Source organism: Nitrospirota bacterium (assembly GCA_035873375.1).
Taxonomy (GTDB): Bacteria; Nitrospirota; Thermodesulfovibrionia; order Thermodesulfovibrionales; family JdFR-85; genus BMS3Bbin07.
In genome coordinates, this window is the sequence record JAYWMQ010000026.1 from 1 (window position 1) to 45305 (window position 45305).

Below are 45305 nucleotides of genomic sequence, written 5' to 3' on the forward strand. Positions count from 1 at the left end.
TGCCTATTTGCGCTTCCTCTTTGAAGAACTGCCCGGTGCCAATACAGAGGAAGATTACAGGGCTCTTCTGCCCCAGTACGTTAATCGTGGCTCCATCGTCCTTCTTGGTTAATCACGTGGGGTTTATTTGACGCTTACGTTGTAATCGCATTTTTTCTTATCGCTGCTTTTTAATGACCCTTTAGTAGACAGAGAGACAGGGGTCATAGACAGCAGGTCTACACATTTCACAGATTCAATCTCTTGCTGATAGAATTTATCTTTTTTCTAAGCTTCCTATCATTGTCTAATGTCAGTTTAAACCTGTGGCTTGCCTGAGATACAGCAGACTCACCAATGCCGAAATAACTCCCGATTTCCTTCAGTGTCCTTCTGCTATACCTGTGGCAGAGATATAGACTTGCTTTCCTGGAAAGTACCGGATCCTCTTCCATTACCACTTTTACCTCATTGGATATTTCTTCAATCGTTGGCCCGGTGGTTAGCTCTGCTAATGCTGGTAGATTGCGGTCAACCTTTTTGCCGTCGAGATACCTATCCTTTATTTCATCAACAAAATTAATCCTTCCAAGAATAGTTGAAGCCACTGTCTCTTCTAATGGACTTACGTACTTCCTGTTAACAAAGGCATTTGCAAATTTACGGTATCTCTTCTGCGCTGTGGATACCTTTTTGCCAAAATAGTCCAAAATAAAATCCGTCTTAAGCCACTGAGGTTTCTTTCCGTGACCAATATAGTATTGGTAACTTGACCATTGGTATTCTTCCGGCACTTCTACCATGCCGGCCCTGACTGGATTTAAATGAATATAACGGGAGAGCTCTCCTGCATATTCATCAGCATCTACTACAATTGCCTTATACCTCCCCTGAAATAGATGCCCATCCCTTTGTCGCCTGGTGTTAAAGTATGTTGTATATGCACCGTTTATATGCCGCATTATCTGTGACAGGTTACCTAAGGGTGTTTCTAATAAGAGATGATAATGGTTGGTCATCAAACAATAGACATGTATTACTGCTCCATATCGCTCGGTAGAGGATGCCAAATAGGATAGAAACTTCTCCCTGTCCCTTGCACTTTTGAATATGTTCTTTCGGTCGTTACCCCTCGATGTAATATGGTAAAACGCACCAAGATATTCTATCCGCAAGGGCCTTGCCATTTAGTATTTTTACACAGCCCCTTACATTTTGTCAAGTGTGTAGACCTGACCCCTCTTGACCCCCTTTTGAACACGCCTATATCGGCGGCGGATATGATTCAAGTTCTGGGTTTCAGTTGCCTCTTAACAGCGGCTCTTTTGAACGGGTAGTCCAGGGCGCCCAGGCCATGGGTCACAAAGTTTCAGTTGCCTCTTAACAGCGGCTCTTTTGAACGATGGAGGGCAAACAAACAAAAATGCGAGGGCGTTTCAGTTGCCTCTTAACAGCGGCTCTTTTGAACTCTTGACAGAACCGACGGTAAGAGATTCTCAAATGCTGGTTTCAGTTGCCTCTTAACAGCGGCTCTTTTGAACGAAGACAAGTACTCGGTCAATAAGAGGAAGGCGTATGTTTCAGTTGCCTCTTAACAGCGGCTCTTTTGAACACCCGGTATGTATGTTTACGGCGCGCCATCCAGCGGCGGTTTCAGTTGCCTCTTAACAGCGGCTCTTTTGAACAAGAAACCAGTCTCCGTATTCGGAGTTGGTTTGTGTTTCAGTTGCCTCTTAACAGCGGCTCTTTTGAACATGAATACAGGATTTGAGGATATATTGATGTTGCGGTTTCAGTTGCCTCTTAACAGCGGCTCTTTTGAACCTAAGGGATTTAGTAGATGCCGGCGTTAAGGTAAGTATTAGTTTCAGTTGCCTCTTAACAGCGGCTCTTTTGAACTAGAAGTTATGGTAGAGGATCAGGGCTATGACCTCAAATGTTTCAGTTGCCTCTTAACAGCGGCTCTTTTGAACCCTCCCTCTGTAAACCCTTGATACATAAGCCTCTACAGAGCAATTCCCGCCTGTCTAAAATTTCTCCCTCCATTTCCCTCAAAATTGTACCACAAAACAGCCTTAAAGTTGTCAAAGAACCAGTGTTTGCAACGCCCGCCTGAGAGAATTTATAAAAAACACCCTTTTTCTCTTTAATTTCCCCCTGTTACTCACCTGTTGTTAAACTCTTACCTTATATTCGTATTTCTCAGGCGGTAATTAAGCGGTATCTTCCGAATCCGCTTGTTGTATGCTGCCTCTCCATTATACATTATACTGGGATAACTGAGGACAGTAAATGCACTTGTTGCCTTGAATATGACCCCGGCAATTTAAATGTGCAGGCATTGCGTTTTAATAAGGACTGTGGTCAAAGATTACCATATCTCCCGTTACAGTTTTCATAGTACACAACACGTCCCGGAAGTTCGTCCCTCACAGCCATATCCCCTTCTCTGGTCAGATCATAAAGTAATCGTTATTCCTGTATATAAGCTGCACTCCATCTACTGTTGTTTTCCCGGAGTCTTTTTTGCATAGATAATAAAATCTGATATGGTCAACGGTTACATCGATCATGGTCTCAAGGGATGCCTTGAGTGCATCAATCTGATCCGGATCAAGGTAGCATTCGAATATACTCTTCTGAACCCTCATGCCATAGTTTTCCAGTTCAGAAGATACCTGCTCTCTCCTTTTGTCATCTGTGATATCGTATGTTACAACCATAAACATAACTATATTATAAAAAACCGGTCATCATCACTTATACTGCCGGTTCCCCTGTATTCGATCTTTCCGAAACATGCGTTGCAGAGGGGATAAAACCTTACACTATCCGCATCCTTATCGATTTTAGAGAGAATTTTATCCCTGAGCATTCTATATTGCACATCCGATATATCACAATCAAACACACTGAACTGTACCCTCTTTCCAAATCCTTCCAGGGTTTTCTGAACCTCTCTTCTGCGGCCATCATCACTTATGTCATAACATACCATGTAAAACATTGTCATTTAATCATCATCGGTTCATACTTTTCCAGATTCCCTTCAATTACCTGTCGCAGTCCCTGTACCTGAAGGTCGATACACCGCCTGTAATCAACATGATGTCCTGTGGGAGTATGAGAAATGGAACTATTCATTTTATTTTCAAAGGCCCTTATAAATACCTTTCTTGCATCCCCCTTCAGAAGACAAGGGGAACCACTGCCATGTGGCAAAAGAAAATCTTTTTTCTTAATACTGCCCCTCAGGATCAGGCTGATCACGACAGCATCCACAACCGGAGCCCTGAACTCCTCCAGTATATCGGATACAAGAGCCGGATGTCCATTTCTCAACTTGTGCAAAAACCCAATATATGGATGCAGGCCGTGCATTCGGACCATGGCAAAAATGTTATAAAAAAGCAGGGTATATCCATAACTCAGCAGACTGTTTACAGGGTCAGGGGGAGGCTGTTTCTGTCTTTTCCTGAAATTCCAGTCGTCTCCCAGCAAGGTCCTCAGCGCTGAAAAATACATTGCAGATGCAGCGCCTTCAACTCCCATAAGTTCATCACGCATGACCACGCTGGATATCTTGTTAAGCATAAGATTCATTTTCTGCACATCGGGCTCAAAACGCATGTGCCTTCTCTTTCTGCCATACCTCTGGATTATAACCTTTGAATTGTTAATCTTTGCCTTTATAATTGCCTTTCCTGTCTCAAGTGACAGGGCCTCGTTATCGGCCATCTCAAACTGTCTTTTATGCAAGGCGACATTCGTTATTTTAAAGGAGCTGATCTCGCCGAAATATCTGCCCCTGCTTGAAAGGAGAATAACCGGGATGTCTTTTTCAAGGCAAAACTTCATCGCCTGGGTCGTCAACTGGACATTCCCGAAAACAAGCACCTGGTCGACCTTTATGGCGGGAATTACCTTTATCTCCACCCTGTCCTTCAATATCCTGAACCGTTCATCTTCCTTGGCAAGCACGGAGCCCTGCTCCAAAAGATAAAGGGTCCTCAAAAAGGGGTTTTTAGAGGCAGACGGCTCTATCTCCGGTCTCTCCTGGAAAAAAGAATCAAGATTGTCTTCTTCAGACTCATTAATCGCGTCTTTAAACGCCTTTGCCATTACAGTATCCGGCAAATCCGGTATCCAGGGGGGTATTACTGTTTTTTTCCTTTCAGATATTTCAGATATTATTGGGGGCCTGACAGGTTCTTTTTCAATTTCCAGTTTAGCTTCATAGATCGGCCTGAAAATCATTGATCGCAGGAATTCCACTCCAAGATATTTAAAGCCATCATTGAAATGAACAAGCCGTGTTTTATCATGATGAAGACTCAGCTTCAATTTTTTTAAGGCATCCTCTGTAAGCTCAAGTGCATCTTCAGCATCCGGCCTCTCCTTGCACAGGATAATAAAGTCATCAGCAAACCTGACATGTTTATACCTGGCGTTCATTAATGTTTCATCAAAAACATCAAGATACAGGTTGGACAACAGTGGAGATACCGGAGAACCCTGCGGAACACCCTTTGTCAGCCTTGTCCTGTGCCCCCTGTATACAACTTCCGCCTTCAACCACATACTTATCAGGTGCAGGACCCTTTCGTCACTGATATATCTACTGATTTCTCTTAACAGGATCTCATGGTCAATCTCGTCAAAATACGCGGTTATATCAGCATCCACGACCCACAAATATCCCCGGTTCCTGTAGTCAATAATCTTTTGTACGGCCTTCTTTACAGACATTCCCTTCCTGTATGCAAAGCTGCATTCTTCAAACTCCCTGTCCAGGATCGGCGTGAGCACCATCGCAGCGGATGTTTGCACCACGCGATCCCTTACCGCCGGGATTGAGAGCCACCTTGTCCCACCGTCATCCTTCGGTATGCCGACCTTCAGCAACGCCTCAGGTTTATACTCGCCATCCAGGAGGTTTTTTCTTAGGAACATGAGCGTCTCATTCAGGGATAGAGAGAACTCTTCGATAGTGACATTGTCCACTCCCGGTCCCCCGGCATTTTCCTCCACCCTGTCAAAGGCCCTGAGGAGATTGGAATAAGAACATATTTCCTCAAAAAGGCTCATGTCACCCTCCACTAAAAAGGATTTCCCCAAAAAGTTGCCTCCTGTCTCTGTTGCCAGCTTGCCAGCCTGATAGCTTGTTAGCTTAGATTTGTTGCCTTTTATCAACGGCTCTTTTGAACGAAAGGGAGGCGTGATGGGAAAGCTTGAGGTGTTGGAGTTTCAGTTGCCTTTTATCAACGGCTCTTTTGAACACAATTCAACCCTCGTCTATACTGTCCCAAATAAATCGGAGTTTCAGTTGCCTTTTATCAACGGCTCTTTTGAACATTAATAAAGTTTTATTCCGCAAGGATGAAGTTAGGTAAGTGTTTCAGTTGCCTTTTATCAACGGCTCTTTTGAACTAAAAGTGATCGGGACGCGGTAAGGAAAGCGATGGTGGGTTTCAGTTGCCTTTTATCAACGGCTCTTTTGAACTTCAGGCCGGGATTGCAGCACATGCAGTGTTGCAGTTTCAGTTGCCTTTTATCAACGGCTCTTTTGAACTTGTCATGAGTGACGAGAGGCAGGTAGCCGTAGCGTTTCAGTTGCCTCTTAACAACGGCTCTTTTGAACTCTGTGTGGAAAGAGAAGGCTTTCCATACAGAAAGTTTCAGTTGCCTCTTAACAACGGCTCTTTTGAACAAGATGACAAGAGACGAAAAGGATAAACTAATGTTTCAGTTTCAGTTGCCTCTTAACAACGGCTCTTTTGAACACCGCGTCAAGCCGAACGTAAGAAGGTATGTCGGAATAAAGTTTCAGTTGCCTCTTAACAACGGCTCTTTTGAACACAAAGGGTTGAGTTATTAGTCGGCAAACATGAGCATACGGGTTTCAGTTGCCTCTTAACAACGGCTCTTTTGAACAATTGATGTTGTCGTGACAATAGCAACATCTTATTAGTTTCAGTTGCCTCTTAACAACGGCTCTTTTGAACGTTTTTGCAGTTTTGTTTATCTTGGCTTTTATTATCTGTTTCAGTTGCCTCTTAACAACGGCTCTTTTGAACGGCGAAGGACCGTGAGGTCCGGGTACAGAACCGAAGTTTCAGTTGCCTCTTAACAACGGCTCTTTTGAACTCGGGATCGGCATGGCAAAAAGCCAGCCGTTTATAGTTTCAGTTGCCTCTTAACAACGGCTCTTTTGAACGCTCTCGCGGTCTTAGGGTTCGTGGCTTTATGTTTGTTTCAGTTGCCTCTTAACAACGGCTCTTTTGAACCAAAATTGTGGGTCCGACCGAGCTCGGGGCCATCCTGTTTCAGTTGCCTCTTAACAACGGCTCTTTTGAACGATGAGATAATGGGTCTGATCAGCATATTCAGGCCAAGTTTCAGTTGCCTCTTAACAACGGCTCTTTTGAACAACCGGCGTTGGTCTCGACCATGGAGACCGTGGGGAAGGTTTCAGTTGCCTCTTAACAACGGCTCTTTTGAACCCTCCCTCTGTAAACCCTTGATACATAAGGCTCTACAGGGCAATTCCCGCCTGTCTAAAATTTCTCTCTCCATTTCCCTTAAAATTGTACCAAAAACAGCCTTAAAGTTGTCAAAGAACCAGTGTTTGCAACGCCCGCCTGAGAGAATTTATAAAAAACAGGCATTTTCTCTTTAAATTTCCCCAGTTACTCGCCTATTATTAAACTTTTACCTTATATTCGTATTTCTCAGGCGGCATTAAGCGGTATCTTCCGAATCCGCTTGTTGTATGCTGCCCTACTCCGAGCACCTCTCCCAGCTTCAAAAAAGGATAAAACCGGCCTATCTCTCCATTATACCTTATTATCCCTAATTGTCCACCGATTTTCAGGGATTTATGCTGTCTTGAGGAAAATCTGTTAAAATCCCGCCATTCCGTATATGCTTTTGTTTCAATCTTACCGGCCAAGGTAAAGAGGTCCTGTTTTTCGGGCTCGATCCTCTCCTTGTCAAAGCCCTTGCCATTACAGTAAAGGTTGTTAAGGTTTATAATCCTCTTTATTAAAAGTCTGAAAAAGGTCTCAAAAGAGAGATTACAATAATTAAGCCCACTTATCCCCTCTCTTATTTTTAGCGGGGTAAGTAACTCAATACTGCATTGGTCAACAGTCATGGCCTCTTCCTCAAAAAACGCAGAAGCATCAATCGAGTCCTCTGCCACCACGGATTTCACACGAAACCTCCCCCTCCTGCTGCCTATACCCGCTCTGCCCATCTCTTCAACAGTCATTATAAACTTATCCACATGCCCTGCTGCCTCACCTATAAGCACCATATCGAGTTGCAGCCTCTCACCTGTTTCATATCCCTTTTTGCCGTCAAGCCTGGGAAGCATCACGTATGGAAGCGGCCTGTCCGTAAAGAAATACCTGTAATAAAGACAGCCTGCACACATATCGCATTCATCACAAGCAGTCTTGTCCCACCTGCAAAGACATGCCAGATTCCTCAATGCCTCCCCAAAACCACCCCGCCACCGATCACCCTTGACCTCATCAGGGCCAAGATGGATCTTTTCAAGTGGAAACAGGGTAAATTCAACCTTTAAAGCCCTGAACCCTGAAAGGGTCTGCTTAAGATAACTTGTTCCCGGCTGTGTTGTTGATTGTTGGTTCATTGGTTGTGATGTTTCCGTATTCATTTCAATTCAAACACTCTCATCTACGAGACGGCTCCGTAAATGTCTCCTGTTGTTGGAAGACACTACAGTTCTTTTAAATCAATACGGACTATGATCAAATATCAGTATATCTCCGGTTACAGGACTTCTGTATATCAGTTTTTTCACCTTCCCATGCAAGGCATGTGCAACCCTCAGGTAGAGCCATACAGGAGCCCTTCCAGTAAGGATGACTTCATTTCCATTACCTGCCATCTCTTCAGCCTTTCGGATATACGAGTCAAGATCAGCGAGTTTGGCAGTCTCAGTAAAAAAGGTGCTAAGGTCAATAACTATCATCGTTCCCTCGGGCTATTTGATCAAGTGACACCAGAACTCATAATTACCCTTTTGATTTTTATGATAGAGCTTGACAGGCCTCCAGTTATCAAACATAGCACCAATTAATGTTCCTGCCTGGATTGGCCCAGCAATAAAAAGATGTATCTCTGTTGCGTCCTGTGCTTCAAGCTGCCTTCTTTTCACTCTTAACGTATTGATAAAATCTTCTATAGTTTCAGGACTAAGTCCATTCATATTGAGTTCTTCAACAGGCATTTTCTCCCATTCACCGCCTTTGCTTCTTAAAAACCTCTCAACGTCTCCCTTTATGGAGTCAGTTGTGGGCAGTAAAGAAACGGCAAGAGCGTATGGATTTATCGTCTTTATGTCTTTGTGATAGTCAACGAGTTCCTTGAAATTCTCTATTTTGGGGGATGTACCGGCAATCTCCTGCAACCGTTTATTTTGCCGCCGGAGTTTTATCCATATGAGGACAGAAAACAATGCAGCAATCAGTCCGGTTACAACGCTGATTTTGTCCAGCGCATCAAATATAGGTTCAATAATCTCCATCAGTTAGTTCCTGAGAGGAGATTTTATTTTCATCAATATCATAGAGGCTCTGTGATGGTCTCCTTCTCCCAGAAAACCTGGATGAAGATGCCTATGAAAAGAGCGGCTGAACTGAAGAAAAAAGTATTCTTAAGAACAGGCACGATGTTGTTTAAGCTAAACTCTCCTACCAAGAGACTATAATACTGGGCAGCAAAGGTCGGATCAACCGATATACGTCCCACTACAGCACAGGATGTTAATGAAAGCAAAAAACTCATAACATATCCCTTAACCCCAACGTTTAATGCCCTCTTTGAGGCTTTTTTCTTGTCAGAAATTATGTTGTAACATTCATATGTTAAATATAAAACAGTAATTGCAAACAACCCTATGTTTAAAGAAAAAACAGAGAGAAGACTCCATAAACCTAAAGTGTCAGGGAAAAGTTTATGTGGAAAGTTCCACCCCTCTTGTCCTGTCATCAAAGCTAAGAGACCTATGATTATCGCTACCAGCAGACGCGGGTAAAATAATTTGAGTTTATCCCAGCAATCAAAAGGTTTTAATATTTGTCGTGCCATTTTACCATTGTATCTTCTTAAATACCAGTCTGCTATTACCTTGAGATATATCTTTTGTGGTTGGTCTAAAAAAAAAGAGTCTATGTTGCAACTTTGCAGGACTGAAGTCATCTTATTTTTAGATCCTCTCTTAACAATACAGTTTTTAACTTCTTCTTCTCTGTCAATCCCCCTGAGAACAAGATAGTGTTCAACATCAGGATCTCTTCTTGTATTCAGACATAAACTGAGCCACACAAATCTTGTGACCTCGTTTACTTCTTTAGAAAAGTTTCTATTTAAAATCCACTTGATATGGGATAATTCATATTTGAGTATGTGAACCTGATCAGTGAAAAGCTTTATTTCACGTTCAATAATTTCTAATTTTTCTTTGTTCTGCTTATTATTATCAATTTCTTTAAAAACATTTTCAAGTCTTCCTGCTCTACTTAATTCAAGAGCCTTCCTGATATTATCTGTTTCTTTATCACTCATAATGCACCACCAATAAATGCTTCACTTGCATTGCCATTTTCCTCAATAATTATTTTTCTCAATTTCTGATAATCAATAAGGAACAATCCATCACTCTCTTCATGCATATAAAAAATATACATATTTTTCTGAATGGAAAGAACAGTCGTCAGTGGAATTACTCCTTTCAGTCCACCAGTAACGTTGAAATAAGCCATCCGATGAGGAAAATTACCTCTTACGTCCTTTATAGTTTCTTCAAGATTTGACAAGGCATTAATAAATTGTGTTTCATTGCCTCCTGGACTCAATCCATCAATCCTAACAATTCCTACCCCGCCGCCATTATTCATAATGAAATAGTTTTTCATACCTGCAATCTGCTGATCATCAGTTGTTGTCAAAGGAAAAGAAGCAGTATCGTCAAAATATCTCCTAACAATTGCCTGTGCGTTAATATGAGCACAGACCTCACTTTTTTTATCTTCTGAATGAAGTAGTACAATCCAGTCACAGTTATCCAATGGATGTCTCTCGTTGAAGGCAATAAGACTTGCCATTTCAGCAGTAAGGTTAAATCTGTCACTTAAAGAAGCAGCTATCATGGCATTAGATATGTCATTCTCAATATCCGGACTACTTGTTTCTACTTCAACAGCGTTCTTTAGCCTATTTGTATCAGCATTATTAAAACTTTTACTTGCATCAAAAACCGATGTGCCAACTGTCATCAGGATAAGCTTTTCCATAATGCCTCCTGTTTAAAGGTTGCAGATATACATCTTTGAATTATCGCTAAACTCACCAACGATTACTTCCAGTGATTGTCCCCTTTTTAGCTCTATGCCTTTTGATTCATATTTATCTTTGCTTAAATATCCCTTCTTGTTATCCGGTAAATTAAGGACAGTCCCGAATTCTTTTACTTCAACAACTGTGGCCTTTGCTTTTCCCTGTAACTTCTCAGTTTTCTTAGTTGGTGGTGTTCGGGGTCTGTCAAGTATGCCATCAGATGGGAGAGGCACATTTTTGTTGGCTGAGAACCACTTCTGGCCTGGATATTTAATTTGTAACGGACCTGGACTACCATTATTATTCCGACTTTTATCTAACCTCAACAGGTCTTTTAATTTTAAATTTCGTGACAGGGCTAATGCCTTGCCGTTCTCATATGATTTTGTTAAACCTTGAATATGCTTTTCTAACGCCTCTCCTTCAAACACCTTAGCACTGCCCAGACTTGAATAACGATCCTTCGAATTCAGTTCTTTTAACCTTATAATTCTCATTTCACAGCTTCCGAGACCGAGCGGCTTTCCCATACCGAGTTTGTGTCCAAGATCATTTTCAAGTTCAATGCTTTGAAGCAGGAGTCCGAGCTCTTTATCGGTCAGGGAGTTATACTGAATCTCAAACTCGAACTCCGAGGCTTCAGGCACAACCTCAATCCTTATTTCACCAGTCGTAGGTAGATTCGCTTTTTTATGATGATAATAGAATTTTCTGCCTTTGATCTTGTTATTGTCAAAATAAAATATCCTGTGTCTAAGTGGATTGGGACTGCTAAGAGAGTGTTCATTTTTAAGATAAACCTCTCTTGTCATTTTTTTTGTATCATTTGTATCAATAGAAACAGCATCCATTACCTTTATCTTACCGGCAAAGCTAAATGTCTCTTCTTCATCGTTAATCTTATAACTTTTTACAGTTGTACCAAATATCCTGCAGGCAACACATAATCCATGATCTTTATCACATTTTTCAATAAGAATATTGTCCAATGAACCGCTTAAATCACCTGATATCATAGATATACACGAATTGGATATGGCCTCTGCTGTTGCCCTGAGGAGTCCTTTCAGGCTGGAACCGTATATGCCCGTCCTGCCACCAACCTTCATAAATTTTCTATTGCCATCTCCTACAAGTGCGTCGGTCAGGAATGTGAGCTTTACGGTAAGCACCCCGCTCTTGCCACCATATCTGACAGCTTCCTCTCTTGCCACATTTTCTTCATCAATTCCTGCAAAATTATAGGGGTTTATAAACATCTTCATTCCTCCTTTAACCCTACATAACGGTGGACAGTACCTTTATCAGAGGATAGGGAATACTCCTTTACAATCAGTTTCAGCCTGCCTCTTATTTTAGTGGCATTGACGGGGTAGTTTAAGATTCTTGGAATTCGTTGTTCGTACCAGTCATCCGTTGTATTACCACTCTTTTCGATGTTTTCTCCCCAGAGATATATCTCTCTTTCACGAACAGGGTTTATTTCTTCAGGGTTAAGTTTTTCAGCAACTCCACCATTCTCGGAAATTATAACTACATGGAACCCATTTCTCCGTTTTAGCCATCTGAGTTCAACATTTTCTCCGAATAGCCGTCCCCTGTCCCAGTCAAACAGATTGCCAATACTGTTAATTTCTGACTTTTTGATAAATCGTATATCATCAGGTTTTTCCAGTATGGCAAACTTATAGTCAATATCTGATGCAAGTTTTGAGACTTCCGACTCGTTACAACCTTTTTTATTTCCTATCAGTGGCATCTTAACTCTCCAGGGTTAAAGCTGATTCAAGTGCTTTATTCCACTCAGGTGCAACATCCTTTATAAACTGAGGTACGTCCGTTATCTCATAATCCTTACGTATGGAAAGGTTTTCATCTGCAAGGGGATTCAGGTATTCCTTTTTACCAAGATTGCCGGGAATAAAACAGTATTTATCGATATCAATCGGTGAAGACAAAGCGCCTACATCCTTTATCTCACCTGCTGGATTGATATTACCCAAATAGGTTAATTTAATGGATATTCTCTCTCCGAGTGTTTTTCCATACCCCTTTGTAGTACCAAACCCAACTGATATATACCCATCCATAAGGTCCTGAAATACATATGCCAGAAGACCAAGCTGCCAGAGTTCAAAGTTTCTGATTCTGACTTTTACTTCTGCTTTGCAGTTTTCAAGTAACTGGAATCTGAAATTAGCGCCACTTTTCACAGCACCAGTAACCCGGTCTATACCAATGCCGTCCCTTATGATTACTTTCTTTTCAGTTATCTCCGCATCTCCTATCTCAATTCTGCTTCCTGATGCAGTTGAGCCGAAGAGTTTGCAGACAAGGCATGAATCTTTATAAGGTGTAAGTGGTTTTGACTTTTCAAGTCTATTTGAACAACTGAGTTTTTTATCAAAGGGATCGCAGCAAATAGTATAATTGTCTTTACCATCAAGAAAGGTTTTTGCGATTTTCTCGGTATGACTCCTGAAAACACCTCGCAGGGAGGTTCCAGGCATATAATGATTTAAAGAGTTATAATTTTTAGTTTTGATTGCGTTACCAAACACATCGTCATTATCTGTACATATAAAAACAGCATCAGGATATTCTTTCTTCCTGCTTTCCAGATTCATTTCCTTGACAAAAGCATTCTTCTCATATCTTCCATCCTTGATTAACCATGGACTGTCTGACTTGAGACTGATGGTCATGTTACATTCATTTATCATCTTCTTGAGCATCTCATACCTCCAGGAATTTATTGAGATGACTTGTTATGAGAGAAATCTTTCCGTTAGTTGAATATCCTGATTCCAAGTATGAGTTAATGTCAGTAAAATAGCGTGATACTGTGGGTGAATTCAGCATGCATCTTCCAAGACCTGCAGCAGCATTCCCCCCGACCCATAACTCTCCTCTTATTAATTCATTCAATCCGATAGACAAAACAGCCATGTCAGCCTCGTCAACATTCTCCACAATCATCTCGAAATGAAATTGTGCATCTTTTTCAGCTACTTCGTAATCAAATTTTGCACCGTCAACCGCTGTTTCGGTATCACGGTCAATACCGACTCCATCCCTCTTCACAACTGAAGGAGTGGTTCCTGAAACAGGATAAAGGTCGGTAAATCTAACCTTTGATATATTAAAAGTGCTTCCAAAGACCTTGCAGACACCACAAAGTTTGCTGTCAAGTTCAGCAATGATTCCATCCTCATCTATTTGGTTAGCTTCTATTTTCTTTAAAAGATTGTCCTTCTCCTTCTTGTTCCCGGCAAGACAGATTTTCGAAGTGGAATCTTCAAATAAAATACAGGATGTTAATTTTGTGTTGCCCAGTGAGGCAAGTATTCTTTCGACAGTGCTTCTAAATGCCCCTCGCAAAGATGAACCGGGGATATAGACAGTACCATTCATGGTTCGTATAAATGGACTGTCTGTTTCAGGATTAGCCTTTCCAGAAGAAATACTCATTGGAGTAAGCAACTCAAGTTCACCAGTTATGATATATCTGTTATCCAGCCTGTCCATCCTTATTGACTTTTCCGACATATCAATTCACCTCCTTCAAGGTAGAAACTCAGTTTTTTCGCTTTGCCGTTAATATCCAATTTTGCATTCTCTATCCTGTAAATTAGAAGTATTGCAGAAAAAAGAGCCTTGAGGTACTTAAGTTTTGCCAGTTCAAAGGTTTCATTATCCGTGTCTTCTTTCTCTTTGTCTTTCAGACCTTCTCTCAAAAAAGACGTATTTGAGTTGATTGCAAATGTATAATCTCCAAAAAATTTCTCTCTATCAACAGATTCAATCTTCTCTATGATTATATCTGCAAGCATTTTCCCTTCACACTCAAGCGCCCACCCAGTCTTCTTATCCTGATTTTTATCTCTCTGTTTTGTTAAGAATTTTTTCACCTCAGATAATAGGGCATTTAAATCTCCAGCATCCTGTATCAATGATCCGAGGGTATTCATCTGCGTTTGAGAAGGAATATCGCTCTTCTTCCTCAAATATGTTTGGTAGAAATCAAAGGCATTCTTTGATATCTTCTCCTGATATACCTGAATGTTTTTCTCTACAATCATGGAAAGTGCGCCAATCATTCTTTCATCTCCTCATAAAATTCAAGATGGAACTTATTACATATACTTACCTGTCCAAATCCCTCAGTGACTCTCTCTCCGATAAACTCCGGAATTTTTTGCAACTCTGATGCAATCTGTGTTTTAACCTCATCAGATAAGGAGTTGCTGCTCTTGAAAACAAATACAGAGCCTTTCTCTATCGTAACAACATCCTCCTTGGGAAGTGAAACATTAGGTGCGCTGTTCCAGCCTGATATCTTTCTCGTGCCTGAAATCCAGAAATCAAGTTTAAAGTTATTTAAAATGTTGCTGTCAACTGAAAGATATTCAAGTAATGTATCCAATGTTAATTTACTGCAATACCTGAGATATTTATCAAAAATAATCATGTCTGAAAGCAGGGTAATCGAAAAATAGGTGTGTTTGTCTCCAATGAGACAGTTAAATCTATCAAACCTCTCGTTAAGGTTGTCTGTTGAGGACTTGTTCTCTACAAAGACCTTGCAATGGCCCTGTCCCCTGCTTCGTGCCGTTCCAATCCTCATTTCCCTGCTATTAAGAAATTCCAGGACTTTGTCCTTTAAGCCATTTTCAACATGTAGCCTTCCTGCGAAAAAACTTCCCTCATTGATTGCCTCCATGGAGAACAGTTCACCATGTGCGGCAGTTTCTCTCGTGGGGTTGATGGCTGTCCTGGCTATAAGCCTTTTAGGTACTTCTATCTTTTTAAAATAGCCTTTCTCCTTTTTATAAAATCCCCTAAAATTATCCATAGGTGCCTTACATTGAGAACAGTACTCAAGACCTTCCATATCATTTTTCAGCCATGGTATTACCATATCCTTTACTCCATGTGCATCCGGTACAAACCCTGAACTATATTTACAGGAAAGGGCAGAGAGCGGCAACAGTTCGCTCTCATTATAGTAGAGATTTCCAAATATACACTTCCCTGAAAGGAATATCTCCTTAAACAGGTTGTCCTGCATTGGATCTGAAATACCCTTTTCCTTAATATAAGCCGATGCAAGGACGCCTCTTACAACCGTTGCCGGTATATAGTCAACTGTATATATCTCATTAATGGATGTATAACTGCATGAAATTGTAACAGGTGACAGGACCTCAAGTCTTAATTTCATTAATCACCTCCACCTCTATACCATCATCTGTGAGCCTTCCAACACCTCTTCCTTTATTTCCGCCCAGGTGGGTTATCAATCTAATCGCATTAATGAGTTCCTTCATATCGTTATCCGATATATCCCCTATGATCCTTGATTGAAATTCAAGCCCTTCAAGTGGCAGTTCGGTAATATGTAGTCCCCCCTTAAGAGCAGTCAGCCTTTTTCTGGTTATCGGTGTGCTGGCAAATCCTGTTGTGTCAAGATTAAACGGAAAACCTTCCTCTTTTCTTATAAGTGCACGGAAGAACTTCTTCTGCTTATCTGTATGCTTAGAGTCGGTAAAAACAAGAGGACTTGCTACAAATGGAGAGCCAAAAAGCCTGCACATGATACATAGGTGTGACCTGTCCTTACATATTTCGTCACTGCAGAAACTTTTTCCTGTAGAACGTAATAATTTTTGCATATGCGCCCTTATCCGCCCCTTTATGCTTGACCCGGGAATATATAAAAAACCACTTCCGTCCCGAAGCATTGTATCATCAAAGATTCCAGCATATCCGAACCCGCTTTTTATGATATAGGGTGTTTTGAACCTGAAGTTGAGCCTTATTTCTTTCATATCTTTACCTCAGGGGATATAAAATCATAGAGTTCCACAATGTCCAGAAAGGGTGTGTAAAACTCCGAACCCTCTTTCTTCCATGGCATGAAATCAAGATTGAAATCTTTGTCAATTGAGAATATTACATCCAAGACATCCCCGTTGCCCTTCAATCTTGAAAGCAGTTGACAGAATTCAAGTACAGATTGTGCTTTATCCTTCAAAAGTATCTCTCTGATAACCTTTAACTTCGATCCCGGCATACCTGCACGCTTCAAGCTCTGAATGAAAGACAGAAGTCTTTTGATCTCATCTGTTCTGTAAGGTTTCAGAGTAAGATTCATCTTAGTCCCTTCATATGACTTATATATGTAATCTTCCTTCCATGCATTGGGTCTCAGCATACTTCCCTTAACAATCATAAAGTTTATCATGGAGTCTGACTGAGTCCCTGTCTTTTCCTTCCAGCCTTTCTCTTTTGCTGCCTTAAGGAGCGATTCGGAGAGCCTGAGTAACGACTTGACAGGATATGTTGAGTGTGATATAACCAGACCTACAGATGTGGTTATATCATTTGGATCTTTATCATTTCTGCTTTTATCCTGGAATTTATCACAGAATTTAACAGCAACTGGAAGTGCCATATTACCAGGAACGACCATAATAAGGTCATCTCCCCCTGCAAGGATAAACTCCATAGGATATTTGTTGGATGAGCCAAAACACTCCATTGCGGTCTCTACTGCGGATTCCTTAGTCGTCCTGTCAAGCATATCACTGAAGCGCCGATATTCATTTTCACTTTTTATCTGCTTGAGTTTCTCCCCTACCTGGTTACCATCGGCGTATATAAAGCCGATATAATTTGAAGGTGTGGATGCAGCTCCAATCTCCGATAGATCCTTAGGAAAGGCTGCATTGCCGTCTTTTTCAAAAAAATATGAATAGATGCTTCTTCTCCCTTTCGTGACTGACCTTATATTGTATTTTGTCTTCTTTTCTTTTTCCCCTTCGAGTATCTTTTTTAAACATGAAGGACAAATAAATGTATTCGATTCATAGTCTTTCTCAGCCTTCCGGATGCCACAGTGAGTACAGAACTTCAGGAATGGGCTTGAAATCAAGTCATGAATTTTATCATTTGAAAGTTTTTTATCTTTGAGTTTTCTATATAACTCGTCTCTAACCTCTGTGAATTCTCTTGCATTATAAGACGCCCAGACACATGTTATAGTACCAGTCTCTGTCAGCTCATAAAACTTATTCTTGATCTGATTAATAAACCTTTCCACCTCATCATCGGAAGTATTTGCTGCCCTTATCAGTGATGTTCCACCATTACTGAATATCACCTGAAACTTAAAACTCTCTGTGCAAGAAGGAATCTCATGGAGAACAAGTTCATCTATAAGGGCACTTGCCCCTGTTATCTCTTTCAGTTTATTGGTAGCAAACACATAGTCGTGAATCTTGTCAGTATCCAATAAAATCAAATATTTTTCGTTAGAATCCGGCATAGTAACCTCTCGTACTTTTTGTGTTTCCTGAGTCTGTTATATTTGTATCTTCCCTATCCCGGCATCATAACCGCCCAGAAAAAGACATCTTTCGTGATCTGCTTTTCATCTATATTCTTAACTGTTCGTCTATTTCCCTCATGTTCATTTCCTGAACCTTCACTTTCCTTCTCTCAAATACCACCCTAAGGGTCTCTTATACCCTTTAAGACAACCGCTGCCTTTCCGTCTACTGCCAAGCTAAAAATAGTCGTACCATTACTAAAAACTCTTCCTTCAGGTATCTGTTTTACATTCATTAGGTTTTAGGTTTATTGATACTTGATCCTGAGTTAAAATACAGATTCAAGCATACACCAAAATACCACCACTGTCAAGGAAAAATAACTGTCTGTCGTTGGTAAACCCTTTATCTGCGCCCCTTCAGGGTTTCAGTTGCCTTTTATCAACGGCTCTTTTGAACTGGCTTTTGCCTTTGTGCTATCCACCTCCACGGGCAGGGGGATGTTTCAGTTGCCTTTTATCAACGGCTCTTTTGAACCCACCCCCTGTAAACCCTTGATACACAAGCCTCTACAGGGCAATTCCCGCCTGTCTAAATTTTCTCTCTTCATTTTCCTCAAAATTGCAGCATAAACAGCCTTAAAGTTGTCAAAGAACCAGTGTTTTCAACGCCCGCCTGAGAGGTTGACTGCAAAATCAGTATGAGACTTTTAATAAAGCCGCCTCTTAAGAAACTTTACGAGGATGCCGGCTGAATGCCCAACGATTCCTGATTGGGGAGCTTCATTTAAGGCCACTCCCTGGCATGATGAAGAACTCTCAATATTTGAATGGAAGGGGTTTTAACACGATAAACCAGAATGAAAGGAGTGCCTGATACAATGAGTTCTCTTGTTCCTGCTACACGCCCCGGTCTACCCATATTAGGATGATCTAACAGATATTCTACCGCTTCCTGTACCCGTTCCGACATTCGCAATGCTGCCTCTGGATTGTCTGAAGCAATAAAATTTCCGGCTTCTTTCAGGTCTTTAATTCAGCAATGGCCTCTTCATGGCCGGCAAAATCCCCCCTGTCTGCTGCCTCTATGCCCTCCTTTTTATCAGCTTCTCAAGCTCAACTGCAAAGAATACCATTGATGACAGAGACAGGGTAATCAGGAGCTCAGCCGGGGTCAATGGTTTTGTCCTGAATATGGAGTTGAGGGGCGGTAAATAGACGGTTGCCATCTGCAGGAAGAAGCCGAGCAGTACGGCGCCTAACAGGGGTATGTTACTGAAAAGGCCGACTTTAAAGAGTGACTCCTTTTCCGACCTCATGGCCATGACTCCGGCAAGCTGGCTCAGACAGAGGACTGTGAAGACCATGGTCTGCCAGTGTGCCCCGGTTTTAATGCTCCATGCCTGTAGTGACAGGGTGATTGCAGCCATGAGAGTACCTGTCCACAGGACGCTTATGCCGAGTCCATGAGCAAATATACTCTCCTTTGGATGGCGGGGGGGCCTCTGCATTACATCTCCTTCCTCGGGTTCGACCGAAAGGGCAAGGGCAGGGAGGCCGTCGGTTATCAGGTTAATCCAGAGGATGTGTATGGGCAGGAGGGGCAGGGGGAGGCCGAGAAATGGTGCAAGAAAAACCGTCCAGACCTCTGCGGAGTTTGTTGCCAGCAGGTATTTTATGAATTTTCTTATGTTGTCGTATATCTTTCTGCCTTCCTTGATCGCCTTTACGATTGTTGCAAAATTGTCGTCAAGCAGTATCATGTGCGCTGCCTCTTTTGAGACATCCGTACCTGTAATGCCCATGGCAATGCCGATATCCGCCCTCTTCAGGGCAGGTGCGTCGTTGACTCCGTCTCCTGTCATGGCAACGAACTGGCCCCTGTCCTGAAGTGCCTTGACTATCTTTAACTTCTGCTCCGGGGCAACCCTTGCATAGACCCTTATGCCTTCAACCCGTGCTTCAAACTCCTCCAATGACAGGGCGTCAAGTTCCCTGCCCGTGATTATCGCCGTTGAGTCGTCTTCAAGGATGGCGAGCCTCTTTGCTATGGTCTTTGCCGTGAGCGGGTGGTCTCCTGTTATCATTACAGGGATTATCCCGGCGGCCTTGCAGAGCCTGACCGCCTCCTTTGCCTCTTCCCTTGGCGGATCGAGCATGCCTGTAAGGCCCAGAACAGTGAGACCTGTCTCTGCATTCCCCGGTGATATCTCTTCAGGGAGTTTTTCCCATTCTCTCATGGCAATCCCCAGCACCCTCAATCCCTCTGCGGCCATCCGTTCACTTACTCCGAGGATTTCCGCTGCATCTATATCCTTTACCCCCCTGGATGTCAGTATGTTGCTGGATTTTTCGATCAGTACATCAACCGCCCCCTTTGTAAAGGATATGAATTTGCCGTCACTCCATCTGTGAAAGGTGGTCATACACTTTCTTTCTGAATCAAAAGGGATCTCGGCAACCCTCGGAAAATCCTTCTGCAGGTCTTCTTTGTCAAACCCGTATTTTTTTGCAATGGAGTAAAGGGCCGCCTCTGTGGGGTCGCCGATAATATTGTTGTCAGCATCAGACCCGGCGTCGTTACTCAGTGCCAGGGCAATAAAGAACATATGCAGGGGAGTGCCTTCCGGCTGCACGTGCGGCTCTGTCCCTGCATTGGCATGTGGTGCAAGTTTCCCGTCAACATATATCTCCTCTACAGTCATCCTGTTCAGGGTGAGGGTGCCTGTCTTGTCAGAGCAGATGTATGTAACCGAGCCGAGGGTCTCTACTGCGGGGAGTTTTCTTATCAGGGCATTTTGTCTGACCATTTTTTTTGCCCCGAATGCAAGGGAGATGGTTACCACGGCAGGGAGTGCCTCCGGGATTGCTGCAACTGCAAGGGAGATTGCCGTGAGCAGCATCAGTACCGGAGACGCCCCTCGCAAAATGCCGGCTACAAAGACTATGGCGCATATTGCAAGGATGGCAACGGCAAGCCTTTGCCCAAACCTTGCAAGCCTCTTCTGAAGCGGTGTCTTTACCTCTTCCTCTTCCTGAAGCATGGCGGCGATCCTGCCGAGTTCCGTATTCATGCCTGTTGCTACAACCATTGCCAGCCCGCGGCCATAGGTAACGGACGTGCCCCGGTAAACCATGTTCTTCCTCTCCGCAAGCGGCGGCATCTCCTCATTCAGGGCTTTTGAGTGCTTTTCTACGGGAAGGGATTCCCCTGTCAGGGCTGATTCTTCCGTCTTTAGCCGGACTGCCTCCAGGAGCCTCATATCCGCCGGAACGATCTTTCCTGCCTCAAGTATTACAACATCCCCAGGGACAAGTTCAGAAGCCGGAATGTTTGCAGGCACTCCCTTCCTTATTACAGTTGCAGAGGGTGATGCCATCTTCTTCAGGGCTGCCATTGCCTTTTCAGCCCTGTACTCCTGGACGAAACCTATAACGGCATTAAGGATAACGATTACTGCTATGGCTATGGTGTCGGAAGCCTCACCGATAAACCCCGAGACAACAGCAGCGGCAATCAGTACGAGGATCATGAAATCCCTGAACTGGTCAATGAAGAGCATGAGGGGGGTCTTTTTCTTCTTTTCCCTCAGTTCGTTGGGGCCGTATTCAAGAAGCCGTTTACGGGCCTCTTCGTGGGAGAGCCCCTGGAGGGATGAGTTGAGCTGCTCGATGACCTCGCCTGTTTCTTTCCTGTGCCAGTCCATTTTATATGCTTGCATACAGCAGCATCAGGTTGATTATGTACACTATCAGTATTCCCAGGGAGTCCCATGCAAGAAAAAGGGGTTTTTTTGTTGAACGGTAGGTTAACCCTATGATGGCAATGGTTATCATGGTGATGGCTGAGAGGGCGGAGATTATATGGTTGGTATTGGTATAGGAAAGGATGGGTCCTTTGGTAAAGAAGATGTCGTCAATGGCAAGTATGAATATATTAAAGATATTGCTTCCAAAGAGGTTGCCGATCGCCAGGTCTACGGCATCTATCCTGAGGGCGGCCATGGAGACTACCACCTCGGGCAGGGATGTGGAGATGGCAATGAATATATTGCCTGTAAAGGTCTGTCCCAGCCCGGTTGTCTCCGCAATCCCCTTGCCGATCTCCGGCAGGAAGACCGCGGCAATAACAACTATCATTGCATTAATGCTGTAATGGATGATTGCGGTCCTGGTTGATATGCCTTCATATCTCAGTTCTACGGTCTCTTTCACAAAGGCAGCAATTTTTCTCTTTTCGTAATAAAAGAGCGTCCTCATCGCTACAAAATAGATGACTATTATCAGCAGGGTGTAAGGTCCGATCCACCCGATTGGATCGATAGCCTTCCCTGCAAAGAGACTCATTGTGACCAGTGCGATGAGAAGCAGTCCGAAGCCGGCAGAAAGAATGTGTCCCTGATGGGCCTTTGTCGAGATAGGCATTGGACGGTATACTGCATCGAGAATTGCAAGGATCAGCATGTTGAATACGCAGCTTCCGAAGATATCACCAACTGCAATATCCGGGGTGCCGGCATATGTAACGGAACTTATCCCTGTGACAAGCTCGGGAAGGGATGTGACTGAAGCGATAAGAACCAGGCCTACCCATGTCCTGCTGAGGCCTGTCTTCTCAGCAATTATATCTCCGTATTTTGAGAGTTTTGAACCTGAATAAACGATCAACAGTGTGCAAAGCAGAAAACCGGACCATAAGAGCATCTGTGTCTCCTAATTTTGTTTGCCGGGTATCAGGTGTTTTTACTGACCGTCTCTCCACCCTCTTCTTGGTATGACCCTTATTCCGGAGGGGTCGACATGGAGTCCGAACCTCTCGTCCTCGGCTGCAAACCCGACCCGTGACCCTTCCTTTATGTTGTTCAGTTTATCGACGATGACTCCCTTCAGATGACACCCCCTTCTAAGGACGGAGTTGTCCATCAGGATGGAATCCTCAACAATCACACCATCTTCAATCACCACGCCGGTCCGAATAACGGAGTTTTTTATTACCGCATCTTTTATGGTCACACCTTCTGAGATCATGCTGTTGATAATCTCTGCCTTCATTATCTTTGAGGCCGGGGCCTTCTGACCTGATGGGTAGATTGGCCACTGAAGATTGTTGAGCTCAAACTTCGGTTCCTCTCCAAGCATATCCATATGGGCGTCAAAGAGGGCTTTTATTGTACCAACATCCCTCCAGTATCCTGTCTCTTCATATGTTTTTGTGCCGGGGATTGTGTTGGTGGCAAAATCATAGGCAAACAGTTTACCCGACTTAACGAGGTACGGCAGGATATGAGCACCGAAGTCATGCTGTTTTTTCTGTTGTGCATCCACAAGGGCATTGATAAGCACGTCCTTGCTGAATATATAGTTCCCCATAGAGACATAAGCCCTTGTCGGGTCGGAGGGCATGGGGGTGGGGTTTTCCGGTTTTTCCTGAAATCCCACAATCCTCTTGTCTGCGTCTGTCTGGATAACTCCGAAGGATGATGCCTCTTCAATGGGTACCGGTCTTGCCGCCACTGTCACGTCAGCGTCATTGTCAAGGTGGAAATCCATCATCTGTCTGATGTCCATCCGGTAGATATGGTCGGCCCCGAATACCACAACCAGCCTGGGATTCTGTTGAGTGATGAGGTTAATATTCTGGAGGATGGCATCAGCGGTTCCCTGAAACCACTCAGGTCCCATCCTCATCTGTGGGGGTACTACAGCTATAAAATGGTCTCTCACAATGGGTGACATAACCCAATGCTGTCTTATATGTTCGATGAGAGACTGTGACTTATACTGGACAAGGAGATAGATGGAGAATATCTGTGAGTTTACAAGGTTGCTCAGGACAAAATCGACGATCCTGTAACGCCCTCCGAAAGGTACGGCTGGTTTTGAACGAAATGCTGTCAGGGGAAAGAGCCTCTCACCCTTACCACCTGCAAGAACAAAGGCAAGAACCTTTTGATGTGGCATGCCCCCTCCTTTATTTATGATTTTTATTTATATTATTACATTGTGACAGTTGCAGCTGACAGATTCTATTTTAACAGGAATTGAACGCTATCAGCAATTCATTGTGATAAAGAACCCTAAGGATATTTTTGGATTGACAAGGAGGAGTCCTAATCTTTAGAATAGAAAGGTAACACTGAAAGAGATGGGGAGTCGTCTAATGGCAGGACAGCAGACTCTGGCTCTGCTTGTAGGGGTTCGAATCCTCTCTCCCCAGCCACTTGATTTACGATTTACGATTTTAAAAATCGTAAATATTCAATCTGAAATTGACAATCTATCCATAAAATGTGGTCCCATCGTCTAGTGGTCCAGGACGCCGGCCTCTCACGTCGGTAACACGGGTTCGACTCCCGTTGGGACTACCAATCATTTCATTAAAGAGAGTTAGAGAGTTCAGGAGTGGTGGAGTCGAGGAGTATAAAGCTTCACTATATAAGAAACAGAAAGAAACTTTTTAATTCTTTTAAATCGTGAGGCAAAAGAAAAGATTTTGTAGTTTCACGATAAATTCGGTTTGATTTGTGTCAATTCGTGGCCAGAGATCTATAGCAGTCTCTTCAATTCCTTAATCAGCAAGGCGTTATCCCTGTGGGTCTTGACTGCAATACGGAAGAATCCTTTCTCAAGCCCCCTGAAGTTACTGCAGTCCCTTACGAGTATTCCCTTTCTGCGAAGGGCCAGGACAATTTCTTCAGACCTGTGATGTTTCAGGAGATAGAAGTTTACAGGGGAGGGATAAAAGTGGATTCCGGCCCCTTTCAGACCTTTCTCCATAAAGAGCTTTTCTTTGCTGATATATTCGAAAGTGGCCTTTTTATAAACCCTGTCTTTCAGTGCTATGATGCCGGCCCTCTGTGCGAGGCTGTTGACGGTCCATGGCTCCTTCAGGACCAAGAGCCTTTCGGCTGTCTCAGCCGGCAGGATGCCGAATCCAAGGCGTAAGCCGCTCAGGGCATAGAACTTTGTCATTGACCTCAGAACAATGAGGTAGGGATTTCCAGGAACCTCTGAGACAACGCTCTCCTCTGGTATGAAATCAATGAATGCCTCATCAACAACAAGAAAACACTTCAAGTCCCTTGCTGCAGAGGCAATCCTTGTAATATCCGCTCTGGGGAGCAGTTGTGCGGTAGGGTTGTTCGGGTTACAGAGAAAGGCCATCTGACACCCCTGCATGGACTCTATAAAACTCTCTGTATCAATCCCGAAATTTGCCTCTTCCCTGAGAGGCAAAAACCTGATTGTGATATCAGCGGAATTGCCCGAGGTTATAACCGCCCTTTCATACTCTGAGAATGCGGGGGCGGTAATTAACACCTTCTCTGGTCTGAGTCCCCGCACAACGAGATAGATCAGCTCAGTGCTTCCGTTGCCGCAGATTATATTGTTGTCAGGAATGCCGAGGTGTCTTGAGAGATGCCGTCTGAGGCGGTGACAGTCCGGGTCCGGATAGTTGGTGAGGTATTTCAGGTCTTTTCTCAGGCCTGCCTTTATCTTTTTTGACACCCCTAACGGATTAATAGAGGCGCTGAAGTCGATTACCTTTCTCTCCGGTATCCTTAAGGTCTCGGAAAGACTATATATATTTCCACCATGAGTTGTCATAAGGCCTGTAATGATACCATTTATTGAGCCCCTGCTTCACCTGTTTGCCGGGGGGCTGAAGAAAAAACCGTAATGCCCGGTTCCAGACATTACGGTTTTTTTTAATGTTATCTTGTTTCAGTTTTTTACGATATCATCACTTTTGGTCGGTTAATTTCATATCCTTCAGCTTATCCTCATTAAGTTCCACTTTATATGAGTTCTTCAGTTTTTCAATGTAACCGTCAAATGCTGCCCGCCGTTTTTCCGTGAGCAGTTTTTTTGATAAACTCTCTTTAACCTTGTCAAACTCAGCCTTCTCTCCCTTTTTCAGGTCAGTCAGTTTGATAATATGATAACCGAATTGGGTCTTTACCGGCTCACTTATCTCGCCTTTTTTCATTGAGAAGACGGCCTTTTCGAATTCAGGAACCATCTGTCCCCTTCCGAAAAATCCAAGGTCTCCACCCTTGGCTGCCGAGCCCTTGTCTATAGAGTTTTTCTCGGCGAGGGCGGCAAAGTCCTCGCCTGCCTTCAGCCTCTTCAACAGGCTGTCGGCCTCCTCTTTAGTGCTTACCAGGATATGACTTGCCCTTGCCTGGTCTGATGAGAATTCATCGGGGTGAGTATCGTAATATTTCTTTACGTCTTCTTCCGTTACCTTTGCTTTCTCTTCAATCTCTTTTGTGAGGAGCATGCTTATCAGGCTTAACTTCTGAAACTCCTTGAGCTTTTCCAGGTACTCCGGTGACTTGTCAAGTCCCTGCTTCTTGGCCTCAAGGTAGATGAGTTCCTTCTTTACGAGTTCATCTGCAAGTTTCTTCTTCCCCTCTGCATTGTTATAGATTGTCTTCATAAAGTCTGGCAGGGCGTTAAACTGTTTTTTAAGGTCTTTCTCCATGATGTAAGCGCCGTCAACCTTTGCAATATAGTCTGATGGGGCCTTGCTCTCAACAGGTGTTTTTGAACATCCTGCAATAACTAACAGGATTAAGAAAAATTTGGCTAATGTTTTCATCTTGCCTCCGATCTATTTTCTGGTTAAAGTTACTTTATAGCATAACATAACGTTTATGCCAAAAAATATAAAGCATTGAAATCCTGGATGCCGGCCATGCCATTAAATTGACAAAAGAGATATACTTGAATTATATTTAAATTCTTTTGGTGACCTCATGTATTTTCAGGAAATAATAATGAATTTAAATAAATACTGGGCTGACAGGGGCTGTCTCCTGCTTCAGCCCTATGATGTTGAGGTGGGGGCAGGGACCTTCCATCCCGCAACGTTTCTGCGTGTCCTGGGTCCGGAACCGTGGAGGGTTGCTTATGTTGAACCCTCACGCAGGCCTACGGATGGGCGTTATGGCGAAAACCCCAACAGGCTGCAACACTACTACCAGTATCAGGTCATATTAAAGCCATCACCGCTTGACAGCCAGGATATCTATCTTGAGAGTCTCAGGGCACTGGGGCTTGATCCCGTGAAACATGACATCCGGTTTGTTGAAGACGATTGGGAGTCTCCCACACTCGGAGCCTGGGGACTTGGTTGGGAGGTATGGCTTGACGGAATGGAGATTACTCAGTTTACGTACTTTCAGCAGGTTGGAGGTATTGACCTCAGGCCGGTTTCTGTAGAGATTACATATGGGCTTGAGAGAATCGCCATGTATATTCAGGGGGTTGACAGTGTTTTCGATATTCAATGGGCTGAGGGGATAAGGTACGGTGAGCTTCATCATCAGGAAGAGGTGGAGTTTTCGAAGTTTAATTTCGATTATGCGGATATAGACCTTTTGAGAAGGCTCTTTGATGATTACGAGAAGGAGTCAAAGAGGTTGATCGATTACGGCCTTGTCCTTCCGTCGTACGAATTCTGTCTGAAGTGTTCCCATGTCTTCAATCTCCTTGATGCAAGGGGGGCCTTTTCAGTGACTGAGAGGACCGGGTACATGGCAAGGGTCAGGGGACTGGCGAAGGTTGTTGCAGAGTCGTATTTCAGGCAGCGTGAGGAGATGGGGTTTCCCCTCCGGCAATTGAAGATTGAGGACGGGGAATCGAAGATTGAAGAAAAAGAAGAATTGTCAATTATCAATAGTCAATCGTCAATCGCCGATCATCAGTCCCTTGTTTTTGAGATAGGGGCTGAGGAGATTCCGGCGAGGTTTTTGCCCGGCATGATCTCTCAATTAAAAAACCTCTGCGAGGAGGCCTTAACCGGGCTCTCCATTGAATTCAGCGAGATTCAGGTTTATGGCACACCAAGGAGGTTGAGCCTTATACTGAGGGGATTACCTCAGAGGCAGGCCAGCGTCAGGAAGGTTGTCTTTGGTCCACCAAAAAATGTTGCCTTTGATGAAAAAGGGGCACCGACCAGGGCTGCCACAGGTTTTGCAGTCTCCCAGGGGGTTGATGTGGAGAGCCTGAAGATTGAGAAAAAGGGAAAAGGTGAATATGTTGTTGCAATAATTGAGAAGGAGGGGAGACCCGTAAGGGACCTCCTTCCTGATATACTTAAAAAAATCACCCATTCCCTGCACTTTCCGAAATCGATGAGGTGGGGTGATGGCAGTTTCAGGTTTGTGAGGCCGGTACACTGGATACTTGCCGTTATGGACGGAGATGTTGTTGACCTTGAGATAGACGGACTTCGGAGCGGCAACAGGACATGGGGGCACAGGTTCCTCAGTCCGGGTTCCATAGAGATTCACAATGCAGATGAATATATAAGTCTCCTTGAAGAGAGTTTTGTGGTTGTTGACCAGGCGCGGAGGAGAGAAGAGATAAGGGAGTCAGTAAACAGGCTTTCGGAGGCAACCGGCGGCAGGGCGGTTGAGGATGAGGTGCTGATCGAGACCGTAACCTTCCTCGTGGAATACCCGAATGCCGTTCCATGTCTCTTCTCCGAAGAGTATCTGACGCTTCCAAAAGAGCTTTTAATTACGGTTATGAGGGACCATCAGAAATATTTTGCCGTAGAGCGTGGTGACGGAACCCTGTTGAACCGGTTTGTGGTTGTCAGTAACACAGGGCGGGAAAATGAAGGGGCTGTCCGGAGCGGAGCGGAGCGGGTTATAAGGGCAAGGTTTGATGATGCAAGGTTTTATTATGAGGATGACCTGAAGAGGCCGCTCAGCGACAGGCTGGAAGAATTAAAGCGGGTTACCTTTCAGGAAAAACTTGGCAGCCTCTACGACAAGGTGCAGAGGGTTTGCAGGGTGGCAAGCGGGCTCTCAGTGCTTGTGCCGCATGCATCAGAGAAGGTAAAGAGGGCCGCACTGCTTTCAAAGTCTGATTTGATAACCGGAGTGGTAAGGGAGTTTCCGGAACTTCAGGGACTGATGGGAAAATACTATGCACTGCATTGGGGAGAAGATGCAGAGGTTGCAGAGGCAATTTATGAGCAGTACCTTCCGACTCATGCAGGGGGAGACCTTCCGTCTACTGACACAGGTGCAATCCTCAGTATTGCTGACCGTATTGATAACGTGGTGACATTCTTCTCTATCGGTCTGAAGCCGAGTGGTTCCGAGGACCCGTTTGCCCTGCGGAGGCAGGCGCTTGGCATTATATCTCTCTTGATAAAGAGGGGGTTTGCCATAAACCTTGCAGGGCTGCTGCAGATAGTGTTTGAGGAACCCGGGAAGACGGACTTTGCCAACGCTGATACATTAAAAGAGGAGGTGCTCGACTTTTTCCTCCAGAGGCTTGAACACCTCTTTATTTCAGAAGGCTACGCCCACGATACAGTGCAGGCAGTAGTGGAGAAAGCAAAAACCCTTCCCCTTGTCAGGGTGAAGGAGATAATGGATGCCGTGGAGTCGTTTAAAAAGGAGCCGGTTTATAATGAGACGCTGATTGCCCTTAAAAGGGTATTTAATATATTGAAGGGTATCAGGGAGCCCCTTGCAGGTGAGGTTGATGAAGGTCTTTTTATGCACGAAGAGGAAAAGGTGCTCTATCAGAGGGCCAGGGAGATAGCCGATGAGGTAAAGGGGAGTGTTGAAGGATTTGACTATCGTAATGCCTTGTTGTTAATCGGCGGTCTTAGAGGGCCGATAAATGATTTCTTTGATAATGTCCTTGTGATGGACAAGGATGAACGTGTAAGGCTGAACCGTCTATGCCTCCTTGCAATGATAAACCGTATAGCTTCAGGGTTTATGGATATTTATAGATTGCAGGAATTGTGATTCCGCTTCCTGCGATAATATGGGGAGCGGGGCTTTGTCCGAACCCTGAATATTAATTGTTCGCAGTCTGCACTGGTTGACAAAGAGCAAAAACCTGTGCTAAGAAAAACAATCGCTTAGCCTGTCTTACAGGTAAAGAATAAACTTGAAGGAGGCAGCAAATGAACTTTCCGGATGATCTCAAATACCACAGGGAGCATACGTGGGTCAAAGTTTCCGGCAAAAAGGCGACTGTCGGGATAACGGATTATGCACAGGATGCCCTTGGGGATATTGTTTATATCGACCTTCCCGAAATTGATGCAGAGATAGCAAAGGACTCGGAGTTTTCAGAGATCGAGTCTACCAAGGCAACTTCTTCGGTAATAGCCCCTGTGTCGGGAACAATAATTGAAGTGAACGAGGACCTCGAGGAGTCCCCCGAGATAATTAACGAGGACCCTTACGGTAAAGGCTGGATAGCGGTGCTTGAGCTGACAGATCCCTCTGAGCTTGATGACCTGCTTGACGCTGCTGATTATGAGAAGTACGTTGAAGAGGAGGCAAAATGAGGCTTTTGGTCCTTGGAGCAGGTCCCGGAGGCTATGTTGCAGCTTTAAAGGCAGCTCAGCTTGGTGCAGAGGTTATAGTTGTGGAGGACACAGAGGTTGGCGGCACTTGCCTGAACAGGGGGTGCATCCCTACCAAGGCGCTGGTGGCCTCGGCCGAAGCAATACACAAGGCGAAGAATCTTAAAGCCTTCGGGGTGGACGTCTCTGGAGAGATTGTTCCCAATCTTTCCAGGATTATGGAGAGGAAAGACAAGATCGTCTCAACCCAGGTGAAGGGTATCCGTTCACTCTTCAGGAGTTGGGGAGTAACCCTGATAGAGGGGAAGGGGATGCTCCTTACACCCGAGAAGGTGGAGATAGAGAAGAAGGACGGCTCTGTGGAGATTGTTGAGGCAGACAGGATTATCATAGCAACCGGTTCAAAGCCTGCCCAGATACCCATATTTCCTTTTGACGGAGAACATATCCTTTCAAGTGATGATGCTCTGAACATAAAATCCATACCAAAGAGCCTGATCATTGTGGGAGCCGGGGTTATCGGGTGTGAGTTTGCCTGCATATTCAGGGAGCTTGGCACAGAGGTCACGATGGTGGAGATGATGCCCGGCGCAATTTCCACTGAGGACCCTGAAATAGCCAGGCTGCTGGAGAAAGAACTGAAGAAGAGAAAGATAAAACTCCTGACCGAAGTGAAGGTGGAGAGGGTTGAGGGGCACCATGACGGTATTCATGTCGGTCTTGCAGGCGGCAGGGAACTCGTGGCCGAAAAACTGCTTGTGTCAATCGGGAGGTCTCTCAATACGGAAGGCATTGGACTTGAAGCGATAGGCATCAAAAAGGGAAGCAGGGGTGAGATAGAAGTCAATGAGCATATGGAGACAAATATTGAAGGTATATATGCCATAGGAGATGTCACAGGGGGAATCCTTCTTGCCCATGTGGCATCAAAGGAAGGAACCGTTGCGGCATATAATGCCTGCGGGATAGAGAAGACGATTGATTACTCCGTAGTTCCTGCTGCTATATTTACATCACCCGAGATTGCCTCCGTCGGGCTCAGGGAGGACCAGGCATCGGAGAAGGGGATAGATTACATCACAGGTCACTTTCAGTTCAGGGCGCTTGGAAAGGCCCATGCCATGGGAGAGATATCCGGATTTGTAAAGGTTATTGCAGATAAGGATACAGACAGACTACTGGGAGTTCATATCATCGGACCCCATGCCTCTGATCTTATCCATGAAGCGGCAGTTGCCATAAAGGCGGGACTGAAGGTCAGGGATATTGCAGATACAATACACGCCCATCCTACCCTGTCGGAAGGGCTTATGGAGGCTGCTGAAGATGTCCATGGAGAAGCCATACATGTTCCCAGGCCTAAATAGGGTAGTGGATGATGATAGAAGAGGGTAAATCATCTGACTGGTTTGCTGAGGTCAGGGAAAAGGAGAAAGCGCTTTTTTCCGAGATTAACCTTCTTTTGCGTGCCCTTGACAGGGCATTTAATCCGGAGAACCTGCCGGTTAGTGAACAGCGCTACGGTGCACGAAACTTTTTTCCCGAACTGTCTTCCGTGAGAGACGTTATTTTGAGGGTGCTGGGGATCCTTGAGGTTATCATACCCGAAAGTAAGAAGAATGCCTTCTGGTTTCAGAAGTTTGCCGAACAGAAGTTCCTCTCCGACCGTAAAAGGGATCTTTTAAGGGAAAGCCTCAATAAGCAGGACAAGCCCGAAAAATCCCTTTTCCTCCTTTATGACTCTTTTATTAATCTGAAGGTAATTATAAATGACCTCCTGAAGAGCAACACGGTTTCCTATTCAGGATATAAGAATTTTGGTGACATCCTCGGCAGGGAGATCAGGGAAAACCGTGTGTTCGACCCTTTCAGTAAGGGAGTTGATCATGAATTTGACAGTATTGATAACGCCAGGATAAAGGATATCGTTAAATCTCTTAAGGACAGAGGTTATAAGAGAGAGATATCCGGGGTCTTTATCTATCTTTTCAGGTTCCTCCGTTATCTGGGACATATTGAGCTATCCCCCAATCGTTCAACTTCCCTTAGCTGTGCGTTCCTGATACTCGTCCTCCTGAGGTCGGAGATCAGGAGTTTTGTGAGCTATCTCGACGACATGATGCAGGATGTGGATGACAAGGGCCTGAGGGATGTCCTTCAATCAATAGCATTTCAGTTTTCCATGGAGTCAAAGAGGGTCTATGCACAGGAACTCAAGGATGTGTTGCTGAGAAATGCCTCAAATCAGGTGATGGGAAGGATGGAGAACTGTCATGGAATATTCCGCAACCTGACCGAGCAATGTATAGTTCAACTTGCCCAGCATTTTTCTCCTGATATCAGGGGAGAAGAGATATTCCCGAGTTTTGAGACAAGGGTTGAACAGTCCTTGAGGTTGAGGGATGATGTTTATATACTATGCAGGTTTTTTGAGATTTTTGAAGGCAGCATTGAAGATAGCGTAAAGAGAAAAAAGATACTTGAATCACTAAAGGATTATATGCTCTATTTTGAGAGTCTCAGCTTCAGACTTTTGAGATATGATGACTACGAGGAATTTCATAGATTCTTTAATGACTTTATGTCAATAACCCCGGATGTGTTTGATAATTACGGGGTTCATAAGGTGTTTGAAAAGGCTCACAAGTTCAGGGTCTATCTTGAGACGACCCTGAGGCTTATATCCCAGAGGTCTGAATTGCGGGATAAACCCGTTAACGAGGAGAGGGTGCAGGAGGTAATGCAGCAGTATCTGCCCGATTGAGGTTTTTTAACCTGGAGTATTTGAGTCAAATTACGGTTGGGAAATTAAATAACGGAGGTTGAAATGGGAGAAATCATTGATGTTCATGCAAGAGAGATCCTGGATTCAAGGGGAAATCCAACCATTGAGGTCGAGGTGGTGCTTGCCTCTGGCGCCCTTGGCGTGGCAGCAGTCCCTTCCGGTGCTTCAACAGGCGAAAGGGAGGCCCTGGAGTTGCGTGATGGTGACAGCAGCCGTTACCATGGCAGGGGTGTGACTGTGGCTGTAAATAATGTAATTGAGGAGATAGCTCCGAGGATTATCGGTCTTGATTCCGAGGATCAGGTTTACATTGACGGGCTGCTCATTGAGCTTGACGGAACCGCGAATAAAAGCCATCTTGGTGCAAATGCCATGCTTGGTGTCTCACTTGCGGTATGTAAGGCCTCGGCAGAGGAGCTCGGCCTTTCACTCTATAAATACATGGGCGGATGCAATGCCAAGGAACTCCCGGTCCCGATGATGAATATCATGAATGGCGGGGCACATGCGGATAATAATATTGACATACAGGAGTTTATGATAGTGCCCGCTGGATGTGTTGATTTCTCTTCGGCCCTCAGGTCAGGCTCTGAAGTCTTCCATACATTAAAGCAGATACTCAGGGCAAAGGGGCTGAACACCGCAGTTGGTGATGAAGGCGGCTTTGCACCTGACCTTAAAACAAATGAAGAGGCACTTGCCCTGATTATTGAGGCAATAGAGAAGGCAGGCTATACCCCGGGCAGGGATATTTATCTCGCCCTTGATGTTGCTGCATCGGAATTTTATGAAGACGGTAAATACGGGTTTGAGGATAAGAAATGCACATCCTCGGAGATGGTGGATTATTATGAAGAAGTGATTCAGCGCTATCCTGTAATCTCGATTGAGGACGGACTTGGCGAGAATGACTGGGATGGCTGGATCGAGATGACCAAAAGGCTCGGCAGCAAGGTGCAGCTCGTAGGTGACGACATATTTGTGACAAACACCGGAATTATCTCAAGGGGAATAAAGGATAAGGTTGCAAATTCAGTGCTCATTAAATTAAACCAGATTGGGACTCTTACAGAGACACTTGATGCCATTGAGATGGCCAAGCGCGCGGGATATACAGCCGTGATCTCGCACCGCTCCGGCGAGACTGAGGATACTACGATTGCAGACCTTGCAGTCGGGTGTAATACAGGTTTTATAAAGACGGGGTCTCTTGCAAGGAGTGAACGGGTTGCCAAGTATAACAGGCTGCTGAGAATCGAGGAGGAACTGGACGGCATTGCGGTGTATCCGGGGCTCTCGGCATTGTACAATCTCGGGTAATATATTCAAATAGCAAAAGTATCGGTAACCAGGTCTGCTGATGGATGTGTCTTTGCAGGCCTGGAGGGTCTTTTGTTGCTGGATTCTGAATAATGACAGCGCCTGGTCTTGAAGTCAGGCAGTTCCGGAGGTGCTGTTCTTGTTCTTTACCGTGAGCATTACGTCTTCAATCATTTGCTTGTTTATCTCTTCTATCTCTTCTACGCTTATTTTAAGTCTCTGAGCAACCTGTTCAAAGTTCATGCCCTGATTGTAGTGAAGCTCGGCTATAACTATCTTTAAGACATCGTCAGCAATAACCTGCTTCAGTTCCTCATCCACGGCATCAATGGCACTGCAGGCCTCACTCAGGGACTGGCCGCTCTGAAGCCTTTTTATCAGTTTGCCGATCTCTATATCATATATCTTTTCTTCATCTTTTGAGAAATCCTTGTAATCAGGCATATCAATGTCCTTTCCGTTCATTTATTGACAAAAATTCAGCACTCAACATCTATAAGTTTAACATATTTTCAGCACCCTTGTCTCATGCGGAAATGCTATGTTATCCTTAATCATGATTGTTTGCTGTAAGGCATTAAAATGAATGGCAGAGTTGCAGCAATTAATATAAGCAGGCACAAGGGTGTCAGAAAAGAGACCGTTGAAGAGGTCTTTATCAAGGAAGACTTCGGGATAGAAGGAGATGCCCACGCCTCCTCTGCCTGGCACAGGCAGGTAAGTCTTCTTGCCATGGAAAGCATAATAAAGATGAAAGAGTCAGGGGCTGATGTGGGGCCAGGTGATTTTGCTGAAAACATAACAACAGAGGGAATAGACCTAAAGAACCTGACCGTCAGTACCAGGATAGATGTCGGGGGTTCTGTAGAGCTTGAAGTAACGCAGATAGGAAAGACCTGTCATAGCCGTTGTGCCATTTATTATCAGGCCGGTTGTTGTGTCATGCCGGAAGAGGGGATTTTTGCAAGGGTGGTAAGGGGTGGTAAAATAAGGATTGGCGATAGCGTTTCGATTGACTATTGACTATTGATAAATGATAAATGATAAATGATAAATGATCTTAAATTCACCATGGAATTGCCGGGGGGTTGAATGTTCAGGGCAGCAATACTTACACTTAGTGACAAGGGTTCAAGGGGGGAAAGGGTGGATGAAAGCGGCAGGATACTGCGCGAGATACTCGGGCAGGCCCGGATAGAGGTAGTGCAGTATGAGGTCATCCCTGATGACAGGGATATTTTGAAAGAGCGGTTAATCAACCTGTCAGGGAAGGTTGACCTTATTGTTACAAATGGCGGTACCGGTCTCAGCCCCAGGGATATTACCCCTGATGTGACTCTTGAGGTTATAGACCGTGAAGTTCCCGGCATTGCAGAGGCGATGAGATATGAGGGTTTGAAGAAGACCCCGAGGGCCATGCTCTCAAGGGCTGTGGCAGGTGCAAGGGGTGAATGTCTCATAATCAACCTTCCCGGCAGTCCCAGGGCAGTGAGAGAGGGCATTGAGGTTATTCTTGATGTTATCCCCCATGCAATTGAAAAGCTGAAAGGTTCAGAAAAGGAGTGTGCTGGATGAAGACCGATATTTCCTATTCACTTGCCTTTTTTGCAGGTTTTCTCTCTTTTGTATCACCATGTGTCTTGCCGCTGGTTCCTTCATACGTGTCATTCATAACGGGTATCTCTTTTGAGGACCTGACCGGTAAGGCGGACAGGGCCCGTATCCGCTTTCTCACAATGACGAACTCCCTTGCCTTTATCCTCGGGTTCTCCTTTGTCTTTATCCTGCTCGGGGCATCTTCATCTGCAGTAGGACAGATTCTCTTTCAGTATCAGGACTGGATAAGGATAATCGGGGGCATCATCGTAATTATCTTCGGTCTCTTTATTGCCGGTTTTTTAAGGCTTGATTTCCTTATGAGGGAGAGGAAATTCCATTTAAGCGGAAAACCTGCCGGATATATCGGGACATTTCTTTTGGGAATGGCCTTTGTGGCTGGCTGGACTCCCTGCATAGGGCCCATACTCGGAAGCATACTCCTGTATGCAAGTGCCAAGGGCTCGGCCATCTATGGGCTCAAGCTCCTGTCAGTCTATTCCCTTGGACTTGCCGTTCCATTTTTCCTCTCTGCCCTTGCATTAAATACCTTTCTGAGTTATTCGAGGTGGCTTCTGAGATATATGAGGGTCATTATGATTATAAGCGGGCTGCTACTTATAGTATTTGGAATCCTGCTTCTTTCCAACAGGGTAAGGGGCCTGGCCGGGCTGGTGCCGAACTTTGGTTTTTCGCTTTAAGCCTGTCAGCTTGCCAGCCTGTAAGCCTTTGCGCTCTTGTTATCCACAACCCTGCACCCCTCGATCACGTCATCTGTGGCTGGGGAGCACATCAATTTGTATGAAGTTCCTTTCAGAGTTGATATTGTCACTTCCACCCGGGAGAGGTGTCTTGCATCAGAATATCTTGCAGTCAATGATGCAGCGGTCATAATCTCATTGTCAGAAGCCATGCCGGTGATAATGGTTGTCGGACTTCCAATGCCCTCCACACTCATCAGTGTATCTTCTGAAGAGGCGAGGGCGATGATCTTTTCATTCTCCGCCTCATTACGACCGACTATGATTTTGCATTCAGGGGATGTCCTGAAATGCCTGCCCACTCTCAGGAGGTGTAACTCCTTGAGCTCGGGAGCGGAGTTATACTTGAGGAGGTCCCTGAGCCTGCAGGCATAGGAAGGCTCAGTCAGCAGACACCCCCCTGCCGGCGAGGGATAGTCTGTAAGTCCAAGCTCGGCTGCAAGGTTCATCTGCGGCCTGCGGGTCCTTCCCTTAAAGTCATGGAGACCTTTTCTGTCCACAAGTCCTTTCAACTCTGCCATGGTTGGTGGAAGCAGCTTTGCGCTCAGGGGCCTCAGTACAAGGCCCTCCACACCAGCCTCTCTGTCCACGAGCGGGAAACATTCCTTTCTCTGGCTCATGGGCCTCTGGCCAAGGACTTCTCCGGTAACAAGGAAGTCGGCACCGATGAGGTCCATAAATACCTTTGCCTCTCTTAACATCAATATCCTGCAATCAATACACGGATTCATATTTTTGCCATGTCCAAACCCCGGGTTTTTTACTATCTCAATGAATTTGTCGGCAAGGTGCGAGAGCTTGACCTTAAACCCGAACTCTTTTGCAACGGGCATGGGGTTATGGGAGCAGGATGAGCTGTCCGTTATATCACACCCGAAGTGGGTCAGGAAGGTAATGGCGGTTACGTCAATTCCCTGTCTCAGGAGAACAAGGATGGCGAGTGTGCTGTCAAGCCCTCCTGAAAGCAGTGCAACTGCCTTTGCCTTTCCGGTTCCATATATTTTCAGGCTTTTTTTCTCTTTATCTGTTTCCATCTGTCTTCCCGGTCAGACTTCATCCTTTATTGATAGCATTATCTGCTCCGGCGTTGCAGTTGCAGTGCCCACCTGACCTACAACTATCCCGGCTGCATGGTTTGAAATTATAGCTGCGTCTTTCAGGTCAGCCCCTGATACATGGGCAAGGGTAATTGTTGCAATTACTGTATCGCCTGCCCCGGTGACGTCAAATGCCCCCTTTGCAGCAGTGGGGATGTGGTTTATTGCAGAACCTTTCTCAAAGAGGGTCATTCCATGCTCTCCACGCGTAATCAGGACCGAGTCACACCGTAATTCCCTGAGAAGGGTTTTCCCTGCCTTCTGAAGAGATTTTTCGTCCTTTATCTCTATCCCCGTTCCTTCCGAGGCCTCTTTTGTATTCGGGGTGATAAGAGAGACGCCTTTATAGAAGTTGAAATGGCCAACCTTCGGGTCCACAGACACATAGGTGCCTCTCTTTTTGAATTCCCTTGCAACAAAACTCATCATCTTTTCGGATATAACCCCTTTTTTGTAATCTGAGATTATAAGTGCATCCCATTTGTCCCTGCCGGAAGAGAGAAAGTCTTTTATCTTTTTAAAAAGCCTTTCGTCCAGCCTCCTCCTGTCCTCCCTGTCAAACCTGACCACCTGCTGGCTGTGTGCAATAACACGGGTCTTGATAGTTGTCGGCCTCTTTCCGCTGAAGAGGCCGGAGGTATCAATCCCGTGGTCACTGAGCAGGGAGTGGAGAACCTCTCCTGATACGTCATTGCCTCTTACCCCGACGACTGTTGCCTTTCCACCAAGGGCCACTATGTTGGCGGCAACATTTGCAGCACCCCCGAGTGTGTAATTCTCATCCTTTACATCAATTACCGGCACAGGTGCCTCCGGGGATATCCTCTCAACGAGTCCCCAGATGTAGTGGTCAAGGATAATGTCGCCAACGACGAGGATATTTTTCTTTCTGAAGTTTTTAAAGATGCCGTTATATCTCATAATGAAGCCCTGATGATGTATAATTTTACATCAAACAGTGTAGTTCGTGCAAAAAATAATGGAAAAACCCTGGGTCCTTCTCTCTTTTATTTCTGCCTTCTCCCTGGCAACGAGTGACGCTCTGACCAAAAAGGCGTTGAGGCTTGATAACGAATATCTCGTGGCCTGGCTCCGTCTCGTCTTCTCCCTGCCGCCCCTTGTGTTGCTTCTTCTCTTCATCCCCGTTCCTGAACTTGACAGGACATTCTATCTCTCTTTCATCTGTGCCATTCCCCTCGAGATACTTGCCCTTACCCTCTATATCAAGGCATTGAGGATATCCCCCATGTCTCTCACCTTGCCATTCCTTTCCCTGACCCCGATATTCCTGATTGTCTTCTCCAGGGTGATTGTCGGCGAGAGTGTTTCCTTAAAAGGTGCCGCGGGTATCATCCTCATAGCAACAGGCGGGTATTCCCTGAATATCACCTCCGTCAGAAAGGGATTTTTTGCACCCATCAAGGCAATTGCAAGGGAGAAGGGCTCTGTTTATATGATTATCGTGGCAATGATATACAGCATAACCTCGTCACTTGGCAAGCTCGCCATAGAGCATTCATCACCATTATTTTTTGGATCCACCTATTTTATTGTTGTAACCTTATGTTTTACCCCCCTCGTCTGTATCAATCGCAATGATCGCTCTGTTGTCAGGGTGCTCAGAAGAGATATTAGAAGTGCAATACTTCCGGGGCTCTTCTACTCGGCAATGATCGTTTCCCATATGCTGGCAATGAGTCTTGCCAGGGTAGCTTACATGATTGCCATAAAACGTTCGAGCCTCCTTATAGGCAGCATCTACGGATTTATCTTTTTCAGGGAAAGGAACATCAGGGAAAGGAACATCAGGGAAAGGTTGTCTGGTGCTGCACTGATGTTTGCAGGGTAAATTGCCTGTAAAGGGCCACTTTTCGCCCTGTTTCCTTGACAAAAACAGGGTAGGTTGCTATAGTAACCAGAGAGGTGAAAAGCATGACATCGGATGCCTTTTCAGGGATTCCGCGCTAAAAGCAGGGGCCCACTACTTTAGAAAACAGGGTTTTGCCATGTATAAAAAATTCTACGGTCTCAAGGACAGACCCTTTAATCCCGTTCCGGATCCAGGGTATCTTTATCTCAGTTCATATCATAGGGACGCCCTGGCATATCTGACCGCAGAAGCTGAAAAAAACTCCAACCCAATCATTTTTACCGGTGATATCGGTACCGGCAAAACGGTCCTGTTGAGGACTTTTCTCAAGACCCTTGGACCGGAAGTCAACCTTGTACAGATTTTCTATAGCGGCAATGACCGTGTCCGGCTCCTGCAGATGATCCTTCTTGAGATGGGAATAGATTCCGGACAGACCGATGTTGATTCCCTGCGTTCAGAGATAAAAGAGCACCTGGGTAATTTGCTCCGGGAGGGCAGGGAGGTTTTTTTAGTAATTGACGAAGCCCAGGATCTGGATGAGGATGCACTTGATGAAGCCTGTCTGCTATCCAGGCTTGAGGTTGACGGACGCCACCTTGTCAGGGTCATTCTGGCAGGTTTGCCCAAGTTGCAGGAGAACATTGATTCCCTGAGCAATCTTGACTGCAGGGATAACATCACCAAACCCTATTATCTCAAAAAACTTTCTGATGAAGATATCCCGAAATATATCCATCACAGGCTGGCCACTGCCGGTTGCACGGATGTTACGGTCTTTCCCGAGGATGTGCTCAGCGAGATTAGTCATTTTTCAAGGGGAATACCCAGGCTGATCAACATGATCTGTGATGCTGTCCTCTTGTATGGGTATTTTTCGGAGAAGAAGGTGGTAACAATGTCCCTGTTTAAAGAGGTGATAGCCGATCTTTTTAATAATGGAAACGCAGAAGACGGTTATCAGTATGAGACAGCCGCTGTTGCCTCCGGCATTGTCGGTGCTGATCAGGATACACGAAGTGGAGAGGAACCCGGGGACATTCATTCAGGGGAGAAGGATTTGGAAGGTAACGGGAAACCCCGGACTGAAGAGATGCCTGTTCAGGACGTGGATAGCCGGCAGGGACGGCCCCTTCCCATGACTGTCCTTGTGCTTGAGAAGAATGCACGGATGAGGGTCAGGCTCGAAGATAAATACCGGGAGGCGGGAATAAATACTGTTGTACTCTCTACCCTTGAAGGACTTTTTAAAACCCTTGAAAGTTCCAGCGACCTGGGTCTTCACGTTCTGGTGGCCGATTCCTCCTTCTTTTTTGCCAAGGGGGGGAGTGAGGACTCAGCGGGTAAAGACGCCCTTGACAGAATACAGAGAGACTATGCACATATGCCGTTGATTGTGACCGCAACTCTCCCGCTCACGGTGATCCGGACAAAGCTTTTTCAGAGGGGAATCCCTTTGCTTCTGCATAAACCGGATTTAAACCGTATTGACCTCTCTGAAGTCCAGACTCAATTCGACTCTTTTTTTAATGAACTTCAGATTTGTCTGTCGAACATCCATTCCCAGTTTGGAGCAATTTATCAGAAGACGATTAAATGGCTAACCGACTCGCAAGGTGTCATAGCGGCCTCTGAGAGACGTGCGAAAGGATCAAGCCGTTCAAATTCAGGAGGGAACATAAATGAAGAATAAGCAAAAGATTGGTGAGTTGTTGGTTGATCTCAATATTTTGTCACAGGAAGATCTTGACAGGGCTTTGCAGGAACAGAAAAACACGGGTGAACGGTTGGGCGCTACCCTTCTCAAGATGGAACTCCTTTCAGAGGAAGACCTTGATTACCTGCTCGGCCGGCAGCTCGATATCCCCTCGATCAATCTGGAAAACTATAATCCTTCTCCGGAGCTGCTTGCCACGATTCCGGAAAAGGTAATAAGAAAATATCAGGTCCTCCCCATCTCTGTAGATGGCAAATCTCTTACAGTGGCCACGGCAAGCCCCAGGGATCTGCTGCTTATGGACGACCTCTCTTATATTACCGGCCTCAAGATCGCACCGGTGGTTACGTCCATCACATCGCTGGAACGTAAAATAGAGGAACTGTTTCAGAAACCCGTCAGTTGGGAAGAGTCACTGAAAGTGAACGAGACAGAAGATCTGGAGATTATAAAGGGAAACACCGGCATCATAGAAGAGGACCTTGAAGATGCACTTGAATCCGCAGAGGAAGCGCCTGTGATCAAGCTGGTCAATGCAGTCATTCTTGCGGCAATTGAGCAGGAAGCCACTCATATACATATTGAACCCCGGGAGGATTCCTATGAGATATACCTCCGCATTGACGGGAAATTGAAACTTCTGGTGAACCCCCCGGCCAATCTGCAACATAATGTTATAAACCGTTTAAAAATCCTCAGCTCCATAGACATCCTCAAGCGTTTTATTCCGGCTGAGGGGTTTTTCAGGGCCAAATCAAAGGGCCAGTATTATGATATTGATGCAGCAACTATTCCGTCACTGCATGGAGAACGCATGGTCCTGACCTTCCAGCAGCCATTTTCAAAGGAAGAACTACAGCTTGAAAAACTTGGGTTTACACCTGAGACCCTGGATGGTTTCAAAAAACTGCTTGCAAGTCCAAGGGGATTCATACTGGTTACAGGCCCCTCGGACAGCGGGAAGAGCTCCACCATCTATGCAGCCTTGAACTACCTTAAAAGTCCGGAAAAATCAATTTTCACCTTTGAGCGAACAATAAAGAACAAATTGTCCGGAATCAACCAGGGGCAACCTAACGAAAAATTCGGGTATAGCTATGAGAAAGGCTTGCAGTCCCTTCTGCGTCAGGACATGGATGTGCTTATGGCCGGGGAGATGATGACTCGTGAGGCGGTTGTATCTACCCTGCATGCATCCCTTTCAAAGACCCTTGTCCTTGGCCGATTCCTGTGCAATGATACCATCGGAGCCATCTCGCTGATAATGGATATGGACGTGCCTCCCTTTATGCTTTTTTCATCCCTGACCGCCGTCCTTGGTCAGCGGCTTATCAGGCGGCTCTGTCAGGAATGTATCGAGGATTACGAGCCCCCGGCTGAGCTGGCAGAGGAAATTCAGGCCCTTACCGGTACCCAGAGGCCAAGGCTCTTCCGGAGCCGGGGTTGCCCAGCCTGCGGTCTGACCGGGTATAATCACCGGATTGCATTGTTTGAACTGTTTGTTCCATCCAAGGAGCTTCGTGAGGCCATTCTGGCCAAAGTGCAGCCAAATGAACTAAAAAAGGTAGCGGAGAAACAGCAGTACCGTACTTTCCGGCAGGACGGACTGATAAAGGCCGCTGAAGGGCTGACCAGCTATGAAGAGGTTGTCAGGGTTATCTGATTGCGGTCACAACAGCATAAATTAATGAAGCTGTTAGTATAATGGTGCCGGAGGCCGGATTTGAACCGGCACGGAGCTATGCCCCGAGGGATTTTAAGTCCCTTGCGTCTACCAATTCCGCCACTCCGGCAAGCAAGGATTTTCTTAAAAAACAAACAGTTATAAAGTTTCATATAGTATCATAAAGTCCTGTAAGGAGTAAATACCTGAAAATAGAATCTGCTTATAACTGTCGAACGCTTTCAGTGTCTCTAATTCCTGCCTGAATTTATTTCAAGGGTGACAGTTAAAACAGGATGCTCCATATTCCAGTGGTTCAATTATTTGTGACAATTCGTGTTAATTTGTAGCTATAATCAAGTTGTTTTTTTTATTAAGGAGGGCACGTATTATGGAGTATCAGGAATTGGATGACGAAGGTCTGGTCTCCCTTTTATTTACTGAAGAGGACCGTTTGCCTATGGATGCTGTGGATGAGTTTTTGAGGCGTGGGGAGCAGATGATCAAGCCGCTATCCGGAATTGTATCCAACGGCTACTCGTGGAATAAAGAGTTACCTGAGTGGTGGTCTGTTGTGCATGCTACGTTTATTCTTGGTGCTATCGGAGGTAAAGAGAGTGTTCTGCCGCTTCTTAAGGCCCTTCGGTTTGCAATTGCATATGATTGCGATTGGGTTGCAGAGAGACTGCCGTCAATCTTCGGCAAGGTCGGTGTGCAGGCTATGGATGGGTTGAAGCTGATATCAAAGGATAAGACTTCCGACTGGTATACAAGAGTATCGGCTATGGAGAGTCTTGCAGCAGTCACTATTGCGAACCCTGAAATTGAGGAAGAGGTTTTTATGTTTTTAAGTTCCATTTTTGAAGACAAAGAAGAAGAAAGAGACACGAGACAATTTGTGGGTAATGTGCTTTTGGACTTTAAAAGAGAGGACTTGAGAGAATCCCTTTTTTTATTTGCCGGAATGGAGAAGGAACTGAACGAAAAAGACGCGTATTATCCAGCAGTCTTCTATGAAAATGATGTGGAAAAGGCTTTTGCTGTACCGGAAAAAAATTTATGGCATTATACCCTGGATTGGTTGTATTTTTATGATGAAAATGAAATTTCTACGAGGCAGGAACGGTGGGAGCAGGAAGACAGGAAACTGGCAAGGGAGAAAGAGGAAGGAGAGATTTCCTCTTCAGGGCCAGTGCCGTTTGTTTACAATAAACCCAAGGTTGGCCGGAACGAGCCCTGTCCTTGCGGCAGTGGAAAGAAATACAAAAAATGCTGTGGCTGATTTCAGGGGTCAATACATCAAAGAAAGTCAGCGTTGTCCGGTAAGGTTCTTGCCTAAGCATGATTTTTCTTATGTTTTTTAAAGCTGTTTGTGCCTATAGGGGCAGGATCAAAAATATGGGCTTCATTTCTAATTTTAATTCTCAATTCTCTGCCTCTTTTGACAGACGATAGACAGATATGCCCATCGGAACCAGGAACTCTTCTCTGAGAACTTCTCCTGGATGAATATTTTTTAAATACCTCATGCCCTTAACTCCTTTCCGGGACTGCAGCAATTTATCCCTTTCGGATAATCTCAACTATTTTTTCAATAACCTCGTTGAGTTTTTCTACCTTAAGACCTCCAACTTTATAGAGGACGATATGTTTATCAGCTGTGAATATGCGATTGGTCTTATGTTACTCTGCTGTTTTAGACTGCTTTTGGTAAAATCTTGATCGATAAGTGGAATTGCATAATTGTCTTTAATGGATTGACTTGGATTGACTGGTTATCTGGCAAAGAATCAGGTTGTTACCATCTAAATTTGAAATAATTAAGGCAGGGCGTCTTTTGGCTTGGGTTAAGTCAGAGAAAGGAAAAGGAACAACAACTACGTCACCTTTTACAAATCTTGCCAAGCCTCGTCTTCCTCTGGTTTCATCCAATCTTTTCTGAGAGATGTTTCACTGGCAATGGCGGTATCCAGCCGTTCACGAACGATCTTTGTTTTTAAGAAGTGGATAAAGTCCAATACCTCGTCAAGTAACGGCTCTGGAACCTGTTCTATTTCGTTTAAAAGCAGCTCTTTTTTGCTCATGAGTTCTTCTCCTTTTTGGGATATGTTAAATTATAACAAATTAAAACAGATAATAACACGGCTCAACGGACTTGTATGCGTTCAGCATGGATGAGAAGCAATTGAAAACTTTAGAGAAATTGTTGCTAAATAGGGAAAAAGCAATAAGTCAACGTAGTCAACAACGTTATATACTAAAAATGGGACAGGTTAGACTCTCCCATTTTAGTATAGGAGATAGGAAATTAATAGCTATTAAGAAAAAGAAACCTCCTGTTAAGATATAGGCGCTAACCCAAACAAAATCTTAAACAGGAGGTTTCAGAATGCAGTTTAATATTAACAGGATTGAAGGATTCCGTCAATTAAGAAAAGAGATACGGGGTTCAAAAGAGCATTTA

The 45305-nt window shown here is 44.8% G+C and carries 39 protein-coding genes, 3 tRNA genes, 2 pseudogenes and 2 CRISPR repeat arrays; of the genes and pseudogenes, 14 read left to right on the forward strand and 30 right to left on the reverse strand.

Annotated elements, in window-relative coordinates:
* Positions 1-227: 227 nt before the first annotated feature.
* From VST71_05595 to glgC, 21 genes are all read right to left on the reverse strand, one after another.
* A complete protein-coding gene (locus VST71_05595) occupies positions 228-1166 on the reverse strand; it encodes a transposase (protein ID MEC4685189.1) in 939 nt (312 codons plus the stop codon).
* A gap of 109 nt (positions 1167-1275) precedes the next feature.
* A CRISPR array of direct repeats spans positions 1276-1952; the repeat unit is 35 nt; unit sequence GTTTCAGTTGCCTCTTAACAGCGGCTCTTTTGAAC.
* Positions 1953-2432: 480 nt separating this feature from the next.
* Entirely contained in the window at positions 2433-2708 is a 276-nt protein-coding gene (gene cas2 / locus VST71_05600) for a CRISPR-associated endonuclease Cas2 (protein ID MEC4685190.1), read from the reverse strand.
* Between the two features lie 2 nt (positions 2709-2710).
* Positions 2711-2992 (reverse strand): CRISPR-associated endonuclease Cas2, encoded by a 282-nt coding sequence (gene cas2, locus VST71_05605; GenBank protein ID MEC4685191.1) that lies wholly within the window; start codon positions 2990-2992, stop codon positions 2711-2713.
* Positions 2989-5067 (reverse strand): group II intron reverse transcriptase/maturase, encoded by a 2079-nt coding sequence (gene ltrA / locus VST71_05610; protein ID MEC4685192.1) that lies wholly within the window; start codon positions 5065-5067, stop codon positions 2989-2991. The genes cas2 (VST71_05605) and ltrA overlap by 4 nt, the downstream gene beginning before the upstream one ends.
* Positions 5068-5151: 84 nt before the next feature.
* Positions 5152-6482: direct repeats of the CRISPR family, unit length 35 nt; unit sequence GTTTCAGTTGCCTCTTAACAACGGCTCTTTTGAAC.
* 200 nt (positions 6483-6682) lie between these two features.
* Positions 6683-7639, reverse strand: coding sequence for a CRISPR system precrRNA processing endoribonuclease RAMP protein Cas6 (cas6, locus tag VST71_05615; GenBank protein ID MEC4685193.1), 957 nt, complete (start codon positions 7637-7639; stop codon positions 6683-6685).
* A 102-nt stretch (positions 7640-7741) separates the two neighbouring features.
* Entirely contained in the window at positions 7742-7981 is a 240-nt protein-coding gene (locus VST71_05620; protein MEC4685194.1) for a CRISPR-associated protein Csx3, read from the reverse strand.
* Between the two features lie 12 nt (positions 7982-7993).
* A complete protein-coding gene (locus VST71_05625; GenBank protein MEC4685195.1) occupies positions 7994-8419 on the reverse strand; it encodes an SAVED domain-containing protein in 426 nt (141 codons plus the stop codon).
* A gap of 155 nt (positions 8420-8574) precedes the next feature.
* Positions 8575-9576, reverse strand: coding sequence for a hypothetical protein (locus tag VST71_05630; GenBank protein MEC4685196.1), 1002 nt, complete (start codon positions 9574-9576; stop codon positions 8575-8577).
* The gene (locus VST71_05635; GenBank protein ID MEC4685197.1) at positions 9573-10304 is read right to left on the reverse strand and encodes a hypothetical protein; all 732 of its coding nucleotides are present in this window, start codon (positions 10302-10304) and stop codon (positions 9573-9575) included. Before VST71_05635 ends, VST71_05630 begins: the two co-directional genes overlap by 4 nt.
* A gap of 12 nt (positions 10305-10316) precedes the next feature.
* Positions 10317-11612, reverse strand: coding sequence for an RAMP superfamily CRISPR-associated protein (locus VST71_05640; GenBank protein ID MEC4685198.1), 1296 nt, complete (start codon positions 11610-11612; stop codon positions 10317-10319).
* The gene (csx19, locus tag VST71_05645) at positions 11609-12106 is read right to left on the reverse strand and encodes a CRISPR-associated protein Csx19 (GenBank protein MEC4685199.1); all 498 of its coding nucleotides are present in this window, start codon (positions 12104-12106) and stop codon (positions 11609-11611) included. Before csx19 ends, VST71_05640 begins: the two co-directional genes overlap by 4 nt.
* 1 nt (position 12107) lies before the next feature.
* Positions 12108-13082 (reverse strand): RAMP superfamily CRISPR-associated protein, encoded by a 975-nt coding sequence (locus tag VST71_05650; GenBank protein MEC4685200.1) that lies wholly within the window; start codon positions 13080-13082, stop codon positions 12108-12110.
* A gap of 1 nt (position 13083) precedes the next feature.
* Positions 13084-13896: a CRISPR-associated RAMP protein Csx7 gene (csx7, locus tag VST71_05655; GenBank protein ID MEC4685201.1), complete on the reverse strand. Its 813-nt coding sequence runs from the start codon at positions 13894-13896 to the stop codon at positions 13084-13086.
* Entirely contained in the window at positions 13878-14447 is a 570-nt protein-coding gene (locus VST71_05660) for a hypothetical protein (GenBank protein MEC4685202.1), read from the reverse strand. The genes csx7 and VST71_05660 overlap by 19 nt, the downstream gene beginning before the upstream one ends.
* Entirely contained in the window at positions 14444-15571 is a 1128-nt protein-coding gene (locus VST71_05665) for an RAMP superfamily CRISPR-associated protein (protein MEC4685203.1), read from the reverse strand. Before VST71_05665 ends, VST71_05660 begins: the two co-directional genes overlap by 4 nt.
* Positions 15555-16178: an RAMP superfamily CRISPR-associated protein gene (locus VST71_05670; GenBank protein MEC4685204.1), complete on the reverse strand. Its 624-nt coding sequence runs from the start codon at positions 16176-16178 to the stop codon at positions 15555-15557. The genes VST71_05665 and VST71_05670 overlap by 17 nt, the downstream gene beginning before the upstream one ends.
* Positions 16175-17677: a hypothetical protein gene (locus VST71_05675; protein MEC4685205.1), complete on the reverse strand. Its 1503-nt coding sequence runs from the start codon at positions 17675-17677 to the stop codon at positions 16175-16177. The genes VST71_05670 and VST71_05675 overlap by 4 nt, the downstream gene beginning before the upstream one ends.
* A 790-nt stretch (positions 17678-18467) precedes the next feature.
* A complete protein-coding gene (locus VST71_05680; GenBank protein MEC4685206.1) occupies positions 18468-18716 on the reverse strand; it encodes a type II toxin-antitoxin system RelE/ParE family toxin in 249 nt (82 codons plus the stop codon).
* A 49-nt stretch (positions 18717-18765) separates the two neighbouring features.
* Complete coding sequence (locus tag VST71_05685; GenBank protein ID MEC4685207.1) at positions 18766-21387, reverse strand: cation-translocating P-type ATPase; 2622 nt, start codon at positions 21385-21387, stop codon at positions 18766-18768.
* 1 nt (position 21388) lies between these two features.
* Positions 21389-22384, reverse strand: a complete 996-nt coding sequence (locus VST71_05690; GenBank protein MEC4685208.1) for a sodium:calcium antiporter — start codon at positions 22382-22384, stop codon at positions 21389-21391.
* 39 nt (positions 22385-22423) lie between these two features.
* Positions 22424-23641, reverse strand: coding sequence for a glucose-1-phosphate adenylyltransferase (gene glgC / locus VST71_05695; protein MEC4685209.1), 1218 nt, complete (start codon positions 23639-23641; stop codon positions 22424-22426).
* 185 nt (positions 23642-23826) lie between these two features.
* Between glgC and VST71_05700 the strand changes: the two genes are divergently transcribed.
* Positions 23827-23900, forward strand: a tRNA-Gln gene (locus VST71_05700).
* Positions 23901-23972: 72 nt separating this feature from the next.
* Positions 23973-24048, forward strand: a tRNA-Glu gene (locus tag VST71_05705).
* 178 nt (positions 24049-24226) lie between these two features.
* Here the strand turns inward: VST71_05705 and cobD are convergent.
* Positions 24227-25288, reverse strand: a complete 1062-nt coding sequence (gene cobD, locus VST71_05710) for a threonine-phosphate decarboxylase CobD (GenBank protein MEC4685210.1) — start codon at positions 25286-25288, stop codon at positions 24227-24229.
* Between the two features lie 136 nt (positions 25289-25424).
* Positions 25425-26285, reverse strand: a complete 861-nt coding sequence (locus VST71_05715) for a peptidylprolyl isomerase (GenBank protein ID MEC4685211.1) — start codon at positions 26283-26285, stop codon at positions 25425-25427.
* Between the two features lie 157 nt (positions 26286-26442).
* Here VST71_05715 and glyS point away from each other — a divergent pair, with 157 nt between their 5' ends.
* The 5 genes from glyS (at position 26443) to eno (ending at position 34137) form a co-directional block, all read left to right on the forward strand.
* Positions 26443-29463 carry a glycine--tRNA ligase subunit beta gene (glyS, locus tag VST71_05720; GenBank protein MEC4685212.1) on the forward strand — a complete coding sequence of 1007 codons (3021 nt, stop codon included), beginning with the start codon at positions 26443-26445 and terminating at the stop codon, positions 29461-29463.
* Positions 29464-29624: 161 nt separating this feature from the next.
* Positions 29625-30014: a glycine cleavage system protein GcvH gene (gene gcvH / locus VST71_05725; protein ID MEC4685213.1), complete on the forward strand. Its 390-nt coding sequence runs from the start codon at positions 29625-29627 to the stop codon at positions 30012-30014.
* Positions 30011-31399 carry a dihydrolipoyl dehydrogenase gene (gene lpdA, locus VST71_05730; GenBank protein ID MEC4685214.1) on the forward strand — a complete coding sequence of 463 codons (1389 nt, stop codon included), beginning with the start codon at positions 30011-30013 and terminating at the stop codon, positions 31397-31399. Before gcvH ends, lpdA begins: the two co-directional genes overlap by 4 nt.
* An 8-nt stretch (positions 31400-31407) precedes the next feature.
* Positions 31408-32796: a hypothetical protein gene (locus tag VST71_05735; GenBank protein ID MEC4685215.1), complete on the forward strand. Its 1389-nt coding sequence runs from the start codon at positions 31408-31410 to the stop codon at positions 32794-32796.
* Between the two features lie 63 nt (positions 32797-32859).
* The gene (gene eno, locus VST71_05740) at positions 32860-34137 is read left to right on the forward strand and encodes a phosphopyruvate hydratase (GenBank protein ID MEC4685216.1); all 1278 of its coding nucleotides are present in this window, start codon (positions 32860-32862) and stop codon (positions 34135-34137) included.
* A 114-nt stretch (positions 34138-34251) separates the two neighbouring features.
* Here eno and VST71_05745 read toward each other — a convergent pair whose 3' ends face one another.
* Positions 34252-34602, reverse strand: a complete 351-nt coding sequence (locus tag VST71_05745) for a hypothetical protein (protein MEC4685217.1) — start codon at positions 34600-34602, stop codon at positions 34252-34254.
* Between the two features lie 117 nt (positions 34603-34719).
* Between VST71_05745 and VST71_05750 the strand changes: the two genes are divergently transcribed.
* The 3 genes from VST71_05750 (at position 34720) to VST71_05760 (ending at position 36434) form a co-directional block, all read left to right on the forward strand.
* Positions 34720-35160: an MOSC domain-containing protein gene (locus VST71_05750; protein ID MEC4685218.1), complete on the forward strand. Its 441-nt coding sequence runs from the start codon at positions 34720-34722 to the stop codon at positions 35158-35160.
* A gap of 69 nt (positions 35161-35229) precedes the next feature.
* The gene (locus VST71_05755; protein MEC4685219.1) at positions 35230-35712 is read left to right on the forward strand and encodes a MogA/MoaB family molybdenum cofactor biosynthesis protein; all 483 of its coding nucleotides are present in this window, start codon (positions 35230-35232) and stop codon (positions 35710-35712) included.
* Complete coding sequence (locus VST71_05760; protein MEC4685220.1) at positions 35709-36434, forward strand: cytochrome c biogenesis protein CcdA; 726 nt, start codon at positions 35709-35711, stop codon at positions 36432-36434. The genes VST71_05755 and VST71_05760 overlap by 4 nt, the downstream gene beginning before the upstream one ends.
* A 5-nt stretch (positions 36435-36439) precedes the next feature.
* On the opposite strand, the gene VST71_05765 is transcribed toward VST71_05760, so the two are convergent.
* Together VST71_05765 and rfaE1 are read right to left on the reverse strand one after the other, a co-directional pair.
* Complete coding sequence (locus VST71_05765) at positions 36440-37528, reverse strand: hypothetical protein (protein MEC4685221.1); 1089 nt, start codon at positions 37526-37528, stop codon at positions 36440-36442.
* A gap of 12 nt (positions 37529-37540) precedes the next feature.
* Positions 37541-38512 (reverse strand): D-glycero-beta-D-manno-heptose-7-phosphate kinase, encoded by a 972-nt coding sequence (gene rfaE1, locus VST71_05770; GenBank protein ID MEC4685222.1) that lies wholly within the window; start codon positions 38510-38512, stop codon positions 37541-37543.
* Positions 38513-38570: 58 nt separating this feature from the next.
* On the opposite strand from rfaE1, the gene VST71_05775 reads away from it, so the two are divergent.
* Genes VST71_05775 through VST71_05785 form a run of 3 tightly spaced genes read left to right on the forward strand, consistent with a single transcriptional unit; the run spans position 38571 to position 42841 of the window.
* Positions 38571-39440, forward strand: a complete 870-nt coding sequence (locus VST71_05775; protein MEC4685223.1) for a DMT family transporter — start codon at positions 38571-38573, stop codon at positions 39438-39440.
* 1 nt (position 39441) lies between these two features.
* Complete coding sequence (locus tag VST71_05780) at positions 39442-41154, forward strand: AAA family ATPase (protein ID MEC4685224.1); 1713 nt, start codon at positions 39442-39444, stop codon at positions 41152-41154.
* On the forward strand, positions 41144-42841 hold the full coding sequence (locus tag VST71_05785; protein ID MEC4685225.1) for a GspE/PulE family protein: 1698 nt from the start codon (positions 41144-41146) through the stop codon (positions 42839-42841). The genes VST71_05780 and VST71_05785 overlap by 11 nt, the downstream gene beginning before the upstream one ends.
* A gap of 42 nt (positions 42842-42883) precedes the next feature.
* On the opposite strand, the gene VST71_05790 is transcribed toward VST71_05785, so the two are convergent.
* Positions 42884-42971, reverse strand: a tRNA-Leu gene (locus tag VST71_05790).
* A gap of 261 nt (positions 42972-43232) precedes the next feature.
* Between VST71_05790 and VST71_05795 the strand changes: the two genes are divergently transcribed.
* Positions 43233-44123 carry an SEC-C metal-binding domain-containing protein gene (locus VST71_05795; protein MEC4685226.1) on the forward strand — a complete coding sequence of 297 codons (891 nt, stop codon included), beginning with the start codon at positions 43233-43235 and terminating at the stop codon, positions 44121-44123.
* Positions 44124-44277: 154 nt separating this feature from the next.
* On the opposite strand, the pseudogene VST71_05800 reads toward VST71_05795, so the two are convergent.
* The 3 genes and pseudogenes from VST71_05800 to VST71_05810 form a co-directional block, all read right to left on the reverse strand.
* Positions 44278-44370 (reverse strand): annotated as a pseudogene (locus VST71_05800) (addiction module antidote protein, HigA family).
* Between the two features lie 31 nt (positions 44371-44401).
* Positions 44402-44746: pseudogene (locus tag VST71_05805) on the reverse strand (type II toxin-antitoxin system PemK/MazF family toxin).
* Positions 44731-44925, reverse strand: coding sequence for a DUF2281 domain-containing protein (locus VST71_05810; protein ID MEC4685227.1), 195 nt, complete (start codon positions 44923-44925; stop codon positions 44731-44733). The pseudogene VST71_05805 and the gene VST71_05810 overlap by 16 nt, the downstream one beginning before the upstream one ends.
* Positions 44926-45305: the final 380 nt, after the last annotated feature.

Bases quoted from the DNA above. Each gene is read 5' to 3' on its own strand.
- VST71_05595 (MEC4685189.1), bottom strand. From the start codon at position 1,166: ATGGCAAGGCCCTTGCGGATAGAATATCTTGGTGCGTTTTACCATATT.
- cas2 (MEC4685190.1), bottom strand. From the start codon at position 2,708: ATGTTTATGGTTGTAACATACGATATCACAGATGACAAAAGGAGAGAG.
- cas2 (MEC4685191.1), bottom strand. From the start codon at position 2,992: ATGACAATGTTTTACATGGTATGTTATGACATAAGTGATGATGGCCGC.
- ltrA (MEC4685192.1), bottom strand. From the start codon at position 5,067: ATGAGCCTTTTTGAGGAAATATGTTCTTATTCCAATCTCCTCAGGGCC.
- cas6 (MEC4685193.1), bottom strand. From the start codon at position 7,639: ATGAACCAACAATCAACAACACAGCCGGGAACAAGTTATCTTAAGCAG.
- VST71_05620 (MEC4685194.1), bottom strand. From the start codon at position 7,981: ATGATAGTTATTGACCTTAGCACCTTTTTTACTGAGACTGCCAAACTC.
- VST71_05630 (MEC4685196.1), bottom strand. From the start codon at position 9,576: ATGAGTGATAAAGAAACAGATAATATCAGGAAGGCTCTTGAATTAAGT.
- VST71_05635 (MEC4685197.1), bottom strand. From the start codon at position 10,304: ATGGAAAAGCTTATCCTGATGACAGTTGGCACATCGGTTTTTGATGCA.
- VST71_05640 (MEC4685198.1), bottom strand. From the start codon at position 11,612: ATGAAGATGTTTATAAACCCCTATAATTTTGCAGGAATTGATGAAGAA.
- csx19 (MEC4685199.1), bottom strand. From the start codon at position 12,106: ATGCCACTGATAGGAAATAAAAAAGGTTGTAACGAGTCGGAAGTCTCA.
- VST71_05650 (MEC4685200.1), bottom strand. From the start codon at position 13,082: ATGCTCAAGAAGATGATAAATGAATGTAACATGACCATCAGTCTCAAG.
- csx7 (MEC4685201.1), bottom strand. From the start codon at position 13,896: ATGTCGGAAAAGTCAATAAGGATGGACAGGCTGGATAACAGATATATC.
- VST71_05660 (MEC4685202.1), bottom strand. From the start codon at position 14,447: ATGATTGGCGCACTTTCCATGATTGTAGAGAAAAACATTCAGGTATAT.
- VST71_05665 (MEC4685203.1), bottom strand. From the start codon at position 15,571: ATGAAATTAAGACTTGAGGTCCTGTCACCTGTTACAATTTCATGCAGT.
- VST71_05670 (MEC4685204.1), bottom strand. From the start codon at position 16,178: ATGAAAGAAATAAGGCTCAACTTCAGGTTCAAAACACCCTATATCATA.
- VST71_05675 (MEC4685205.1), bottom strand. From the start codon at position 17,677: ATGCCGGATTCTAACGAAAAATATTTGATTTTATTGGATACTGACAAG.
- VST71_05685 (MEC4685207.1), bottom strand. From the start codon at position 21,387: ATGGACTGGCACAGGAAAGAAACAGGCGAGGTCATCGAGCAGCTCAAC.
- VST71_05690 (MEC4685208.1), bottom strand. From the start codon at position 22,384: ATGCTCTTATGGTCCGGTTTTCTGCTTTGCACACTGTTGATCGTTTAT.
- glgC (MEC4685209.1), bottom strand. From the start codon at position 23,641: ATGCCACATCAAAAGGTTCTTGCCTTTGTTCTTGCAGGTGGTAAGGGT.
- cobD (MEC4685210.1), bottom strand. From the start codon at position 25,288: ATGACAACTCATGGTGGAAATATATATAGTCTTTCCGAGACCTTAAGG.
- VST71_05715 (MEC4685211.1), bottom strand. From the start codon at position 26,285: ATGAAAACATTAGCCAAATTTTTCTTAATCCTGTTAGTTATTGCAGGA.
- glyS (MEC4685212.1), top strand. From the start codon at position 26,443: ATGTATTTTCAGGAAATAATAATGAATTTAAATAAATACTGGGCTGAC.
- gcvH (MEC4685213.1), top strand. From the start codon at position 29,625: ATGAACTTTCCGGATGATCTCAAATACCACAGGGAGCATACGTGGGTC.
- lpdA (MEC4685214.1), top strand. From the start codon at position 30,011: ATGAGGCTTTTGGTCCTTGGAGCAGGTCCCGGAGGCTATGTTGCAGCT.
- VST71_05735 (MEC4685215.1), top strand. From the start codon at position 31,408: ATGATGATAGAAGAGGGTAAATCATCTGACTGGTTTGCTGAGGTCAGG.
- eno (MEC4685216.1), top strand. From the start codon at position 32,860: ATGGGAGAAATCATTGATGTTCATGCAAGAGAGATCCTGGATTCAAGG.
- VST71_05745 (MEC4685217.1), bottom strand. From the start codon at position 34,602: ATGAACGGAAAGGACATTGATATGCCTGATTACAAGGATTTCTCAAAA.
- VST71_05750 (MEC4685218.1), top strand. From the start codon at position 34,720: ATGAATGGCAGAGTTGCAGCAATTAATATAAGCAGGCACAAGGGTGTC.
- VST71_05755 (MEC4685219.1), top strand. From the start codon at position 35,230: ATGTTCAGGGCAGCAATACTTACACTTAGTGACAAGGGTTCAAGGGGG.
- VST71_05760 (MEC4685220.1), top strand. From the start codon at position 35,709: ATGAAGACCGATATTTCCTATTCACTTGCCTTTTTTGCAGGTTTTCTC.
- VST71_05765 (MEC4685221.1), bottom strand. From the start codon at position 37,528: ATGGAAACAGATAAAGAGAAAAAAAGCCTGAAAATATATGGAACCGGA.
- rfaE1 (MEC4685222.1), bottom strand. From the start codon at position 38,512: ATGAGATATAACGGCATCTTTAAAAACTTCAGAAAGAAAAATATCCTC.
- VST71_05775 (MEC4685223.1), top strand. From the start codon at position 38,571: ATGGAAAAACCCTGGGTCCTTCTCTCTTTTATTTCTGCCTTCTCCCTG.
- VST71_05785 (MEC4685225.1), top strand. From the start codon at position 41,144: ATGAAGAATAAGCAAAAGATTGGTGAGTTGTTGGTTGATCTCAATATT.
- VST71_05795 (MEC4685226.1), top strand. From the start codon at position 43,233: ATGGAGTATCAGGAATTGGATGACGAAGGTCTGGTCTCCCTTTTATTT.
- VST71_05810 (MEC4685227.1), bottom strand. From the start codon at position 44,925: ATGAGCAAAAAAGAGCTGCTTTTAAACGAAATAGAACAGGTTCCAGAG.